Origin of the sequence: Henriciella algicola, from assembly GCF_003576245.1 — a bacterium.
In the GTDB taxonomy this organism is placed as follows: Bacteria; Pseudomonadota; Alphaproteobacteria; order Caulobacterales; family Hyphomonadaceae; genus Henriciella; species Henriciella algicola.
On sequence record NZ_QWGA01000006.1, the window covers coordinates 54817 to 109699 of the forward strand.

Sequence of the window (54883 nt, forward strand, 5' to 3'; positions counted from 1 at the left end):
GCGACGATTTTGGCATGGACGGTCAGGTTCAGGAGCTTGGCCCGACATTGAGCGGCGATCTACCCAACGGATTTGGCTGGACCGTCGGCACACTTTTCGGGCTGACGGACGAGGCCCCGGATCAGGACTTCCGCTTCTGGGTCAGCAAAAGCTTCTGACCACTTGCCCTTGCGTCCCCATTAGACAGCGCCGCGGCCTCTGCTACTCAATCTCTCAACAGAGGATAAGAGGAAGCAGGCAATGGCGTTGAAAGTGGAAAAAGGCGACGGCGTCTGGACGGTCAAATTCAACCGGCCAGAGCGGATGAACGCCATAAATGAGCCGATGTCGGTAGAGCTTCTGGAGCTCTTTGAAAGCCTCCGGCGCAACGAAGACGTCCGCGTTGTTATCCTCACCGGCGAAGGGCGCGCCTTCAATGCGGGCGCTGACCTGAAAGCAGGCGGCACACCCGAAGCCCTGCGCGATGGCCCGCGCGGTGACTGGCGCCTGCGCGATACGGTAAAGGCAATGCGCGCCTGCCCTCAGCCAATCATCTCTCTCGTCAACGGCGCAGCCGCCGGCGGCGGTCTCGCCCTCGCGCTCGCCAGCGACATCATCGTCGCCGCCAAGGGCGCCATGCTTGTGCCGGCCTTCATCAAGATCGGCCTCTCTGGCTCAGAGCTTGGTGTCAGCTGGCGGCTTCAGCGCACCATGGGTATCTCGGCAGCGCGTGAGTTTCTCTTCACCTCACGCCCGATGAACGCCGATCAGGCGCTCGGCCATGGCATTGTCTCCGCCGTCGTCGAACCAGACGAGCTCATGGCCTATGGCAACCAGCTGGCCACCGAAATGCTGCAGGCGGCGCCGGACGCCCTGCGCGTCACCAAGCGAACGCTCGACGCCGCGCTGGAGATGCCCGACCCTGCCCTGCTGATGGAGCTTGAAGAGCGCTCCCAGTCTTCCTTCGTCCGGCGAAACATCCGCCAGCGCAAGGCAGAGACCAGCTAGTCGAACATCACCACCTGGCGGGCGACCGTGCCCTTATTGTCCTTGAGGTTCTGCAGCGCGCCGGTGATCCCGTCCAGGCCGATCCGGTCGGAGACGAGATCGTCGAGGTGCAGGCGGCCCTGCTTGTAGAGCTCGATCAGGCGCGGGAAATCGACCCGGAACCGGTTCGAGCCCATGACAGCGCCCTGCAGCCGCTTCTCGGTCACCAGAAGCTCGATGCCCGGCACTTCGATGTTCACGCCCGGCGGGATCATGCCGATAATCGTGGAGACGCCGCGGGGGCGCAGCATCAGATAGGACTGCTCGGCGGTCTGCTTGAGGCCGATACACTCAAATGAGTAATGCACGCCGCCGCCGGTCAGCTCTTTGACCTGCTCGATCGGATCGCCATTCTTCGGATTGACGAAATCGGTCGCGCCAAACTTCTTGGCCATCTTCAGCTTGTCGTCGGAAAGGTCGATTGCGATGATCCGGCTCGCCCCGGCAATCGCCGCGCCATTGATGGCCGATAGGCCCACACCGCCGCAGCCTACCACGGCAACCGTTGAACCCGGCTCGACCTGGGCTGCATGAAACACGGACCCGACACCGGTAATCACACCGCACCCGATTAGCGCGGCCCGGTCCATCGGCATCTCAGGGTCGATGGCGCAGAGCGTGTTTTCATGCACCAGGATCTGCTCAGCAAAGGAAGAGAGGTTCAGGAACTGATTGAGCTTTTCCTTGCCCGCATAAAGCCGCGGCGCGTCATCATCGGCGCGCTGGAAAAGGGGCCGGTTCACCGTGTGGCAGACCGACATGTGGCCTGTCAGGCAGTGCTCGCACGTCCCGCAGAAGGGCGAGAGGATCGAGACGACATGATCGCCCGACTTCACGGCCGACACCATGCTGCCCACCTGCTCGACCACGCCCGCGCTCTCATGGCCAAGGATCGTCGGCAGTTCGTGCGGGAAAGCCCCATCCCAGAAGTGCACGTCAGAATGGCAGACGCCAACCGCCTTAAGGCGCACCAGCACCTCACGCGGCCCCGGTTTGGAAATCGAGACCTCTTCAATCGACAGCGGCTTATTCGGCTCGCGCAGTACGGCAGCTTTCATGGGGTTTCCTCCTGTTTGCGGGCTGCTTTGGCGCAGCCTCTTCAAGCTGGAGAAAACGCTACCATGAGGTCAGAGACCTGTCATTGCAGACGCGGCGTCACCCTTTGGGCAACGCCGCTTCCACTTACTGGCGGATCTCGTAGACGAGGCAGGCTTCGGCGCTAACGCCCATCCGGTCCGGCGTATTCGGCAGCTCCAGTGCGTCGAGATCGTCATCGGTGATCTGCGAAGTGCCCGGGCCTGGCGGCGGCGGCGGTGGTGGCGGTGGTGGCGGCGGAGCTGGCGGCGGCGGCGCGCTGTAGAGCGAATAGCCCTCAGAACCGCGCCATTCACCAAGGCACGGGCCAGAGCCTTCCTGCACCACCAGAAGCCGGCCGAGGCTCACCCCGACGGCGTCTGCCATCAGCTGCGCGCGCTCTCGCGCATCGACGATGGCGGCGCGGTAAGCAGCCTGCAGCACATCCGTGTCGCGCTCGAGGCTATTGCTGAAATAGCTGGAGGTCTCAGGCCCCATGGCGAGCGCTGCAGCTCGCGTGCGGCTTGCCTTGGACAGGTCGCGCACACCGACCGAATAGGTCACCGTCGCTTCATAGGCGCGAATATTGTCGGCCGAGTAATCGGTGCGGAGATTGCCCTCATCATCCTCAATCTGATTGTAGATCGCCGAGACGCTGACGCGGCTTTCAATGGTGAGGTCCTCACCAGCGACACGCTCCATCGCGTCATAGGCGCTTTTGGCGCGGGCCGTGGCCAGCCGGGTCGCCTCAGCCGCCGTTGCGGCCGTGTTCTTGAAGCCGACAGAGAAGGTCGAGCGGTTCGGATTGACCTGAAGCTCGGCGCGGCCGATCGCTTCAATGACCGGATTATCGATCCAGTAAGGTTTGCTGAAAGTCGCCGCCTCCTGGGCAAAGGCCGGTGCGGCCAGCGCAAAGACTGCAAGTGCTGGAATGGTCTGACGCATTGGATGTCCCCCTCTGATCTGCAACAGGATTTGCACAAAGCAAAATGGCTCGCCAGAGGATTCTTTGCGGCGATTTCGGGAACTTTGGCTTAGCCGAACGGCGCGTCTATCGATTTTGAGAATGGGCTAAACAGCTTCGGCCCGTCTTGCGTCATGTAGAGGCAATCTTCCAGACGCACGCCGAACTCACCAAAGATATAGATGCCGGGCTCATTGGAAAAACACATGCCGGGGGCAAGCGGTGTGTCTTCGCCTTCGACGAAATTTACCGGCTCATGACCATCAAGGCCGATGCCGTGACCAAGCCTGTGAGAGAGGCCCGGCGTCCGGTAGCGAGGCCCATACCCTTTTTGCTCATAGAAGGCCCGCACCGTCTCATCGACGAAGCCTGCCCGCACGCCAGGCTGCGCGGTTTCAAGCGCCAGTTCCTGGCCTTCCTTCACCGTATTCCACACCTCGCGCTGCTTTGCGGTCGGCTCACCGAACACCCAAGTGCGCGAAATATCGGACTCGTAATCATGCACCCCGCAGCCGCAATCCATCAGGATGACAGAGCCCTCGCGCACGGTCTGCGGGCTGCGCGTGCCATGCGGATAGGCGCTCGCCTCATTCAGCAGCACCATGGAAAACTCAACCGCGCCGCCAAGCTCGCGGGTCGCATCGCTCATCATCGCCGAGATGTCGCCCTGGCTCATACCAAGCTCAACGCGCGGATAGATGTGTTTATAGGCCGCGAGCGTGATGTCGTTCGCCGTCTGCATCAGCGCGATCTCGGCGGGCGATTTGTACATGCGCACACCGCGCGTCACGCTCATGCCAGATACGAGACTGAAAGCGGGCGCGGCTTCCGCCACACCATTTGAAACAAAGTGCCGGACGGTTTCCTCAATGGCGAGCTTGCCATCCTCATAGCCCCAGTCGCCGAGAGTTGCCGCAACCAGCGCGAACGGGTTCTCATTCTCGTGCCAGGTGCGCACGTCGACATCTGCCTTCACGGTCTCGCGGACGGATGGCTCCTCGAAGTAAGGCGTGATGACGACCGGCATGCCCTCTTGCGGGATGATGACGCCGGTGAAGCGCTCTGAGCGCCACCATTGAAGACCCGTAAAATAGACAAGCGCTGACCCCGCCTCGATGATGAGCGCCCTGATGCCCTGCGCTTGCATGAGGGTCTGGGCTTTCGCGATACGGGCTTCGTGTTCAGCCTTGCTGATCGGCTCTGCGCCATCGGCCATGCTCTGCAGCGCGCCGGCTTCAGGCGCCTGGGCGCGGGCTGCACCACTGCCTGCAGCCAGGATCAGGCCGGCTGCGCCGCCTCGCTTCAACAGGTCGCGTTTCGTCAGCATGCTTCGTCCTCCCGGCATTTCCTTACCGGGCAGCACTCTGACGGCGCGGCGCTATTTGTCCAGACACCACCGCATGATGGCTTTCTGCGCGTGCAGGCGGTTCTCCGCCTCATCGAAGACGAGCGAGCTCGGCCCGTCGATCACTTCGCTGTCGACCTCCTCGCCGCGATGGGCAGGCAGGCAGTGCAGGAACTTCGCGCCGGGCTGCGCAAGGTCCATCAGCTCTTCAGTGACGGCGAACGGCTCCAGCTCCTCAAGGCGCTCATCCGCGTCGGTGTCACCCATTGAGACGAAAGTGTCAGCGATCACGACGTCCGCGCCGGCGACTGCGTCTTCGGCATTGCTGTAAAGCTCCACCCTGCCCTGCAGCTCACGTGCGATCTCGATGTCATCATCATCCGGCGCATAGCGGTCCGGCGTCCCTACAGCGAGCGTGAAGCCGAATTTCGGCGCAGCGTGGATGAAGGATGAGCAGACATTGTTGCCATCGCCCACCCAGGCGAGACGCGCGCCCTTGAGGTCCAGCCCGCTTTCTTCCAGCGTCATCAGGTCCGCCATGATCTGGCAGGGGTGCGAACGGTCCGTCAGGCCATTGATCACCGGCACGCTGGCGGCGTCGGCAAAATCCTCGACATCGCTGTGATCATTGGCGCGGATCATCACCATGTCGACATAGCGCGACAGGACACGCGCCGTATCGCCAATGCTCTCGCCGCGGCCAAGCTGCATGTCGGCAGAGTTCAGCACAATCGAGGTGCCGCCAAGCTGGCGAATGCCGACATCAAAGCTCGTGCGCGTGCGGGTGGAGGACTTTTCGAAGATCATCGCCAGGATGTGGCCATCCAGCGGCGCACCCTCATCGACGCGGCCTTTCGGCCAGCCTTTGCGGGCGCTCTTCATCGCATGCGCGAGATCAAGCATCTCGCGAAGCTCGCTGGCTTCCAGTTGCCAGATATCGAGGAAATTCCTGATCGCCATGACCTGCCTGCCTTCCCATTGGCGCGTCACACGCCTGAAATCGAAGCGCGCGCTGTAGAACAAAACGCCATGCGATGCAAAATTTACCATTTGACAGATTTTCGACTGGAACAAGTTTGCACACCAGACGATTTCATACTTTCGGTACCCTACACCTTTCGCTTGTGGCGCTGGCGTGTGTTGTCCAAGTGCCGAAACGGACCGGTGACGAGCTGAAGGGGGGAGAACCAGATGTCGAGCTTGAGGCGACGCCTTCGCGAAGAAACCCGTGATGCGCACACGTCCGTCGACACCCTGTTTGGCCAGCATGATATCGCCACGCGCGAAGGGCTATCCATAACACTACAGGCGCACGCCATTGCGCTGCGCCGCACCCTTGCCGCCCTGCCCGGCCGCCAGACATTCACCCATGCTCGCACCCTGCTGGTCATGCTTGCCGCTATCGAGTCCGACCTCGCCGCGCTGCATGTTCCTGCCACCAACACTGATCAGGTTCAGGTGAATGATGGTGAGATTCACCCTCTCGGCTTGATCTATGTGATTGCGGGATCGCGCCTCGGTGCGCGCATACTCCTGTCTGACATTCAGGCCTCCAGAGACCCTGATGTCGCATCCGCCACGCGCTATTTTGCCTGTCCCGAGAGCGATGAGATGTGGAAGCAGGTCAGCGCCCAGCTGAAGGCGTGGACAGGTAGCGCGGATGAAGAAAAGAAGATAATTGCCTCGGCTCAAACCGCTTTTCTCTGGTTTGAAGCGGCGCACCGTTCAGTTCAGAAGGCCAGTATCCCCGCATGACCAGTAATACCGTGTCGCCGGACACGAAGATTGACCTCACCAATTGTGATCGTGAGCCCATTCATATTCTGGGTCACGTCCAGCAGTTCGGTTGCCTGATTGCCGTCAATTCCGACTGGCTGGTGCAGCACGTCTCGCTCAACGTTGCAGACTTCCTGTCGAAAGATCCAGAATCGCTCATCGGTGAGCCACTGAAAGAGATCATTGCGCCAGATGCGCTTCGGGATATCCGCAGCCGCGTCCAGCGCCTTGACGGTGAAGACGCGGTCGAGCGCCTTTTCGGGCTGAAGCTGCTGGCCGGTTCTGATGAGAAGTTCAACGGCGCCGTCCATATGTCCGGACAGTCGGTGATCATCGAGATCGAGCCCCAGCGCGCCGAGATTACCTCCGACTATACCTCCTATGTACGCCCGATGATCGACCGGGTGCGCAAGGCGAAGACCGTGCCTGAGCTTTGCAAGATCGCCGCACGCCAGATGAAGGCGCTGACCGGCTTTGACCGCGTCATGGTCTACCGCTTCGGCGCCGACCAGTCTGGCGAAGTCATCGCAGAGGCGGTCAGCCCGAACGTCGATTCCTTCTTCGGCCTGCACTATCCGGCCAGTGATATCCCCCAGCAGGCGCGCGAGCTCTATCGCCGCAACCTGCTCCGCATCATCTCAAATGTGCGCGAGACGGTGTCGCCCATTATTCCAGAGCGCAGCCCTGAAGGCCAACCGCTCGACCTGTCCATGAGTGGGCTCCGCGCGGTGTCGCCCATCCATATCGAATACCTGAAAAATATGGGTGTCGACGCCTCACTCTCGGTGTCGATCCTGCACCGAGAGAACCTCTGGGGCCTGTTTGCCTGCCACCATTATGAGCCGCGGGTCCTGTCCTATGAGATCCGCTCGGCCGCAGAACTTTTCGCCCAGCTTTTCAGCTTCGTGCTTGGGCAACTCCTCGCCGACGAGGCCAGCGAGCATACCCGCCGGGTTCAGGTACTGCACGACAAGCTGATGGCTCAGCTCGCTGGCGGCCAGTCAGTGCGCGACCACTTCTCGACCATTGCCGAAGCGCTGAGTTCTGTCATCCCGAATGACGGCGTCGCTGCCTATGTCGATGGGGATTTCGTTACGCTGGGCACCACACCCACGCGCGATGAGTTCATGGGTATTATCCGCTTCCTCAACACCACAGCCGGTGGCCGCGCCTATGCGACGGACGAGCTTGGCGCCGTGCACCCACCGGCGCAGGATTATGTCGACCGCGCAGCGGGCCTGCTCGCCGTCCCGGTCTCGCGTCGCCCGCGCGACTATGTCGTCCTTTTCCGGCAGGAGTTCACCCGTAAAGTAAACTGGGCTGGCAATCCGGAGAAATCCGTGACGCTCGGACCGAACGGTGCGCGCCTCACCCCGCGCAAGAGCTTCGAGACCTGGCAACAAACGGTCACCGGCCAGTCGATGCCATGGCTCAAATCGGAGATCGCCGCCGCCGAGCAGCTGCGCGTCACCCTGCTCGAAGTCGTCCTGCGCATGTCGGACGAGGCCAATCAGGAGCGCATGCGCGCGAATGAGCGCCAGGAGCTCCTCATCGCAGAGCTCAATCACCGCGTTCGCAACATTCTGAACCTCATCCGCGGCCTTGTCGGCCAGAGCTCGCGTGAGGCGAGCTCAGTTGAAGAACTGGCCAAGATTATCGGCAACCGCGTGCATGCGCTCGCCCGCGCCCATGACCAGCTCACCGAAGACAATTGGGGGCCCGCCTCCCTGCAGGCGCTCATTCGGACCGAGACGGAGGCCTATCTTGGCAACAAGGCGTCGCGCGTGCGTGTCGAAGGCCCGGATGTACTTCTCATGCCGAACGCTTTCAGCACGCTCTCGCTCGTTCTGCATGAGCTGACCACCAACTCAGCGAAGTATGGCGCGCTCGCAGACTCCGAGGGTGAGATCATCATCGAGGTCAAAGCCGGGACAGACGATGATCTGGCGCTCTCCTGGCGCGAGCAAGGCGGCCCGGCAGTGCAGGCACCGACCCGTCAGGGTTTCGGCACGACGATCATCACAAGGTCCATCCCTCATGAACTCGGCGGTACGGCAGACATCCGCTACACTTTCACGGGGCTCGAGGCCGACTTTTTGATCCCAGGCAAGCATGTCGCGAAATTTGTCGAGAACACCTATGAGCCGACCACGATCACGCCGCTCGCTCCGGCTTCGGAAGGCGCCGGAAGCGGCTTGCAGGGGCCAATTCTTCTGGTCGAAGACAATATGATCATTGCGCTCGATGCTGAAGACATCCTGATGGATGCGGGCGCCGAGAACGTCTCGGTCTGCTCTTCTGTTCGCGAAGCGCGCCAGGCCATGGCGTCAACCGAGTTCCGGATTGCCCTCCTCGACGTCAATCTCGGGAATGAGACGAGTGAGCCGGTCGCTCACGACCTGCAGGAAGCCGGAACGCCGTTCGTTTTCGCCACCGGCTATGGCGACTCCAGCGTGTTGTCAGCGAAGTTCCCATCCGTCCCCGTCCTCAAGAAGCCCTACAATCAGGCAGACCTGCTAAGCGCGATCAAGGCGGCCCTTTCAAAGGACTAAGGAAGGGCGGCCCGCTTGCCTTTGGGCCCGTCAGACGTACAGTCTGAGCAATGACAACTGCACTCGTTCCGACAGATGCGACCGCATTGCCCGACAAGCCCGCTGATGGCCCAATGCTCTTCGGTTGCATCCTTGATGGCCGAGGCGGCGCCACGGAGATTGACTGGCAGAGCGCGAAGAATTGGGTACCGTCACGGTCTGGCGAAGTTCTCTGGCTGCATCTCGACCGGATGTATGAGGATCTTGATGACTGGCTGATCGAGTCCTTGGATCTTTGCGAAGCGACAGCTGAACTGCTCCTCTCCAACGAGACCCGCCCCCGCGCTTTCCGTGAGCGCGACAGCCTCATCACCGTCCTGCGCGGTATCAATTTCAATCCGGGCGCCGAGCCTGAAGACATGATCGCCATGCAGATTTGGAGCGATGGCCAGCGGCTGATCACGCTGCGCCGCAGGCGCCTGCAGACGCCGCGCGATGTGCACCAGGAATTGATGGCAGGCCGTGGCCCCTGTTCGGCTGGCGACCTGTTTACCACGCTCGCCGAGCAGCTGGTCATCAAGATGAACCACTCCATCGTCGACATGAATGACCGTATCGATGAGATGGAGGAGGATGAGGATACCGACGTCGAGGAGCTCCTCTCCGAGATCGCTACGATCCGGCGCAACTGCCTTGCGCTGAAACGCTATATGTCGCCTCAGCACGAAGCGATGCTGGCCATTCAGAAGGCCCCGCCGCCCTGGCTTTCAGAAGAGAATCTCACCGACATCAGAGAGACGGGCGAGCGTCTCAAGCGTTATCTGGAAGACCTTGATGTTTCGAAGGAAAGCGCCATCGTCCTGCAGGATGATCTCAATAATCGCGCGCAGGCCAAGATGAACCAGACGATGTATATGCTGTCCATCGTCGCAGCGATCTTCCTGCCGCTTGGCTTTCTGACCGGCCTTCTCGGAATCAATGTGGGCGGCATGCCTGGTGTCGATTCCTCCAACGCCTTCTGGATCACCTGCAGCGCGCTGGTCATCCTCATGGGCTTTCAGTTCTTCATTTTCAGGAAACTCAAATGGCTCTGATGACGATTGCTTCCTTCCTCGCCCGGCAAGCCACACCCAGCGAACAGATCGCCGAGGAGCTACCTTCCGGCGATGAAAGCGCTCAGGAGGGGTCAGGCGATGCGCCGGACGGGGGCGACGGTGAAGGCGGGAACGATTTCGTTCAAGCCAACATAGAATGGGAAGACATTCGCGAAGGTGCAGTTTCCACGTTCCAGTCGGTTCAGGAGAACTTCTTTTCGTGGGCTTCGCTGTGGCAGCTTCTCGCCGTGCTCGCAGCGCTCGGCGTTGGCTACATCACCTCGCGCTATCCCGCCAAACGCCTTCGCGCCTGGGCTGATGCACGCGAGACGCGCGATGTTCTCACAAGGCTCGCCCACTCCGTTGCGAAGATTGTCTGGCCCGCTTTCACGGTCGTCGGGCTCTGGATTGCGACTGCCGTGTTCGAGGCGGTCGGCTTTCCGAATGAGGGTTTGCGCGTTGCGGCAAGCCTGATGAATGCGTGGATCGTAGTGCGTTTCGTCACCGCCAACATGCAGCCCGGCTTCTGGCAGACCGCTATCGCCGTCATCGCCTGGACAGTGGCTGCCCTCTATATCCTCCACCTGCTCGACCCTGTCGTCGATGCCCTCAACGCCGCGGCCTTTACTGTGGCTGGCGTCAAGGTGACCTTGCTGCGCGTCATTACGAGCATCTTCATTGCGATCGTCGCGCTCTGGCTTGGGCGAATAGCGGGGGATGCGGCGCAGTCCCAGCTGAAATCGAACAAGGCGCTCAACCCGTCTATCGCCGGCATTCTGGGTCAGGTCCTGAAAGTGGGCTTCATGGCCGCGGCGATCATCGTCGCCATGTCGACCTTGGGCATCAATCTCACCGCGCTGACCGTGTTCGGCGGCGCGCTCGGTGTCGGTATCGGTTTTGGCCTACAGTCGATTTTCTCGAACTTCATTTCAGGCATCATCATTCTCTTTGAACGCTCTGTAAAAGTTGGAGATTTCATTGAGCTGCAGTCAGGCGTCACAGGTCTCGTCAAGGAGATCAATATCCGCTCGACACTGGTCACAACGAACGACAATGTCGATATCCTCGTCCCCAATGAAGAGTTCATCAAGGCGCAGGTCATCAACTGGACACTGCGCGATGCGCGTCGGCGCATGCGGGTCGGTTTCGGCGTCGCCTATGGCACTGACAAGGAGCTGGTGAAGAAGGCCGCGCTCGAGGCGGCCGAAGCCGTGCCTTGGACGTTCAGCGGCATCCCGGGACGTGAGCCGCAGGTCTGGCTCGTCGGCTTTGGCGACTCCAGCCTCGACTTTGAACTCGTCGTCTGGCTGACCGAAGAGGCGGTGAAAAAGCCATCGCGCGTGAAGGCAGACTATAATTGGGAGCTGCACACAGCCCTCTACAAATACGAGATCGAGATCCCGTTTCCGCAGCGCGATATCAACTTCCGCAATGTCGGAGAGATCGCCCTGCTCAAGGACGGCGCGCGCGTCAGCGACACTCAGCCCAAGCCCGAAGCGCTGCCAGCATCCTCACCGACGCCGCTTCGCGATGAGCCTGAGGGCAGCACCACGAGCCTCGCTGGCGAAGGTGATGATGGCGACGGAGATGCAGGCGACTAGCGGCTGAGCCAGTCCTCAGCAGCCTGCAGCGCAAGGTCTGGCCCATCACCATTGTCAGCAATGACGGGGTATGGCGGGTGCCAGACGTGCCGCTCCATGCCCTTCATATGGTAGAGATTATAGCTCGGCAGGCGCACCGACCAGCCGCTAGCTGGCAACTGGAAGCTTTCGACCCCGCCCGCAAGCGCCGCCATCGGAGAGCCGAAAACCCGCGCCCGGCGAAGGCCATCAAAGCCAATCGCCAGCCCCTCGCCCATACTGCCCGTCCAGCGCCCGGCGAGCACGGCAACGCGGCCTTTGACCCGCCAAGGGCCGCGCGAAGCGACATGCCGGACGGCCTCGCCTTCCCAGCGCGGACCAGCCTTCTGATAGGGCTTCACGCCGCGAATGAAGCGGCCAAGCATCGGCTCTGCGACGCCCGTATTGCCACCGCTCGGCGTATTTCGAAGGTCGATGATCCAGCCGGATGCGCCATTCAGCGCTTCTAGCGCAGCATCGAATGCGGCGACAGCGGCTTCATCGCCAAGCGAGTCCTCGATCCGGATATAGCCGATATTGCCCTCAAGACGCTTGTAGGTAACCGGCTCGTCGGGCGGTTCAGGCATCGGCTCATCGAGGAGCAGATTGAGCTCCGTCCCGCCTCTTTCGACGGTGACACCGCGCATCTGGCCGCGATATCCCGCGGCCTGCGCATTCAGCGCCCAATTGAGCCGCCCTTCGCTGACGGCGTTTCGGCCATACCGGATCCTGTCACTGGCCGCGCTCAGTACGGGCATGCCAGTCATCGCGACCACGCGGTCACCCACCTCCAGACCCGCTTTGGCCGCGCCGGAGCTCGGCCGAACAGCCGTCACCACAGCATCGCCGCCTTTGAAATCAAGCCAGTAGTCGCTCCCCGATGGCACCAGCCGCGGTGAGGTGGAGGAGTTGATATTCAGCGAGGCGTGATTATCCCAGAGCTGGTCTAGCATGTGTTCGAGCAGCTCAAGGTGCCCGGCTGGCGTCGCTGCAGCCTCTGTCAGCGCCGCATCTCGCGCCGCTTCGCAAGTCGCTTCCCAGACATCCTCGCGCGGCGCGAAGTAGACATAGTGCTCACGCACAAGCGCGCAGAGCGCCTCGACATCCTGCAGCGCGTCGCTGGTTTCCCCCGTCGGAAAGTCTGTTGCAGCTTCATGGGATGTTTGCGCGTATCCATGGTGCACTGACGGTGCAGCCACGGTGCATAGGCAGGCCATCAGAGCGGCCCGGAAAAAACCTGCGAAATTCCTCACCAGTCAATTCTGGCGCAAACCGGTGGCGCGCGTCTATCGGCTCAGCTGCGTTTAAACCGGATGGTCTTGCCGAGAACGAAACCGATAATGACGCAGATGAAGATCAGGAGGACCCGGCGCGTCTCGAAACCAAAGCCAAGGAAGTTCACACTGATCAGCTCCATGTTCTGAAGCGCAAAGATCATGATCAGCGCGACGAGAATGATGGCGAGCCAGTTTTTCGGGTTTTTCATCATGGGTCTTCCCTCCAGATTTCAGCTTTATCCAATACTGGCCGGGGGGCGGCCTGCGTCAAGGCGACGCCGGAACAGGCCGTTCTGGCCGGAGTTGATAGGCTGATGATTGGTTCGGACATTATCTACAAGATCAGGAACGCTCCGCTTTACCAGCGCTGGGGCCATCCCGTCGTGAACATCGTGACGCGCACCTTTGGCCGTATCGGCGAAGACGATGTGGCGCTGGTTTCTGGCGGCGTCGCTTTTTACGCCTTCCTGTCCGTCTTTCCGGCCGTCGCTTGCGCGCTGATGGTCTGGGGGCTGTTCACAAGTTCTGCCGACCTTCGCGACTATTTCGAGATCATGCAGACCTTCCTGCCGGAAGAGGCCTACCGGCTGATCACGGACCAGATGATCCGCATCGCGGATTCGCAGTCCTCAGGCCTTTCCTGGGGTGCGCTGATCTCGCTCGTCATCGCGCTCTGGTCGGCCTCTCGCGGGGCGAATGCCCTGCTGCTGGCAATCGCTGTGACCTATGACAGGCCCGCCAAGCGCGGCTTCCTGCAGCAGAATCTGCTAGCGCTTGGCTTTACGGCTGGCGCGATTGTGTTCGCCATCATCTCGCTTGCTGCGATTGGCGCGGTGCCGCCAATCATTGAAGCGTTGCAACTCGGCGCGTTTCTCGACGCCTTGCTTCGCATCATTCGCTGGCTTGGCCTGATCAGCCTTTTCCTGCTCGGTATCTATGCCTTCATGCGGACCGCCCGCCCCCACAGTGTGCGCGCTCATGAAAGCCGCGCGCGCCCCATCCTGCCCGGCGCAATCGTGGCGGGTGTCATCTGGCTGATGGCCTCGATCGCCTTTTCTTTCTATCTAAGCGCCTTCGCTGACTATAATGAGACGTTCGGGTCACTGGGCGCCGTCGCCGCCCTCCTCATGTGGCTGTGGCTCTCCTCTTTCGCGATCTGCGCCGGCGCCGAAGTCAATGGCGTTATCAGCCGCCGGGAACGCGGCCTGACAACAAAGACAGCGAAGCAGCGGGCCGAGAACACTGAAAAGCCAAGGCGCTTCAGGCGCCAGAAGAAGGCCGACTGAACCCTGCGTCATGGCTTGCCGACCCGGCAGGCGCAGATAGTCTCGCGCGTCAGAGAAGATAAAAAACGCCCGAGGAGACGCGCCATGAAACTCTATAATTCAGTCGGACCGAACCCGCATGTCGTTCGCATGTTCATGGCCGAGCGGGGCATCGAAATCCCGACAGAAGACATCGACATCATGGTCGGCGCGAACCGCCAGCCTGACTATCTGGAAAAGAACCCGCACGGCCAATCGCCAGCGCTCTTTCTCGATGACGGCTCGCTAATCACCGAAATCACCGCGATCTGCGAATATCTTGATGAGACCAATCCCGGCGACAGCCTGATCGGCTCAACCCCGGAAGAACGCGCCCAGACCCGCCGCTGGACCCGTTGGGTCGATCTAAAGATCGTCGAGCCCATGACCACGGCTTTCCGCGGCGCTGAAGGCCTGCCAATGTTCAAGGACCGGATGCGCTGCCTGCCAGAGGCCTCTGACGGCCTCAAGGCCTTCACCCAGGACAATATCGCCTTTCTCGACAAGCAGATGGCCGGCCGCGAATATGTCGCTGGCGACAAGCTCACCCTCGCTGACATCCTGCTCTTCTGCTTCCTCGCCTTCGGCGAACAGGTCGGCCAGCCGCTAAACCGCGACTTCAAGAATGTCGCTGCCTGGTTCGACAAGGTGTCGAAACGCGAGAGCGTGAAGGCTTAGGATCAGTCTCACTCGGCGCTGCTGAGCTTTAACAAGGTGCTTGCGGCGATGGCAGGAGATGAACCCTCAGACCGCTGGCGCGGTCGAGGGCAACTTCATTCCGCTTCCCTGAGCCTCTGAACAAACGCGAAAAGTAAGGCGCAAAGAACCAGTCCGCTGACGATAGACCCAACCAGCGAGAAGACATTCATCAGCGTCGGCGCCAGTATGAAATGCAACAGCGATGGAACGTCGCAATCAGGAGCGTTGGCAGCTTCGCAGCCTAGTTTTTCTGCGGCGCTGGTCCGAACGGCAGAGCGTATGTTCAGGTATAGCGAGGCAACAATGCCGCTGCCCACAAACAGCCATGACCAAACCTTTTCTCTCTTCAAACTCGCTCCGCTGGACGTCCGTTAGTCGCTCGCTTGATTGCCGCAATCGGCTCGCTGGCTGATTTGTGCAGCCCTATCCCTCAGCCTCAACCATCGATTCCTCGTCGCAAAGGGCGATGATGCGGTTCAGCTTTTCGGTGAATTGCAGCAGCGCCTCTGCACCGAATTCCTGTTCGATGCGGCGGTTGATGGCGATCGGGTGGCTCACGGCCCGGTCGATCGCGGTCTGGCCCTGTTCGGTCAGCTTGAGCACGAAGGCGCGGCTGTCGCTTTCGCTACGCGTCTTTTCCAGCATCCCCATACCGATCAGGCGGCGCACCATGGCCGTGATGGCCGAGTCGTTGAGGCGAAGGTCCCGCGCGAGGCTTGTCTGGTTCAGCGCCTTTGCCGCGCCGACCCGTGTCAGCACGCCAAGCTGCGGCGCGGTCAGGCCTGCGGTCTCCACCAGCTGGCGATCTGCAACCTTGCGATAGAGCTGGGCGGCGATCTGCAGGCGCGAGTAGATTCGCGGATTTCGTGTGTCGTGCGTCATTCCTGCCCCTTGCGAGTCCTCGTCCCGGACGATATACTTCACTAGTGAAACAATCAACTGTTCGGCCAGTCCCAACCCTGTCCGGGCAGATGTCCGCTTAACACTCGATCTTTGGGAGGATCAGGAAATGGATACCGCAACAATCGGCACAATGGGCGTTCGCGATGAGCTGAATGACCTGCGCATGTCGGAAAAGACCGTGCCGCTTTACGAGCACGTGAAGCGCTTCATCAAGGAAGAAGTCGACCCGATGAGCGTCGAGTTCCACAAGCTTGGCGAAGGCCGCGCAGAGCGCTTTTCCTACGCGCCGGGCCAGCTGGAACTGCTCGACGCCGTCAAGCAGAAAGCCAAGGACCAGGGTCTCTGGAACTTCTTCCTGCCAGACGCCGAAACCGGCGAAGGCCTGCCAAACCTCGACTATGCGTATATCGCTGCCGAGCTTGGCAAGAACTCGCTCGCGTCCGAGTGCATGAACTGCGCTGCGCCTGACACGGGCAATATGGAAGTGCTGGAGCGCGTCGGCACCAAGGCACAGAAAGACAAGTGGCTGAAGCCACTGCTCGAGGGCGAAATCCGCTCCTGCTTCGCGATGACCGAGCCGCACACCGCCTGTTCTGACGCGCGCAATGTTCGCACGCAGGCTATCCTGAAAGACGGCAACTGGGTCATCAATGGCGAGAAGTACTACGCCTCCGGTGCTGGCGACCCACGCTGCAAGATCATGATCGTCATGGTCCAGACCGACCCTGACGCGCAAAGCCACCAGCAGCAGTCGCAGATCCTCGTGCCTATGGACACGCCAGGCGTCGAGGTTCTCGGCCCGATGCACGTCTTCGGCGAAGACGACGCGCCACACGGCCACATGCACATCCGCTTCACGGACGTGACCGTGCCGGAAGAGAACATCCTGCTGGGCGTTGGCCGCGGGTTCGAGATTTCTCAGCTGCGCCTCGGCCCTGGCCGCATCCACCACTGCATGCGCTCCATCGGCGCCGCAGAGAAGGCCCTCGACCTGATGCTCGAGCGCGGCATGAGCCGTGACGCCTTCGGCCAGCCGCTCATCAAGCTCGGCGGCAACCAGGAGAAAGTCTCCCGCGCGCGCATCGAGATTGAAGCCTGCCGCCTTATGGTGCTGAAAGCTGCGAAGGCGATGGACGTCCTCGGCAACAAGGAAGCCCGCGTCTGGATTTCCATGGTGAAAGCGATGGTGCCGGAAAAGGTCTGCAAGATCATCGACGACGCGATCCAGATGCACGGCGCAACCGGCGTCTCCCAGTGGACCCCGCTCGCCCGCATGTACACCAGCCAGCGCACGCTGCGCCTCGCTGACGGTCCGGACGAAGTGCACCACATGGTCGTCGGCCGCAACGAGATCGGCCGCATGGGCATGAAAGGCATGACCAAGAAGTAGGTCTAGTCCTTAGCCAGATATGAGAAAGCCGGCCTTTCGGGGCCGGCTTTTTTATTCGCTACGAAGAACCGCTTTGGCTGCGTTTACAGTTCGAAGTCTATGGGACCGCCGCGTCGTGTCAGATACCAGATATATGGGAAAGCAATCACTGCGGCGCCCAACGGAATGAGCAGGAGAATGCCTAGGTCCTCAAGAAGCATTCGCCAGTTCAGCGCGATAAAGAGACCGACGAAGGGCAAAAGTAGTAGGTTCCAGATCACGACGAATTTGCGCGCCGTCGTGTAATTCTCAAACCAGCTCACCCCTCCATCTCCCACTCGCTCAGCGCCTCATCCATTACGGACACGGCCTTGCGGACGTCGCCGTCTTCGATGATGAGCGGCGGCGCGAGGCGGAGGACATTGTTGCCGGCGACGCCGACAAGAAGGCCTTTTTCGCGGCAGGCATTCTGGACAGGCTTTGGCGCTGATTTCAGCTTGAGGCCGGTGAGGAGGCCTTTGCCCGTGACGCCTTCGACCTTGTCTGGATGGCTGTCTGCCAGCGATTTGAGGCCCTGGCTGACCGTGCCGGAGACGCGGCGCACTTCAGCAAGGAAAGCCTCATCAGAGATGATGTCCCAGACGGCATTGCCGACGGCCATGGCGAGCGGGTTGCCGCCATAGGTCGAGCCGTGGGAGCCGGGTTGCATGGGCAGACCGACTTCTTCGGTCATCAGGCAGGCTCCGAACGGGAAGCCGCCGCCGACGCCCTTGGCGACACACATGATGTCCGGCTGGGCGTTCTCGGCCCACTCGTGGGCGAAGAGCTTGCCCGTCCGGCCCATGCCGCACTGGACTTCGTCATAGATGAGCAGCGTGCCGGTCTCATCGCACAGCTTGCGCAAACCTGTCAGGCATTCCTCGGGCATGGCGCGCACACCGCCCTCGCCCTGCACAGGCTCTACGAATACAGCGCAGGTCTTGTCGGTCACCGCTTCCTTGAGGGCGTCGTGGTCGCCCCATTCCAGCTGGCGGAAGCCTTCAATGGCCGGGCCGAAGCCTTCGAGGTATTTCGGATTGCCGCCGGCATTGATCGCGCCGAGCGAGCGGCCGTGGAAGGCGCCGGTGAAGGTCACGAATTCGATGCGGTCATCATTGCCCTTGGACCAGTGATACTTGCGGGCCGCTTTCAGCGCGCACTCCACCGCTTCGGTGCCGGAATTGGTGAAGAAGACGCGGTCGGCAAAGGTGCGTGCGCACATCTTGTCGGCAAGCTCCTCGCCTGCGCGCACGCGGAACATGTTGGAGAGGTGCCAGAGATTGGCGGCCTGGTCCTGCAGGACCTCGACCAGCTTGGGGTGCGAGTGGCCAAGTGAGCTCACCGCGATGCCAGCGACGAAATCAAGATACTTGTCGCCGTCCTCAGTGATGAGGTTCACCCCCTCACCTCGCACGAACACCTCCGATGGCGGGGCGTAGACGGGCATGATGTGGGCGCGAGGATCTGACATGTCTCTTTGTGCTCCTGGGGCGTTTGGGATTGAATTTCGCCTTCGATGGCTGGGGCTGATTCCAAAGTCAACACATGGGCCTTTGCAGCCGCAAAGGCGAGCAGGAAGTTGGCATCGGCCAAATCGTTTCATTTGCAACTTTGCATGCAAGCCATGCCGCATGCCCTGTGGTCAAAACAGGATCAGGCCATTAAGTGCGCCGCTTCCGCTCTCCGAATGGGCTGGATTACGAATATTTCATAATGTTTTTCGATAATCGCTTGACGTTTATCGATAAGGCATATATTGAAAAACAATAATAACAAACCCGGCTGGTAGCAAACCCTGACGCCCTGACCCTGAGCCGCCAGCCGGGCCCTTCAAAAATCGGAAGTGACTTACCAAGGCCCCACCGGGGCCTTTTTCTTTTCAGGGTTCGCCTGAAACATTTTCGAAACCTCCCCTCACGCCCTGTTGCCGAACCTCGTCGCGCATTGATTCAGGCATAGCGAAGGTCCACGAGGTCGTGAAATCAGGATCCGTTACGATCTTTCCGCTATCCTGCAGGTGATAATCACCGGCAACCGCGCGCCGATAATTGCTCAGCGGGAATGGCGGAAGAACGAACTCACCTGATCCATCTGCCTTGCGCAGGATAACGCCTTCGGTGGGCGATACGCGACTGACCCGACCATGGACCTGAAATTGCTCGGACGCTTCACCAGCCGACTCTTCAAACGATATCCCGGCGATGACCAGCTTGCCGTTCAAGTCATCCAAATTCCGGGGATGTCTGAAGATGCGGGCTGTCAGCCAGCTTCTTAGATATCTGAGCATGCGCCACCCCTAGTCTCCTGCGAACGCCTCAGTCGACACGTGCGGCAAAGCTGCGACCAATTTCCAGCTGGGCATAAAAAAAGGCGCGGCTTGTGGCCGCGCCCGTAAAAAGTATTGCAGCGTTTCCTCCCAGAAACTTGCCTCATCTGAATGCTAATTTTCTGTCACAGAGTCAAGCACGTGTCGAAAATTGGGCAATGAATGCCTCATAGGAGGGCGTCGCCTGGGAAAAAATGAAGTCCGACTTGAGGATCGAGACAGAATTAACGCCGGATTCAGTGAGTTTCCGGGCATTTTCCACCGCTTTCCCGGATGGGCTGAGGAAGGAATTGGCCGAGACCTCTGTCAGGCCAAGCTCGGCGCGCAGTGATTCTTCGACCTTTCCGCCCACGACGAGCAGGCTGGTCGCGTCTGCCGATTCGACCGCTTCGATCGAGGCGAGCAGTTTCTGAAGAACGTCTTTCGCCCCGCCAGACCAGTCTGCGCGAAGCGAACCAGCGAGGGCGGCGCGGCTTTTCAGGATCACGCCGTCATCGAGAACCTTGAGGCTGTTGGCCCGCAGGGTCGTGCCGGTCGACGTTATGTCGACGATGACTTCAGCCTGACCGGAGGCCGGGGCGGCCTCTGTCGCGCCCGCGCTTTCAACAAGGCGATACTCACCCACTGACTTTTCAGAGAAGTAGTTTCGCGTGAGGCGAAGATACTTTGTGGCGACCTTCATGCGGCGGCCATGACGCTGTCGGAAACGGGCGCCAGCGGCCTCGAGGTCGGCCATCGTGTTTACATCGAGCCAGGCCGAAGGCACGGCAACGACCACATCGGCCCCGCCAAATTCCAGCCGCTTGATGACCGATGCATCGCGGGCAAGGTCAGCCGAGAGGTCATTGAGCAGGTCCTCACCGGTCACACCGATATGGAACGAGCCATCGATGAGGCCCTGCGCAATTTCACGCGCAGAGAGGAGCAGCACGTCGGCCTTGGGCAGGCCTTTCAGCTCTGCGGTGTAGCCACGGTCACCGCCGGACTGGCGCAGTTTGAAGCCAGCGCGAGCAAGCCAGTTTTCTGCGTTGTCCTTGAGGCGCCCCTTGGACGGGATAGCGAGTTTGAGCCGGGTCATGCAGTGGCTCCTTTTGTCAGACGATCAGGGCGGACGACACCGCCAATGCCGGTCGCTTCGACCTTCCCGCCTGAGAGGCGTGCCAGCAGCGTGTCATAGCGCCCCCCTGCCCCGAATGGGCGGCGGCCATCGGCTTGCCCCGGATGAAACAGCTCAAACAGGAAGCCATCATAATAGTTGAAGCGGCGACCGAATGGCGTGCCGAAGCGCGCATCGGTCATGAAGTCGGGCGCAAGCGCGCTCATGCGGTCGGTCCGCGTCTGCAGCCGGTCGAGGACCGGGTCGAGGCCTTCAAGGCCTGCCTGACGGGAGATTGCGAGCAGCTTGTCTGCCGCCTGCGCAGGCGGGCAGTTCACGGCCATGACAGCCTCAAGCGTCTGGCGCGCTGTGTCGGGCGCCGCGCCATGTTCAGCGTCTGCGGCCTGCGCCAGAAGGCCTTCGACAATCTCATCGAGGGTGCGGTGGCCCTGAGGCTGAACACCGGCAAGCGCGAAGATGTCGGCGACGATGGCTTTCGCCTCATCCGGTCGCGCGCCCTTCAGGCGGGCGGCAAGGCCGTGGACGGGCTGAGAGCCGCCGGAGTTCAAAAGCGCGGATACACCGCCTGCCTGACGGAAGGCCCGCTTCAAGGCATCTGCAAGCCCCGGCGCAAGGCCGAGCGCATCGACGAAAGCCGGGAAGACGGCGAGGTCACCCATGCGCGCTTCGCAAGCTGCGACGCCAGCGGTGCCTGCTGCTTCGCAGACGAGCGCGAAGGTTTCGGCGTCGGTTTCTGCAGTGGACGGCGCGCCATAGCGTTCGAACCCGACTTGCGTAAACTCCAGTGCATCGCCTGCGACAGCTGGCAGGCGGAAGGCCCGCGCGGCATAGCGTTTGACCGTCTCGCCCCCCACGCCCTCTTCGGCCTGCGCCAATGCGACAGGCAAGGTGAGATCGGGGCGGAGGGCACATTCCTCGCCCAGCTCATTCACGAAGACGCAGAGGCGCGCGCGAACCGCTTCGCCCGAAAGCTCCAGCGGCTGGCTGGCGGGCATCACGATTGGCGGATCGACAATGTCGCCGCCAAGGCGGGAGAAGATGTCAGCTGGCGTACTCATTCCGACGCCTCCACGATTTCGCGGATGCGGGCGACCATTTCGCTGCGCGGGGCTTCGAACTGGCCCGGGCGGGCTTCGCGGTATTCCTCATTGGACTTGATCGCGGCGGCCTGTTTGGCGCCCTCTTTCAGGTCCTTGATGGTGACGACGCCCTTGGCGATCTCATCCTCGCCGACCATGACCGCGACGGGCGCGCCGCGCCGGTCTGCGTATTTCATCTGAGGCCGCATGCCGGAGCTGCCCATATAGGCCTCAGCGCGGATACCTGCGGCGCGAAGCTCGGTCGCAAGTTTCAGCGCTTCGGTCGGATCGTCCCGGTTCATGTTGAGGATGACGACAGGGCCGTTCAGCGTCTCGATCTCACCAGAGATGGCAAAAGCCGTCGCGAGGCGCGAGATGCCGACGGAGAAGCCCGTCGCCGGGACTTTCTCACCTGTGAAGCGGGCGACGAGGTCGTCATAGCGACCGCCGCCGCCGACAGAGCCGATGCGGACGGTGTTGCCATCCTCATCGACGGTCTCCCGCAGCAGCTCCGCCTCGAAGACGGGGCCGGTATAGTATTCAAGACCGCGCACGACGGACGGGTCGAACAGGACATCCGTATCCGGACAATTGAAGGCTTCGAGCCCGCGCGCAATTGCGGTGAGCTCGGCAAGACCTGCTTCAGCTTCTTCGCCCGTACCGACAGCGCGGCCGAGCGCTTCAAGCGTTTCGCCGCGTGTCGGGCGGCCCGCTTTTGCGAACGCCATCACGCGGTCAATCTCTGACGTGCCAAGCCCTGCGCCCTTGGTGAAGTCGCCGCTTTCGTCTTCGCGGCCCGGGCCGAGGAGGAGTTTAACGCCCTCTTCCCCAAGCCGGTCCAGCTTGTCGAGCGCGCGCAGGATTGTGAGGCGCGCTGTGTCACTATTCGCGCCGACGCCGTCGAGGACCGCATTGAGCAGGCGGCGCGTATTCACGCGGACGGCAAACTCGCCGTCGCCTGCGCCCGCCGCACGCATCGCCTCAGCCGCCATGGCGACCATTTCAGCATCCGCATGCGCGCCTGCCGCGCCAACCGTATCGGCGTCGCATTGCAGGAATTCACGGAAACGGCCGGGGCCCGGCTTTTCATTGCGCCAGACGGGCCCGGCCGCATAGCGGCGGAACGGCTTTGGCAGGGTCTGCCAGTTCTCAGCGGCAAATCGGGCAAGCGGCGCGGTCAGGTCATAGCGCAGCGAGATCCACTGCTCGTCATCATCCTGCATGGAGAAGACGCCCGCATTCGGGCGGTCATCGTCAGGCAGGAACTTGCCGAGGGCATCAGCATATTCCCACGCGCCAGTATCAAGTGCCTCGAACCCCCAGCGGCGATAGACCGACGTGACCCGGTCAATCATCTCGGCCTGGGCATGGATCAGCGCCTCGCGGCGGTCAGGAAAACCGCGCGGCTTTCGCGCGAGGTCCTTGCCGCTTTTCGGGGCGTCGGCGTCCTGTTTCTTCTTGGCCATTTGCTAGTCCTGTCTGGTCGTGCGCGCTCCGCTTAGACGAAGCCGGGATAAGAGTGAAGCAGACGCGGGCAACAAGACGCGGGACCGGAGCTATCCGTGTGCGGGCCTCTGGCGGTTCAATGTTAGAAGATGAACACTGTGAGAGAGGCGCAGCCGGACCGGTTCGCGCCTCATGCGGCGCGTCACGCGTGGTGATGATGGTGATGCAGCGTCGTGTTCATTACCGGGCTGGATATGGAGCAGCCTGCGGGAAGTCAAGCAGCCCGCTAGAAGAGAAGCTCATTGTCCTCTTCTTCTGCCCTCGTCTCATCATGCATGGCGATAGCGATACCGAATGTCAGGATGCCGACACGCCCGGCTGTCATCAGGACAATGATGATGAGCTTTCCGAGTGAAGACAGATCACCCGTTATGCCCATGGACAGGCCAACCGTGCCAAGCGCCGAAATCACCTCAAACACGACGCGGTCAAAGGCAAATTGCGGGTCGGTCAGACCGAGCAGGAAGACGGCGATGGCGAGAAGCACAATGAAATACACTGCCGAAGCGCCGGCCGCCTGTAGGCGTGAGGCCGCAATCGGGCGTTTGAAGAACCGCACACGGCTACGCTGTTTCAGCGTGGAGCGCATGATCGCCAGCAAGGCAGCGAAAGTGGTCGTCTTGAGGCCGCCGCCCGTACCAGACGGTGATGCACCAATGGCCATCAGCACGAAGAGAACCATGAGGACAGACATGGACAGGGCGCCGATGGGCACGGTGTTGAAGCCGACCGTCGTGGTTGCCGTCATCGTCTGGAAGAAAGCAGCGAGCAGACGCTCCGTCGGCTGCAGGGCTGCGATGCCCGGGTCGGCCACGAACAGGACGAGCGTGCCTATGAACAGGAAGGCCCCGGTGATGCGAAGGATCACCTTGGTGGTAAAACCGAGATGGAAGGCGGCAGAGGTAAAATTGCGCCAGACGTCATGGATAACCAGGAAGCCCATCGCACCAAGCAGGCTGAGAGCCGAGATCACGACATTCAGGCCGACATCGCCGCTATAGGCCTCAAAGCTGTTCGGATTCAGGCTGAAACCGGCTGTACAGAATGCAGAAACGGCATGGAAGATGGCGCTCCAGACAGCGTCTTCCTGACCTGCGCCCGCGAAGATGAAATAGAGCGCCAGCGCGCCGATCGCTTCGCAGACCAACGTAAAGATAACGACGGTGAGAATGAAATGGCCGGGCTTCAGATCCTTCGGAAGTGCGAAGGCGGCGCGCGCCATCTTCTCACGCAGCGGCGAGAGCTTGTGCGCCGTCGCCATGACCGCGAAAGACCCGATTGTCATGTATCCGACGCCGCCAACCTGGATCAGGAGGAGAATGATCAGCTCGCCGAAAAAGCTGTAATTCGAGCCGGGGTCCACCGTGACGAGGCCGGTCGTCGATACCGCTGAAACGGCGGTGAAGAAGTTGTCGATCGCCGCGACAGGGCCCTCATGAGCGAAAGGCAGCGAAAGGAGCAGCCAGCCCGCCAGCATGTAGCCGACATATCCGACAACGAGGAGCTTGGCGGGATTGGTGCGGAGCATGGCAAGGCGCGTGCCCCGCCACAAATTGCTCAGAAACGATCGTTTTTTGCGACCGGACGTTTCTGTTGGCATCTGGTGGCTATCAGCCTCCCTCAAAATGTGGCGATCAAAACGCGCGGGAGAAGGAATAGTTTCCCGATATTCCTGTCAGGCGATTGGCATTAGCCTTGCTTCGCGTCTCAGGAGAGTTACGGAGTGTATCCTGATGAAACGTCTGATCGCCTCACTTGTCCTGTCTGCCCTGCCCTTTTCGGCCGCCGCTTCGCCAGACCTTGCGCGGGATTGGGGGACGAAGGCGAGTGCGCTTTACGAGGATACGATCGAGCTCCTCGAAAGCGATTCCGGCATTCCCGACAGCTATGAGACCGAGATTGGCCGCTTTGCGCTGACCGCCGGGCGTCTGGGCAGCTGGATCGATGGCTCAGGCGGCCCGTCAGACCTTGGATGCATTTTTCGCGGCATGGCCGAGGAAGGCGAGACGCAGCTCATGGCGCTGGAAAGCGCTGACACACCGGATGCCCGCGAAGATAGCCTGAAGCGTCTCGCGACCATGTTTTCCGACGCGGAAGCGATTGCCGCAGCCGCCGCTTTATCGGCTGATAAGGGCCGCCCCACCGAGCTGCATGCAGGTCAGAACAGCTGCGCAGCGAACTCAGCCGCGACCCACGCTGTCCTGCAATAAGCATTACAGCTGCCCCATTCTGGGACAGTTTATTTTTCTGCAGATAGTTTGGAACGGTCTCGCCCCCTCGCGCATAGTCTAGGTCAGGAAGGCAGAATGCCTTTCCAATGACAGACCAGCTGCGGGCAGAAAGCCCGCAGCCTGTCCTATTCCCCCGCACGGCCAGAATGGCTGCGTCCCCAAAAAGCCGGACCTGGTGACAGAATGCACCCCGGCACTTTTTGCGGCGTTATCGGGCGGCGTTTTACCCGAAAATCAGGACTTTTCGAAACGGGCCTTGAAGGCTTCCGGATCGAAGAATCGGATGATGCCGGACTGGCTTCCCGTCGCCATCAGCGTGCCATCGTCGGCGAACATGGCGACGCGGCCATGCACAAAGCCATTGTGCACGCCCTCAATCTGGATGTCGCAGCAGACCCATTCAGTCTCAACGATCTGATGAATGCGCAGCGTATTGTCGAGCGAGTTTGCGCCCGCCGGAAGGCCGAGCGCGTGGCTGGTGCCTGAGGGGACGAAGTCATTGATGATGGCCAGCATGGCCGAGTCGATCGAGTGCCCGGTCTTTGACCGGCCCCAAAGGACGACGCGGCCATCCTTGCTGCTGCCGCCTTCAATGGAGCGGTCAGGCGAATAGCGCCCCTGCGCGACGCGCATGTCGAGATAGTGGTGCAAGTCGACATTGTGCTTGTCGAAGCGCGGCATGGGCGGGCAGTCCTCTGGCCGCGCCACATCCGGCTTGGTCTGCCATTGCTGGGAGTGTTCGGACTCGCGCTCACCGACGGCCGCGTTCACCGTGAAGATCTCGCGGTCCTTGATATGGCCGAGGACACGCGCCTGGGTGATGTTCTTGCCAACCACGGGCGAGCGGACGTCAACATCAAGAACATCCGGTGGGTTCGCAAAAGAGAGATACTGCGCTGTTGCCCAGATGCAGGGGCGCCCTGTCGTGCGCTCCAGCGCGGTAATCGCCGTGCCGAGACCTACCCCGCCAAAAAGGAATTTCTTGCCGGGAGGGCCGACGCAATAGCGCTCCTCAACCGGCAAATACCAGCGATAGGGATTGTGGGTCGATTTCAGGTCGATGAAGGGCGCGTCTGTCATGGCGTTGGGCTTTAGCGCAATTTTTGCTGCCATGAAAAGCCGCTTGGAAGATGACGCAGCGTCTAGCGCTTTTTCCGAGGCGAGTGGCGAGCCCTGAGGCCCCTGAGCCGTCTTGACGGCACACCAGAACATGCAACTAGTCGAGGCTCGACGATCTATCGGGGGACAGAAATGATCAAACCATCGCAATCACGCCTAACATCTCGTTCGCTCAAGACCGCCCTGACTTTTGCTCTCTTCGTGGGGATGATGGGGCAGCTAGGCGCCAATTCGCAAACCAAGGAACAGTACTACCAGGCGGGCGTGTCGGCCTACCAAGCGCAGAATTTCACTCAAGCCTTCACGTTCTTCAAAACATCGTGCGACGCTGGCTATGCGTATGGATGTGCCTATCTCGGCGCGATGTACCAGGGCGGCCAAGGCGTTGAAAAGGATCGCTCAACTGCTCGCATCTATCACGACAAGGCATGCGCGGCCGATATGGCGTCGGCCTGCTTCAATCTCGGTGTATTGCAACGTGATGCGGAAGGCGGGCCTGCTGACCCGGTGAAAGCACGCGAAAGTTTCTCCAAAGCCTGCGCGATTGGGCAGAATTACTTCTGCTTCGACTATGGGAACATGCAGGTTTTCGGGGACGGCGGTCCAGTCGACATGACGGGCGCCCGGAGCAGCTTTACCGTGAGCTGCGCCGACGATCACAACACGTCATGCTTCAACCTGGGTATGATGCAGGCAAAAGGTGACGGCGGGCCGAAAGAAGCCGAGGCAAGCGCAGCGAATTTCGCGAAGGCATGCACTCTCGGGTTCGAAAGAGCCTGCGTTTTCGCAGACGTCAGCGCTCCTTAGGGTCGAGTGCGTCGCGCAGGCCGTCGCCGATGAAGTTAAGGCAGAGCAGCGTCACCGCCATCAGGATGGCCGGGGCCATGAGCAGCCATGGCTTGTCCTGCATTTCCTTGGCACCGTTCGAGATCAGCACGCCGAGCGAGGTCAGCGGCTCATTCACGCCGAGGCCGAGGAAGGAGAGGAAGCTCTCTGCCATGATGACGACCGGTATGGTCAGCGTCACATACACGGCTACCGGGCCGACCACATTTGGCAGGATGTGGCGGCGGATAATCGCCGGGCCGGACACGCCTGCGGCGCGGGCGGCCTCGATGAATTCCTTGCCCTTGATGGCGAGGGTCTGGCCACGCACGATCCGGCTCATCGTCAGCCACTCCACAGCGCCGATGGCGGCGAAGATCAGAATGATGTTGCGGCCGAAAACGGTCAGCAGCAGGATCACGAAGAAGATGAAGGGCATGGCGTAGAGCACGTCCACGAACCGCATCATGAGGTTGTCGGTGCGCCCGCCAACATAGCCGGCAATTGCGCCCCAGGTGACGCCGATGACCAGCGAGACGAGCGTTGCGACCATGCCCACGGCCAGCGAAATGCGAAGGCCGAGCAGGTTACGCGCGACAAGGTCTCGGCCCTGCTCATCGGTGCCAAGCAGGTGCCAGTTCTCGAAAGTCGGGGCGAGTTCTGTCTGCGCCGAGATGCGGCTATAGTCGTGCACCCACAGCATCGGACCGAAAGCGGCGAGGAAAATCATCACGCCGAGCACCCACATGGAGATGACGGCCGCCTTGTTGTTGAACAGGCGGCGCTTGGCGTCATCCCAGAGCGAGCGACCGCCCGCGAGCGCCTGTTCGACCGGATCCTTCCGGCCTGTCATGTCCAGTGTGTCGACCATCAGTCGTATTTCACTTTCGGATCGAGGAGTGCGTAGAGGATGTCGGCGATCAAATTGAACAGCACGATCAGCGTTGCGTAGATGATCAGCGCGCCCATCACGAGCGTGTAGTCACGGTTGATGGCGCCGTCGACGAAGTAAGACCCCATACCCGGCAGGCCGAAGATACGCTCGATGACGAGTGAACCGGTCATAACGCGGGCCATGGCGGGACCAGCATAGGAAACAAGCGGCAGGATCGCGGCTGGCAGGACGTGACGCATGATGACTTCACGCTCTGGCAGGCCCTTGGCACGGGCGGTGCGCACATGAGGCGAGCGCATTGTCTCGATCGTCGAGGCACGCATCAGACGCGAAATGATGGCGATCTGCGGCAGGGCGAGCGTCAGGACCGGCAGGGTCATATTATTGAAGCTCATCCCGATATTCGGATACTCCCCCAGACCGCCGACAGCGAACCAGCCTGCGCCCAGCGCAAAGGCGAGAATCAGGAGCGGGCCGGTCACAAATGTTGGGATCGAGATGCCCGCCATGGCGAAGCCCATCACGGTGTAGTCACCAGTCGTATTCTGGCGAAGGCCGGCAAAAATACCCATGGCCGTACCAACAATGAGGGCGACCAGCATCGCCAGCGAGCCGATGGCTAGACTGACTGGAAGACCGTCGGCGATCAGGTCGTTCACGCTCTTGCCGAGCGTCTTCATCGAAGGGCCGAAATCGCCCTGGACGACGCCCAGGAGGTAATCAACGAACTGTTTCCAGAGCGGCTGGTCCATGCCGAACTTGGCGGCGATGGCCGCTTCGGTGGCTGCATTCAGCTTGCGTTCGCCGTCAAACGGACCGCCGGGCGCCAAACGCATCATGAAGAAAGCGACCGCGATAATGACGAGAAGTGTCGGGATCGCGAAGAGCAGACGCCTGATCACATAGGCCCAAGGAATGCGGGAAAGGCTTCGCTGCAGCGCTGACACGTAAGGAAACTCTCAGGCGATGTTCAAACATAGGCGACAGGCGGACTTGGCAGCCCGCCACTGGCTTCCTAGGTTCACGCCAGACGAATGCTTGTCAACGCTACATGACACCGAGGTACCAGATGGCCGATATCCGAAACGTGACAGACAGTTTTTCTGTCGCGCCGCAAATCTCTGAAGACGATGTAGACGCCATCGCCAAGGCTGGTTTCAAGACCATCATTGCCAACCGCCCTGATGGTGAAGGCGGCGTTGATCAGCCGCGCATGGGCTCTATCCGAGCCCGCGCAGAAGAGCTTGGTCTGACCTTTGTGGCACTGCCTTTTTCGGGTGCACCGACACCGGAGATCATCGAGCGCATGAACTCGATCCTCGCCGAGGCCCCTGCCCCGGCCCTTGCCTACTGCCGCACGGGTACGCGCTCGATCACGGCCTGGGCCCTCAGCCATGGCGGACAGGGCCAATCGGACGAAATCATCGAAGCTGGCGCAGGCGCTGGCTACGACCTCTCCGGTCTGAAGCCCCTTCTCTAGCTTGACGCGTTTCAGCGCAGCGGCAGTAAAAGTTTGATCACGAAACTTCAGGGCTTTATGAATTGAAGCTCAGAGGAAGTCGTGCGATTCCGGCATCGGTAACTAGCTCACCGCAGCCCGCACGCAGGGGATAATGCATGTCCAGAAACTGGCTGGCAGATTTCAAATACGAAGATGGCGCCTGGCTCGTGAAGAAGACGGGCCACCGCGTGCCTGCTAATCGCCAGCTCGCGAACGACATTTTCACCTGGCTGACCTTTTACACCATGGCTCAGTCCTGGCGTACCTGGCGCCGCATTACCGGGCACAAGCGCCCGACCATCGCCTTCCATCCTGACAAGCCGCGCCCCTGGTACTTCATCTGGCCGGTGATGCATGCTTCCGGCGCAAAGCTTATCTCTGACGTCTCGCAGGCCGACATCGTCTTCCAGTTCGACGATTCAACCCATGTCGACGCGAGCAAGCCGAAAACGAAGCCCGGCACCCGCCTGGTCAACTTTGGCTGTAACGATATTTCCAAATCCTGCGTCGCTGAGAGCTTCGAGCTCGCTGCAGGCTATGGCCTGAAAGTCGATCCGCTCAGCTATGAAGGGCCGATGGTCGAAAAGTCCGAGAAGAATGCCTGCCATGATGGCCGCATCATCGAAGGTCCGATGGAGCCGCTCGACGGCAAGACCTATCAGCGCCTCATCGACAATGAGATCGAAGGCGGCCTCGTCGAAGACCTGCGCTGCTGCATCGTTGGCGGCGCACCGACTGTGGTGTTCCGGAAGCGCCGGCCCATCGCACGCCGCTTCCTGAACGAGAATGTCGACGTCATCCTCGACGAACCGCGCAAATGCTACTCGGCCGAGGAAATCGAGGTCATCACGGCCTTCGCGAAGGAAATCGGCCTTGAGTGGGGCGGCGTGGATGTGCTGCGCGACCGCAAGTCCGGCAAGATCTTCATCGTCGACGCGAACAAGACGGATATGGGCCCGCCAGTTGCCCTCAATCTGGGCGACAAGCTGAAGGCGACCCGGCGCATGGCGCGCGCTTTCGTCCTGGCCTTCGCGCCGCGCCGCAACGCCTAGAACGGGCAATCCAGTTTTTCACAATTCAAGGTGAGGGAGTTCACTTGGGAATTCCATACATCAAGGAAATCGACTTCGAATATGGCAAGGTCGAGCAGGTCTCTCCGCTCATCCGCCGCGTGGTCGCAAATAATCCGGGTCCGTTCACCTTTGTCGGCACCGGGGTCTACATCATCGGGCACGGCAAGGTCGCCGTGATCGATCCGGGCCCTGAACTGGCAGAGCATTTCGACGCCCTCAAAGAGATCCTGAAGAACGAGACGATCACGCATGTGCTCGTCACACATGGCCACTCTGATCATTCGCCTCTCGCAAAGCCGCTCGCCAACTGGGCCGGCTGTCTGACCTATGCGAAGAATTCTGGCGTGCCGACCGCCAAGGGTGAGCTTGGCTCTGCCGACGATCTTGGCTTTATGCCGGACGTGCAGATCGGCGATGGCGATGTGATTTCGGGTCCCGGCTGGACACTGGACGTGATCGAGACGCCCGGCCACACCTGCAATCATCTCTGCTTTGGTCTGCGCGAAGAGAATGCCTGCCTGACAGGTGACCATATCATGGGCTGGTCGACGACGATCGTCGCGCCGCCGGATGGCAATATGGGCGACTATATGCGCTCGCTCGACAAGATCGAGGAGCGCAATTTCGATATCATGTGGCCGACGCATGGCTCGCCGATCCGCGAAGATGTGAATGGCTTCATCCAGTCCTATCGCAATCATCGTCTCGACCGGGAATCGGCCATCATCAAGCATCTCGAAGCGGGTGAGACCAACATCCCGAAGATGGTCGAGAGCATGTATGCCGACGTCGACAAGCGCCTGCACCCAGCGGCTGCCCTCTCCGTCCTCGGCCACATGTTGAAGCTCGTCGAGGAAGGGCGCGTCGAGACCGCCGACGCCAGCCCAACGGTGCGCTCAGAGTTTCGCTGGAAGGCGCTGCAGCAGACGTCCTAGCGGTCGGTGCGAATGCGCCAGACAAGCTGGTCGTGCCCGGCATCGCAATTTACGGACATGAAAGCGCGGTGAGACGCGATCGCGCCGCCCCATAGCTCCTGCCAGCAAGCCAACAGATCGTCGCGTGCTGTCCCTTCGATACCGCGAGCAATCCGAAGGCCAGTCTGCGTCACCAGCACATCTTCGCCATCTCGGGTGATCTCACACGCATCACCCATACCTGCGAGAATAGAGGCCAGGAAATCGGCGGCGTTACTGGCATCGCCATCAACGGCACCGACAGCTGCCGCCAAACCCGGATATTGCTGCAGACCTGTCAGGCGTGCTGCGCGTTTGCCAAGCTCAACTGCGCGGTCCCTGCCTATGGTTTCGGAAAGCGCGCGCAGGCCATTGCGCACATATTCCATCGCGTAGTTGCGGTTCGCCTTTGCAAGGCGTTCTTCGCTCCATTCACCGGCCGGAGGCTGAGGCTGTGCCGCAGGATCATACGCTGGCGGCCTCTCATCTGGCGCGAAAACAAGCCGCTCATCGTCGGCTAGCTTGCGGTCATATTCCTTGAAGTAGCCGCAAAGGCCGAACTGCCCTGTCACGTCTTCGGAAACGCACACAAAGCCGAGCCGCAGATTTTGCAGGCTAACGCCATTCTGCGCGTACCAGCCGTTCAGAAACCCCCGGCTTGCCTCCACTGGAATGCCGCAAATGGCCGGGCCAGCATACATCCAGCGCGGATAGCGAAACCGAACCCAGGCCTTGGTTGCGCTTTCTTCCATATACTCGACGGCGACCCCACCCATCCCGTTGGACAGAACATGATACTTGGCGCAGGCGACAGCGTGCGGCTGGCCGTTGAGACCCAGCTTTTCAAAGCTCGACAGGAATTTGTCCTCGTGCTGGCGTCGGAAGAGGCGGAACATCCAGTCGTAGACGGTCTGTTTCGTCTCTTCGACGGCCACCATGAGCTGCAGGCCGAGAAAGTATTGGTGGTGAAGTTCAGCCTGGGCGGCGATTGCGTGGTTCGTGTTCATCATTCTGCCGCGACCGCTTGCGAAGCCACGCCGTCAAGTTGCCTGTCTACAACCTTGTTGAACGCATCAAGCGCCCCCTCAAACCGGCCAAACAGCATGTGGTCATTGGCGCCCGAGGCAATGCTGGCCTGAATGCTTTCACCAATCTCGAAATCCTCATCCAGCGTCGCCCGCGTGATTGCATGATTGCGCTTCCAGTGGTCAGGTCTGTCTGCCTCTCTATTGGGTGCAAGCGTCGTCATGCGCACCCGCGTCTCCCCGGCTGAAAGCGCCTCCTGATTGATCCAGGCAATATGATCGGACTGAACGAGAAGCGCCGTGTTCGGGAAGATCGTGTAGAGTATTTGCGCGTGATCTCGCAGGCGCCAGTCTTGTCGCGCTTCGGCTTCCAGTTTCGTCATGCTGGTCCGCATGAGGATTGACCGCATGTGTGATCCGATCATCCGGTAAGATGAGAGATTATCCTCGAAGTATGGGCCGATCGTGGCGCGATGAGCGACCTTGAAGTGATAGGCCTCTATTCCGCCCTCGACAAGGATCTTCCAGTTGGCCGCATGGACCGGCGCATCCTGCTGAGCGACGAACATGTCCTCGATACCGAGCGCATCCAGCTCTTCGCCAAGCGGACCGAGATGATCGTCGAGGGTGACGGGGCTGTCCTCATCTGCTGTCACCCAGATAAAGCCGTGGCGCTCTTCACAGGTCAGCCGCTTAAGTCTGAGATCTGACTTCTGCAGCCCCGCAAAGCCTTCTTCAAAGTGCGGCGCGGCAATCAGTTCGCCAGAACTTGCATACGTCCAGGCATGGTAAGGGCAAGAGAAGCGGTGCTTGCAGCCAGATTCCTCCTCCACAAGTCGGGTACCCCGATGGCGGCAGACATTGAGAAAGGCGTTCGCCCGCCCAGCCTTGTCGCGCGTCAACAGGACCGGAAGACCGGCAACTTCGCGCCTTAGGAACGCGCCTGCCCCTGATAGCTCGCTTGTGTGCGCTGCAATCGTGGGGAGTCTGCGGAAGATATGCTTACGCTCCAGCTGGAAGCGCGCTTCACTGAGATAGTGGTCAACCGGGTTCCTCGCGATCGTCTCGTCGAGAAAATGCGCCCTTTTGCTTTTCAGCGCCAGCAATTCATCGATGAGTTCAAGCTCGAGCTGACGGTCCATGGCGTCCTCCTGATTGCTGATACTTACCGCTTGGTAAGTCCCTTAACTTACCGTATGGTAGGTCGTCAAGGCGCACGGGAAATATCGATGGCAAGAGACACGCGAGAACAGTTGCTCGACACCGCTGAGACGCTCTTTGCAGAACGTGGATTTTATGGCGTGAGCATCGCCGCCATCGCAGATGAGCTCGGCCTGACAAAACAGGCGCTACTTCACCACTTCGGGACCAAAGAGAAACTGTATGGTGAAGTGCTGAAGCGGATATCAGATCGCTTTGACGCCCTTGAAGACAACCGCGATCAGGCGCCGGAAGAGGTGTTTGCCGCCTATCTCAGAAACCTGAACACCTGGTCTCACGCCCAGCCGCAGCAAACCGCGCTTCTAATGCGTGAGCTTCTTGATAACCGCCAACGGGCCGGATCGGCGGGTACCTGGTATCTGAAACCCTTTCTGGACCGATTGGCGGACAAGGTGCTGGCACTGGAAAAGTGGCAGGACGCCACGCGCCCGCAGGGGCTGGCGATGGCTTACCAGCTTCTTGGTGCCATCAACTACTTCTCCGTATCGGGCCCCACCCTGACCGGCATTTTTGGGTCAAGCTTCTATGGTGACCTCGAAAGTGCTCATGAGAACCAGTTAGCGCTCCTGATCGAAGCCGCAATCGGTTCAGGTCCTCCGGGCTAGAAGCCGAGCCTTTTCGCGATCGCTTTCACCTTGTCGGCACGCCCGGGTGCGGACCGGTTCACCAGCCCCCAGTAACGCTCCAACGTCGCCGGGTCAGCCTTTTCCGGTGAGCCGCTTTCGAAAGGCGGCTGCGGGTCATACTCGATAGACAGCTGGATGAATCTGGCGTGGTCTTCGCCTCTGATCTTTGCCGCGAGCGCGAGACCAAAATCGATGCCGGACGTTACCCCGCCGCCGGTGACGCGGTTGCGGTCAAAGACGACACGCTGCTTCACTGGCTCGGCGCCGAAGAAGGCGAGCTGGTCATGCGACGCCCAGTGGGTCGTGGCGCGGTAGCCCTTCAGGAGGCCCGCCGCGCCGAGCACGATGGAGCCCGTGCAGACGCTGGTGACCCAGCTTGCGTCAGCGCCCACCTTGCGGACCCAGTTCAAGACCTCTTCGTCTTGGATGACTTCCATCGTGCCAAAACCGCCCGGCACGCACAGGATGTCGGCGCTTTGGGTTTCGGCGAATGTTCTGGTCGGCAGCAATGCAAACCCCGCATCCGTCGGCACCGGGTCTTTTGTCTTCCAGACCAGATCGACGGTCGTGTTGCCGAGCCGCGAGAGCACCTGCGCCGGGCCTGTCAGGTCAAGCTGGGTGACGTTTGGAAAGACGAGAAAAGCGACAGAAATTGGTGAAAGCTCAGACATGGGCAGCCCTCCTTTGAAAGGTGAGGTTCATGCCCAGGCGCACGGCGGATCAGCGCCGCGCTCCCCGGTGGTAAACCACCCAAGCGCCAGTTACGCGGCTTTGCCAGCATATAGTGGTTTTACGTCATCGTCGATTGATGGCGATGCCCCCTTCGACCCGCATCCGCGGGCCACTTCCCCCGCAAGCGGGGGAAGAAGGGTAACCTATCAACGTATTGCCACCCTCCCCCGTGGACGGGGGAGGTGCCCGGTCCTTCGACAGGCTCAGGATGAGGGGCGGAGGGGGGCGTACTCATGCATTGAATACAAAACGCAAACCTACCCTCTCCCGTTCTCCCAGGAAAGCTGGGACCCATGGCGGTTGAGAGGCGACGGCCCAGCCGCCATGGACCCCACCTTTCGGTGGGGAGGCGGTATTCTTGAGTGCCAGGCGAGAAGTCGCAGATCTAAGGCTGGCGACGGCCGTCTGCGCGCGATTCCAATTCGTCCATGAAGGTGGAGACGCGGCGGGCGTTCATGCCGAGGTCGGAGAGGCCGACGCGGCTGATGGAGCGCATGTCGACGCGGGTCGCTCCTTCAACGGCACGGATGCGGATGGCGACATCATCCTTGAAACCGAACCAGGTCGAGGTTTCGGTTGCTTCCAGCATGGTGCGCTCGACATCCTGACCGGTTTCGGGACGCGAGAAGATGTCCCAGCCGCGATCCTCTGCAATCTGGAGTGCGTAGGACGCAATCTCACCCGGCGACTGGTCGAAATAGACCGGTTCAATCGGGCGGTCATAGGCAGGCTCGACCGTCTCACCGTCCACGGTGCGTTCGCGCTCAGCCTCTTCCTGCACTTCCGCGACGCGGCGCCCACCCATGCCGGGCCACCGGCCCTCAGCGCTCTCATCAATGGTTGGGTCGTCCTGTACTTCATTGAGCGCGCCGTCGCTGCGGCGCTGGGCAATGAGCGATTCAGAAAGGGCAATCGGCTCTGACCAGTCGGTCTGAACATCGTGGATCGGCGGAAGCGATCCGGCCTGCGCCCCGAAGCCAGCAATCCGGAAGAAGACCATGAGCGCGATGAGAAGCGCCGCCAGCGCCAGCAGTGCGGGCTGGAAGCGAGGTGCCTTGATCAGTGCAATGATGAACGCGACGACGGCAAGGCCAAGCGCGAAGAAGGTAAGGATAGGCCCCCAGCTGAGGATCATCTTGCCAAGGCCGAACTGCCAGCCCCAGAGCCCGAACTTTGAGCCAAGCGCGGCAGCCGCAAACCAGAGCACCGTGAAGATCGACACGCCGAGCGCGGCGCCCGCGACGGTCAGACGCCATCCACCCTTATTCGTCGTATCGCTCATTCCAGCCTCCCGAACTGTACTTATCAGAACGCGCCGAGATTTATCTCAGCGCTTTGCTTTTACAAACCTTCCCCTTGAGGAAGCGGCAGTTATCGCGTCTGGCCGCCATCGACAGGGATGATGGCACCGGTCACGAAACTTGCCCGATCGCTGAGAAGGTAGGCTGCCGCCGACCCGATCTCTTCCGGTTTGCCGAAGCGCTGGAGCGGGACTTCGCGGCGAATCCATTTCTTCCAGACATCGCCGCGCTCACCCTCGCTGCGCTCTTCCCAGGCGCCGCCCGGGAAGATGATATTGCCTGGCGAGATCGCATTGATGCGGATGCCGGCTGGCCCGACGACACGGGCAAGCTCCTTGACCATATGGTTCATCGCCGCCTTGGCGGTGCCATAGGTGAGCGGCGTGCCGAGCGCGCCCATGCCCGCGATGGAGGAAATGGCCACAATCGACCCTTGTCCGCGTGGCTCCATCTTGCGCAGGCAGGTGCGGGCGAGACGGAAGGCGCTATCGAGATTTTGCTGCATCCCGGCCGTCCAGGTGTCGTCATCGACATCGAAGCCCGGTGGGCAAGGATGAAGACCGACATTGGCGACCGCGCCCCAGAGCGGACCAAACTCGTTTTCGATGGCGTCGACCATCTCTTCGAGCGTCTTTGTTTCGCGGAGGTCGCCAGCACGCGCCCAGAGGCGGTCCTCGCCATACTGGCTGGCGAGGCGGGCGCGTTCTTCTTCCAGCTTCTCGGCGCCGCGCGCCGCAATGGCCACGCGCGCGCCTTCTTCCAGAAGCGTTTCCACGATCCCGAGGCCAATGCCGCGGCTAGCGCCCGCGACAAAGACCACCTTGTCCTTCAGGTTCAGATCCATCCGGTCAGGCCGTTGGCAGCTTGTAGTCTGCGAACATCTCGCGGAGTTTCAGCTTGTTGATCTTGCCGGTCGCGCCGAGCGGGATCTCATCGACGAACTGGACATCATCAGGCGTCCACCATTTGGCGATCTTGCCCTCGAGCTGTTTCAGCACGTCTTCCTTGCTTGGGTTTTCACCCGGTGCAGGCTGCACGATCAGGAGCGGGCGCTCATCCCATTTCGGGTGATAGATGCCGATCGCCGCAGCGTTCGCCACTTTCGGGTGACCGACAGCGAAGTTCTCAATGTCGATGGAGCTGATCCACTCACCGCCGGACTTGATGACGTCCTTGGCGCGGTCGGTGATCTGCATAGTCGAGTACTGGTCGAGCGTCGCGACATCGCCTGTGTCAAACCAGCCATCGCCATCAATCGCGAGTTCATCGGCCTTGAAGTAGGATTTCGAGATGGCCGGGCCACGGCAGACAAGGCGGCCAGACGTCTTGCCGTCGCGCGGCAGCGTCTTGCCTTCATCGTCGATGATCTTGAGCTCCACACCAAATGGCGGACGGCCCTGCTTGAGCTTGAATTCCATCTGCTCTTCGTGGGAGGCGTCGATCAGGCTTGGCGGCAGTGCGCCGAGCGTGCCCATCGGCGACAGCTCGGTCATGCCCCATGCGTGGAAGACGTCGACATCATAGTCTTCTTCGAAGGCGCGCAGGATCTTTTCAGGCACAGCCGAGCCGCCAATCACGACCTTGCGAAGGTGCGGGAGCTTCAGATTGTTTTCCTGAAGATAGGTGAGCAGTAGCAGCCAGACGGTCGGCACAGCGGCCGTGATCGTGACCTTCTCCTTGTCGAGGAGCTCATAGATCGCCTTACCGGACATGTCCGCGCCCGGCATGACCAGCTTCGCGCCGGTCGCCGGGCACGCAAAGGCAAGGCCCCAGGCATTGGCGTGGAACATTGGCACGACCGGCAGAACCACGTCTGCTGCGCCCATGCCGAGCGTATCGACGCCCATGGTGATGAAGGTGTGAAGCACGTTGGAGCGGTGCGAGTAGAGCACGCCCTTCGGATTGCCCGTCGTACCGGATGTGTAGCAAAGGCCGCAGGCAGTCTGCTCATCAAAGTCGCCCCAGACGACATCAGTCGACTTGCCCTTGATCCACTCTTCATAGGAAACCGCGCCAAGAGAATTCTCCGGCATGTTCTCCGGAGAGGTCAGGATGATGAACTTCTCGATCGTCTTGATCTGCGGCTTTGCCGCTTCGACCAGCGGCAGGAAGCTCGTATCGAACATCAGGATACGGTCTTCGGCATGGTTTGCGATCCAGGCGACCTGATCGGGATGAAGGCGCGGATTGATCGTGTGCAGCACAGCGCCGATGCCCATCGTGCCATACCAGGCTTCCATGTGGCGGGCTGTGTTCCAGGCCAGCGTCGCAACGCGGTCGCCGAGCTTGATGCCCTCTTCCTTCAGCGCGGAGGACACCATCTTGGCGCGTTCATGGATCGCTTTGTAGGTCGTACGCGTGACATTGCCTTCGACTTCGCGGGTGACGATCTCGCGGTCGCCATGATTGTGAGCGGCATGGTCGAGCACCTTGTCGACGGTCAGCTGCCAGTTTTGCATCAAGCCGTGCATGTTCTTTCCTCCATAATTTTTTCACGGGTTTCCGTGGCGTTCGGTTTCTTCTATGTCCCAGCTACTTCTACGGCAAGCGATGGCGAGCGAGGTCAAATGTCCCAGACACATTTTCTAATGGGCGCCCTGTTTCTGGGCTCCGTTCTTGCTGGCTGCAACGAGACCGCAACCGCCCCTGCGGAGACATCCGAAACCGCGGCAGCGGAATCGCCTGTCGAAACCGATCAGTCAGCGCCCCCTGTTTCGAGCGGCCGTGACCTTCCCCGTCTCTTTGACTGTGTCCGCGAAGAAGGCGGCGTGCTCATCGCTGCCCATCGCGGCGGCCCTGCCCCCGGTTTTCCGGAGAACGCGGTCGAAACCTTTCAGCACGCGCTAGATGCCGGTATTCCGATGATGGAGATCGACGTCGCCGAGAGCCGGGATGGTGTCCTGTTCCTTATGCATGACCGCTCCCTCACCCGCACGACGACAGGTGAAGGGCCGGTGGCCGATACAGGCTGGGGTGAGATTTCGCAGCTGCGCCTCGTCGATAATGAAGGCCGGGTCACCTCGTTCAACCCACCGACGCTGGCCGACGCGCTGGAATGGGCCGTGAAGACCGGCGGGATCCTCGAACTCGACCGCAAGGAAACAACCAGCTTCCGCAACATCATCGGTGAGGTTCGCGGCGCAGGCGCCGAGAACAATGTCATCATCATCACCTATTCGGATGAGGAAGCCTGGCAGGTCGCTGAGATTGCGCCGGACCTCATGATGACGGCAGGTGTCGGCAACCGCGCGCATGAAGCCGCCCTCCTCGAAGGCGGTGTTGATCCTGACAAGCTCGTGGCATGGACGGGTACGCGCGAGCCAAGCTTCGGCAAATGGCGCGGGCTAGCAAGCAAGGATATTGAAAGCGCCTTTGGCACGCTTGGCCGCCCGGGCGAGCGGCTCGACGATCAATACTGGGCTGATGGAGACCCGTCCGAATACGTATCACTGATAGAAAACGGGCTTGTGCTGCTTGCAACGGACACGCCGTACAGACTGGTAAGTGATGGCGGCCTTCCAACGCAATTCATAAACGCAACTGAAACCTGTTTGAGATAGACAGGTGTTGGCTCTCAGCCACGCATCAGCCCCCAAAAAGGCTTCAAAATTTTATCTTTAGAAAGATAATATTCACCTTTTCAGGCGATTAATCCTCAGTAGAAGAGCCGGTTATCGGATAGGGACACGCCTCCCGACGCTGACCAGAGTTCTGCGGAGGGGTTCGTTTGACCATGCAAAAAGCCATGCTGCGTCGACTGTACAAGCTTGGTCCGATGATCTTCGGGCTCGGCTTCCTGACCCCGCTTGCTGCACAGCTTCTGCAATCGGCCGATGTGCCGCTGCCATTTGGCATGTCGGCTCTTCTCGCCGGCTTCCTGATCGCCATGGCAATCGCCATTCCTGCACAGTTAAGGGGGCGCTGGGTCTGATGTCGAACCGTGACCTTTCCATGCTGACGCCGAAAGAACTTGCGCGCATCGAGCGTGAGATCGCCCGCAAGCATATTGGCAAGTTTCCCTGGCTGGCCGTGACAGCCGGCATCGGCGTATTCATTGGCTGGCTGGCGCTCTGGCCGCTCGTTCTAATGAATATCATTCCGGCATGGGCTGGTTTCATTGCCGCAACCATTTTCGCGATCATCGGCTATCTTCCGTCGCACGAAGCCCAGCATGACATCATTGCCCGGCCCGGCTCTCGGCTTCGATGGCTCAACGAACTGGTCGGACATGTGTCGACTGTTCCGCTTGCTCTTCCCTTCGACCTCGCGCGGGTAACGCATAGAGAACACCACCTCCACACAAACCACCCAGAGCTGGACCCGGACCACGGCTCCAGTGCGTCAGGGCCTCTCATGGCGATCTGGACCGCCATCCAGAACGTCCAGCCAAAGGGGCGGGGCGGCCACAATGCCTATAGCCGCACGCTGAAGCGTCTCGGCCGGAAAGATGTCCTGATAAGCTCAGCGCTGTACCGCGTCGCCTGGTTTCTGACCCTGTTTGCCCTTGCCTGGACCGGGCACGCCATCGAGGCAGCGGCGCTCTGGTGGCTGCCGCACCATGTCGGCTACATCTATATCCAGTATTATCTGAGCTGGGCGCCGCACCACCCGGCCAATGAGACCGCCCGCTACCGCCACACCCGCAGCTTCCGCGCCGCGCTTGGCAATATCGGATCGCTCGGCATGCAGTACCACATCGTGCACCACCTGCACCCGCGCATCCCTTTCCTGCGCACGCCCGAGGCCTACTGGGAAATGAAACCTGTTCTGGAAGCGCAAGGCGCACGGGTCGAGGACCTCTAGCGACCCGTCCACGGCGGTGCATTGCCAAAAGTTGACGCATGTGTCATTTTCTTCCTCGGGAGAAAACGCATGGCCATTGCTCTACGCACCTTGTTCAGGTTCGGACCGCTCATTTTTGCTTTCGGTTTCCTTGCGCCGCTGGCCGCGCAGATCATCGAGGCACTTGAAATCATACCTCCATTTGGTCTCGCTCCGCTGACAGTCGGGCTCGCTCTTGCCGGTCTGCTGGGGCTGGCCGCGCAATTGAGGGGGCGCTGGGTATGAGTGATCTCGCTTCGAAAAGCCAAGCAGAGCTGATGCGCATCGAGCGCGACATTGCGCGCAGACACATCGGCAAATTCCCCTGGCTCGCCGTCACATGGGCGTTGACCAATCTTGCCGTCTGGCTGAGCCTGTGGCCGCTTGTCCTGATGGGTGTCATCCCGCTCTGGGTAGGGTTTATCGTCGCCACATTGAATGTGATGCTGAGTTACCTGCCCTCACATGAGGCCCAGCATGACATCATCGCCCTGCCCGGCGCGCGGCTGCGCTGGCTGAATGAGCTTGTCGGCCATCTATCGACGATACCGCTCGTCTTGCCTTACCGGGTCGCGAAACTGACCCATCTTGAGCATCACAAGCATGCCAATGACCCTGCACTGGACCCTGACCACGGCACCAGCGCACGCGGCCCGCTCCATGCAATCTGGAAAAGCATCCTCAACCGGCAACCGGGCAACAAGAATGCCTATGGCGACACACTTGTCCGGATAGGCCGGTCTGATGTTGCGCTCGATTTCATCGCCTATGAACTGATCTTCTACGGCACGCTGTTCACACTCGCCTGGACTGGCTTCGCGTTGGAGGCAGCGTTGCTCTGGTGGCTGCCGCGTCACATCGCGCTCACCTATATCCAGTATTATCTCAGCTGGGCGCCGCATCATCCGGCCACCGAGCAGGGTCGATACCGTAACACCCGCAGCTTCCGCTCCATCCTTGGCAATATCGGCTCGATGGGGATGCAGTATCACGTCATCCATCATCTTCACCCGCGTATCCCGCTCTACAGGACGCCGCAGGCGTACTGGGAAATGAAGCCTGTCCTTGAGGCCCGCGGCGCGCGAGTGGATGAGCTCTAGCCTTTTCGACGGACCAGGCTTGAAAACCCTTTTTGTTGACGTTTCGCCCGATCAGGCGTATCTGCCCGCCCCAAGGTGAGAGACGCCTGCCGTTCGCCGGACGAAATGTCCGATGGTGAAGATCTCCGGGGCGAAAGCCTCGTCCTCCCGGAACTGTCCTTCCCATCAGGGGACCGGTCCAGCGGCAAGGCGAACATCCGCATCATGCGCCCGGTCTATCGATGTGAAAGACGAACGGAAGATGTCACTCAACATTATGACGAGAGCGCAGGCGAAAGCCCATGCGCGAGAACTACGTGCCGAGGCCGCCCAGCGCGGCGAAAGCCTCAGCCATGCCCGCGCGCTCGAAGCGGTCGCGCACAAGCTTGGCTATCGCGACTGGAACACGGCGTCAGCGCGCCTGTCGAACCAGGCCGACGTGCCGATCCAAGTCGGTGAGCGTGTGTCGGGCCGCTATCTGAAACAGCCCTTCGAAGGCCGCGTGCATGGTGTGCGCGAACTTGCCGGCGGCATGGGCTATGAGATTACACTCCACTTTGATGAACCGGTGGATGTGGTTGAATTCGATAGCTTTTCCGGCCTTCGCCAACGCGTCAGCGCGATGATTTCCGAGGAGGGAATCTCCTGGGACAAGACCAGCGATGGGGTACCGCACCTCATCGTGCAACGCGACAGCGCTGGCCTGATCTGACCTATAGGCCCGGGCGGCTCGCCTCTTTATATCCTTGCTTGTGCGCAAGTACCGGTTCGCAAACGATCCGGTTTGCTGCGAACTTGCTCTAGGGGTAGAGCCGCTCGGGTGTCCAGACGCCGTTCTTCATGGTGAATTTCAGCCGGTCATGCATGCGGAAGGCCTGGTCCTGCCAGAACTCTATGCTTTCCGGCACGACGCGGTAGCCGCCCCAATTGTCCGGACGCGGAATATCCTCGCGGCCATCATACTCCTCGCTGAGCGCGTCGATGCGCTGGGCAAAGACATCGCGCGATGGCAGCGGGCGGGACTGATCGGACGCTATCGCGCTGATCCGGCTCGCCTTGGCGCGTGAGGCGAAATACTCGTCGGCTTCAGCTTCCGGCACAGAGATGACGCTGCCGCGCACACGAACCTGCCGGCGCAGAGACTTCCAGTGAAAACCGAGCGCCGCATGCGGGCTCGCCTTCAGCTGTTCGCCCTTGGCACTGTCAAAATTGGTGTAGAAGGTGAAACCCTCCTCACCGACAGACTTCAGAAGCACGACGCGCACGTCCGGGCGCCCGTGAGCGTCAACCGTAGCAAGCGACATGGCGTTGGAGTCGTTGAGCTCTTTCTCACGCGCCGTCGCCATCCAGTCTCTGAACAGGGTAAGCGGGTCAGCCACGTCCGGGATCAGCGGATTGCCTTCACTGTCGCGCTTATAGTCCGCCTCTGTCGGCGTTGGCGGGATGACACTGTTGTCGCTCATCTTCTGCTCTTTCAGTCGTGATCAGGCGAGGATGCCGCCATCTACGCGCAGCACCTGGCCGGTAATATAGTCTGCCTTGTCCGAGGCGAGGAATGCGACAGCATCAGCAATGTTCTGTGCACTGCCCCAGCGCCCTTCCAGCGGAATGACCTTGGCGATGCCCGCCATCGTCTTCTCCCGATCGACCCGCCCGCTTTCGAAGGCGGTCGTCCACATGCCATCATCGATCACACCTGGCGCGACAGCGTTCACGCGGACCCCTGCCCGGCCGAGATCGATCGACATATTGCGCGTCATGGAATTCACCGCGCCCTTGGAGGCCGAATAGGCGATCTGGCCGATACTGCCCGTGCTGGCCGAAACGGAAGAGATGTTGACGACATTGCCCTTTCGCGACTTCAGGCTGTCAGTCAGCGCGTCGGTGAGCAGGATCAGATTGCGGACATTTACATTAAGCGTGTTGTCGAGGCCGTCTTCCGTGACGCGGCCAGCCGGCTCATGCACGCTGACGCCGGCATTGTTCACAAGGATATCGACGGGGCCGAGCTGTTCCAGGATGGCTTCGGCCGTCGGCTTCCAGCCATCGGATGAGCCAAGGTCAGCGTGAATAACGACCGGCTCACCGGGCAGCTCCTTGGCGAGGTCCTCAAGCGCCTCGACACTGCGAGCGACGAGCGCAAGACGCGCGCCGCCTTCGGCCAGCGTCTTTGCGATGGCCCGGCCGATGCCGCGGCTCGCGCCGGTCACGACGGCATTCTTGCCTTTGAAGTCATAAGTCATTGCCTGATCCTCCTCGTCTTTTCTTGTCAGGAATGAGCGTATTGCGTTCGCGCGCTGCGGCAAATGGCAAACTGGCGCAGCGTGAGCGCGCTGCGGTCATGCGCGGCGCTTGCCCTCGCCCTCCAAATTCGCCATTGATGCGCGCAATAGACAGAACGCCAATGCTGGAAGGAAACCTCCCATGAAAAAGCCCGTCAAAGTTGCCGTTACAGGTGCCGCCGGTCAGATCGGTTACGCCCTGCTCTTCCGTATCGCCGCTGGCGACATGCTGGGCCCGGACCAGCCCGTCGACCTTCACCTGCTCGAAATCACCCCGGCGCTCGGCGCGCTCGAAGGCGTGACGATGGAGCTTAATGACTGCGCCTTCCCGCTGCTCAACAAGATCGTGCAGACCGACGACCCGAACGTCGCCTTCAAGGATTGCGATTATGCGCTTCTGGTTGGCGCCATGCCGCGCAAGCAGGGCATGGAGCGCAAGGACTTGCTGTCCGCCAATGGCGGTATCTTTGGCCCGCAAGGCAAGGCGATCAACGATCACGCCTCACGCGATGTGAAAGTCCTCGTCGTCGGCAACCCGGCCAACACGAACGCGCTTATCGCCCAGCAGAACGCACCGGACCTCGACCCAAAGTGCTTCACCGCGATGGTCCGTCTCGACCACAACCGCGCGATGAGCCAGCTCGCCGAGAAGACCGGCGCGCACAATACCGATATCAAGAACGTCATCATCTGGGGTAACCACTCGGCGACCCAGTATCCGGACATCCATCACGCAACGGTCAAAGGCAAAGACGCCAAGCCGCAGGTCGACGATGCCTGGTACACCGACACCTTCATCCCTGACGTGCAGCAGCGCGGCGCGGCGATCATCAAGGCGCGCGGTGCCTCCTCTGCCGCTTCGGCTGCCTCTGCCGCCATCGACCATATGCGCAGCTGGGCCCTCGGCACGCCTGAGGGTGAGTGGGTGTCCATGGGCATTCCGTCGGACGGCTCCTACGGCATCGAGCCGGGCGTGATCTATGGCTATCCATGCACCTGCAAGGACGGCAAGTATGAGATCGTCAAGGGCCTCGAGATCAATGAATTCTCGCGCGGCAAGATGGATGCAACCGATGCGGAGCTGCGCGAAGAGCGCGCCGCCGTCGAGCACCTGTTCGCCTAGCGCCTGAGGCTAACTGACAAAGACGGGCAGCCATGTCGCACAATACGTTCGGCCACCTCTTCCGCGTGACCACCTGGGGCGAAAGCCACGGGGCGGCCATCGGATGCGTGGTGGATGGCTGCCCGCCAAACCTGCCGCTGGATGAGGCTTATGTGCAGGGCTTCCTCGACAAGAGAAAGCCAGGCACCAGCCGCTTCGTGACCCAGCGCAAGGAGCCGGACGAGGTGCGCATCCTCTCCGGCGTCTTCGCTGACGACCGCACGGACGGGCAAGTCACGACCGGCACGCCCATCTCGATGATGATCGAGAATGTCGACCAGCGCTCCAAGGATTATTCGGAAATCCGGGACCGCTATCGCCCCGGCCACGCCGACTATGCCTATGACCAGAAATACGGGATCCGCGACTATCGCGGCGGCGGGCGCAGCTCTGCGCGCGAAACCGCGATGCGGGTTGCTGCAGGCGCCGTGGCGCGGCGCGTTCTCGGCGATGGCATCACGATCCGCGGCGCCGTCATCCAGATCGGCCCGCATATGATCGACCCGGAACACTGGGACTGGGACGAGACCGGCAACAACCCCTTCTGGTGCCCGGACGCCAAGACGGCCGCGCAGTGGGAAGACTTTCTGGACGAGACCCGCAAGGCAGGCTCCAGCGCCGGCGCCATTGTCGAGGTCCACGCTTCAGGCGTGCCTGCCGGATGGGGCGCACCCATCTATGGCAAGCTCGACAGCGAACTTGCTAGCGCCATGATGAGCATTAACGCCGCCAAAGGCGTCGAGATTGGCGCAGGCTTTGCCGCCGCCTCCTATTCTGGCGAGGAGAATGCCGACGAGATGCGCATGGGCAATGAAGGCGTGCGCTTCCTGTCGAACAATAATGGCGGTGTCGCAGGCGGTATCAGCACAGGGCAGGATGTCGTGGTCCGCGTCGCGATCAAGCCGACCTCATCCATCCTGTCTCAAACCCGCTCTGTGACCCGCGACGGTGATGAAGTCGATGTCCGCACCAAAGGTCGCCACGACCCCTGCGTCGGCATCCGCGCCGTCCCTGTCGCCGAAGCGATGATGGCCTGCGTCCTCGCAGACGCAAAGCTGCGTCATCGCGGGCAGCTGGGCTAAGAAATCAGAACTAATCCTGGCGCCAACTCACGAGTTTGGCGCGAGCCAACTCATTGATCGCTTTGAAAAGGACGACCTGTTCCATCGGCAGCTCGTACACCACGAGAACGTCATCCAATTCGAACGAGACCTCACAGTCGTAGCGAACTGTTCCGGGATAGCAGAGAGCAACGACTGTATCGCGGCCACTTACCTTGAAATTGCTATGGCTCGGCCGCTCGGACATGACCAATATGTCGTCGGCAGGATAGATGCGCACCAGATAGTAGTTTCCGCCATTCGCGAACCTGACTTCTGGTTCGCTGTGGTGCTCCATTTCAAAAAACTGGTCCAACATTTCATCGTATGTGCCGACCGATTTCGGCACGACCTGAATGACCACTTCGTCATCAACGCTGAAGCTGGGCTGCTTTACGCCCACGCCTTCTGTGGCTGCGTGGATCTCCGATCCTGGCAGCACAAAAAGGAATCCGTCGCCATCACCGTTTCTGAATCCAGTGAACGCCGTCACCAGCGGACTATCATAATCATATTTGGCGGGGACCACGAAGATTTCCTCGCCCACATCATAGCGGCCGCCGCACCCGGCAAGCAGTGCGCAAAGAGATGCAAATATCAGAACTGACTTGAGTGGACCCAACAGCGCCTCCCGCAGAGGTCCATAAGGCTTAACCCAAGGCTTTCACCGGGCAACAGGTCAATCTGGCGCAGACGGCACGCTGCCGTCTCCTACCCCACAAACGCCTTCTCGATGACAAACTCGGCCGGGGCGGCATTCGAGCCTTCTGTCAGACCCGCTTCCTGCATGAGATCCTTCATCTCCAGCGTCATCGGCATGGAGCCGCAGATCATCACGCGGTCCGTGGACGGATCGAGCGGCGGCAGGTCCAGCTGCTTGAACAGCTCGCCAGAGCGGATGAGATCCGTTGGGCGACCCATACGATCTGACTGCTCCTGCGTGCAGGAAGTGAACAGCTTTAGCTTGCCATGCACCATCTCACCGACGAGCGGATCATTGACGAGGTCCTCGACCAGTTTGGTGGAGTATTGCAGCTCCCCATTCTGGCGGCAGGTATGGGTGACAATGACGTCCTCGAACTTCTCATAGGTCTCCGGGTCGCGCACCAGGCTGGCGAAGGGCGCAAAACCGGTGCCCGTAGAGAACATGTAGAGGCGCTTGCCAGGCGTCAGCGCGTCGAGGACCAGCGTGCCGGTCGGCTTCTTGCCAAGCAGCACCTTGTCGCCGGGCTGGATCTTCTGGAGGCGGGAGGTCAGCGGGCCGTCCGGCACCTTGATCGAATAGAATTCGAGAGACTCATCCCAGGACGGCGAGGCCACTGAATAGGCCCGTAGCAGCGGTTTGCCGTCTTCGCGTGGCAGGCCGATCATGACGAACTCCCCAGAGCGAAAGCGGAAGCTTTGCGGGCGCGAGATGCGGAAAGAGAAAAGCCGATCGGTATAATGCTCTACCGAGAGCACAGTCTCTTCGGTTGGCGCGTTCGGATTGACGCGTGGCGCGGCAGATTGCTGGCTGGCAGTCGTCATTGTTTCGTCCCGATAATCACTGGTCGATGGGTGACATGACGGCGAAAGCGTCGATGTGCAAGCGGCGTAACGGTCGCATTAGCAGAACTAAATAAGGAAAGGCAGGCGCGGCGATGGGGAGCCGGCCTGCCTTTCGCAGGTGGTGCGCAGCTGAGGTTCAGGGCATTTGCGGCGCACTCACCCAGTTCACGTCCGGATCATTCGTGCTGACGAGCTCTCCCAGCTCATAGACATTGGTGTAGCCATAGCCGTGCAGGTTGATGAAGGTCGGGATGTTCAGCGCGAGCGGGGCCCGCTTCAGCATCACCGGCGCGATATCGTCAGCGAAATTATTGTTGCAATAGATGAGGATGCGCGTGCCGCGATGGGCGATCAGATCGGCCAGCTTCTCATCGGTGAAGTCGGCAAAGTTGATGTTGATGGCGCCGTCGATATGGCCCAGCGCGAAAGCCTCCGCGCTCCGGCTATCGAGGATGATCGTGTCGGCTTCGCTCGCCATCTCATTGAATTCGGCGAGGCTGACGAGGCGTGTGGCGCGCAACGCCATGACATCCTCACCGGCCTGCATGAAACCGGCATAGTCGATATTTGGAGAGCCAGCGGCCTGCGCGTCGGCCTTGGCGCTCACACCTGCGAGAACGAATGAAAGCAGCGCCGTCAGCGCGAATGCAGTGTTGCGGCGGGCACCCATGACCTCTCCTCCTCAGTCAGTGCGATGAGGCGACAGTCACCCCCAAATGGGGCGGCAATCGGGTGAGGCGCGGGCGATTGAGGGGTTTTCATAAGAAAAGCGGCGCCACACTCGCAGCGCCGCTTCCCTCAAGATTTGCGCAGGATCAGTCGGCGCCGACAACCCAGTAGCGCTCGACCTTGTAGTAGTCGAAGGCCGCATCGCGCGCGGCCGCGCCATCATCCTTGGTCAGCTCTTTCAGACTGTGTGACGGGGCCTGCTTCAGCTGCTCCTCGCTGAACGGGACGATATAGCCGCCCTTGTCTTTCTCATAGTCGAGCGAGGCCCACGGGATGGCGTGAAACTTCTCACCAAAGCCGAGAAAGCCGCCAAAGCCGACAACCGCAAACATGATCTGGTTATCGAGCTTGTTCAGCATGACGTCCTCGATCTCACCGATCTTGTCGCCGCTGGTGGAGTAGACATCCGTCCCGATAACGCGGGAGGCGCGGATGGCGGTGGTATGTCCGTCTGGTGTGGGCATTTGCAGTTCCTTTCTGGGTTTGCACGGGGAGCGTTCGGCTCCTGCCCCAAACAACCAGATGGATAGCCCACTTGTTCCTGTCAGCTCGCTTGCAAACCGGTAACTTCTTTCCAGTGCTGGCGGCAAAGCGACAGATAGTGGTCCTTGTCGATATCGACCTGCTGGCCTTCTGTCTGTGGCTGACCGGCCTCATCGACGCGGGCCGTCATCGTTGCCTTCTTGCCGCAATGACAAATGGTGCGGATTTCCCGAAGGCTGTCGGCAATGCCGAGCAATTCAGCTGAGCCATCGAATAGCTTGCCCTGGAAGTCCGTGCGCAGGCCGTAGCAGAGAACAGGGATGCCCAGCTCATCTGCCACGCGTGATAGCTGCCAGACCTGCGCAGGGCTCAAGAATTGCGCCTCATCTAGCAGGACAGCGCTCAGCGGCGTGCCTGCATGCGTTGTCTCGATTGCCGAAAAGAGATCGACATCGCCATTGAACCGGTGCGCGTCAGAAGCAAGTCCGATCCGCGATGAAATACGCGCGTCCTCAGCGTCATCGGCCTTGGTGAAGTGAGACGTCCACAACATGACCGTCATGCCCCGCTCGCGGTAGTTATGCGCCGATTGCAGAAGGATGGTCGATTTGCCGGCATTCATCGCCGAATAGGTGAAATAGAGCTTCGCCACGGTCTCTCCTCATCTCAGGCAGGCCCTGCCTTTAGTAGACATTCGGCTTGGCCTGATTCCATCCGCTGCCGGACACTCAATCGGCAGGCGCCTCGATCTCTTCTGTCAGGAAATGGCGCGCTTCGCGATCCTCGATCTCAATCACCCAGAGGTCGCTGTCGCGGCTGCGGGCGCGGCGAACATAATCATCTGCCTCTGCCTCGCTTTCGCACACGCCCTGAAGGCGCACATCAGAGAAGATGCGGGTGCCTTCCATACTTGTACGGGGGACATAGACTCGCGCACTGCCCTGAAGGTCAGCCACCTTTACGATGACGTCGCCCCTCTCGCGGTCGCCCTTCTGCAAAATAAAGCAGCTTGCACCAGCCACTTGTACCCGGCGCACAAGTGCATCGACCCAGAGCCATGTCGGCAAGCGTTCTTCAAACATACCGTCCGGCTCCTCTCATCCGGCACGCGCCTTGCAAGTTGCGTATTCGTTAACAGTTTACTAATACGCCGCCAGGGAGTGGGCCATGTTCAGCATCATCATTCAATCGGGCGCCGCTGTAAAAGCTGCCAGTGAAACCGCAAGCGTGAATGCCCTGTCGCTCGGCGGCAAGGATTTCCTGTCGGCGCGCGCTATCGATGTCACCGGCTCACCTGTCCTGCCGCTCGAAGTCGTGATCGTCATGATCGGCGCGCTTCTGGTCAGCGGCTTTGCGCTTCTTCTGCGTGAGACGCGCATCGAACGGCGCAAGCACAGGGCCTAACGCGCCCTCGCCCTGAACCAAATTCCGATTAGACGCTGGTCGTTTCCAACAGCGCGCCCTCAGCCTCTTCTAGCTCGGCTTTTGGCAGAATGACCCGCACCCGCGTGCCCTCGCCGGGCGCGGTATCGATGATCACCTTGCCCTGCATCAGGTCTGCGAACGTCTTCACGACGGCCAGGCCAAGCCCTGTACCTGCCCTGCCCTTTGCATTGCTTCCCTGCTGGAAGGGCCGCGCAACTTGTTCAAGGTCGCTCGCACTCATCCCGGCGCCCATATCCCGCACGGACAAGGCGACGGTGGTAGAACCTGACCGCGCATCAATGCTGACCATTGAGCCTCTAGGCGAGTATTTGATCGCGTTCGACAGAAGGTTCTGCCAGATCTGGCGCACCGCGCGCGCATCGGCCAGCGCCCAGACTTCATTGCCCGCTTTCTGGCGAATGGAGACGCCCGCCCGGTCAGCAAAGGCAGAAAGCTGCGCGATGACGGACTCGCTGCTGGCGACCAGATCGACTGGCTCAAGGTCGAACCGGATATGTCCCGACTCTGCCTTGGCATAATCGAGAATGTCCTCAACGGTCAGAAGCAGGTCCTGGCCGCTCTCATGGATCAGCTCGACATATTCGCGGTAGACTTCCGGCAGGTCGCCGCGCAGCTCATTACGCATGAGATCGGAGAAACCGAGAATGGCGTTGAGCGGGGTCTTGAGCTCATGACCGAGGCTCGCAAAGAAGGCGGTACGCTCTGCAAGCGCCTCTTCGGCGGCATGGGCACGGACGAGTGCATCATCGTCGCCCGTCTCCAGATCCTCTTCTTCCGCTTCAGGTTCTTCGACCAGGCTCATGAAGACGCGCATGCCCGCTGCGTGCGGATCAAAGATGAGCTCAAGCGGTGCGCGGCCAATGTCGATATCGAGGCGTGTGCCGTCAGATGAGAGGGCCGCCTCGATCCTTGGCCGGTGGGGTTCGTCGAACGCCTCAACGAAAGGTTGCTTCTGGCGCGGGCTGACTGGCGCATTGATCTCGCCAGACACCATGCGCACGCGTCCATCATCAGCGACATCGACGATCATTACCGGGCCGGTGCGCGCAGGCGTGTCTTCCTTGATCTCAGGACCAGCCCTCACAGGCGCAAGAGCCGCTGCGGCGAACACATCCGCAGGCTCACGCCGCAGGATCGCCACCAGCAGCAGCGCCCCGGCAAAGATCGCATTCAGCGAGAGTACGCCGCTGAACATGTCCAGCGCAGGATCATCGAGGGCGCTATTGAGGAAGGCGGCGGCGAGAAGGCTGCCAGCAAGGCCCAGAAGCGCGAAGACGCAGATCTCCGTCACATGTGAGCGCCAGCCAAACGCCAGCACGAAGAGCGGGGCCAGCGCGCCTGTCGCAATCGCAGGCGAAAAGAAGCCGCCCGTCACGAAGACGAGGCCGGACGCAAGCGCGATCCATGGCAGGATGGCGAGAACCGATTTGCGCGCGACAGGCCAGCGGCGCCCGCGCAGGGCAACGAGGATGGTCAGGACCGATGGCAGCGCCGCGCAGGCGAACACAGCCACCGCAATTAGCCCCGGCATGCCTTCGCGAACAGCAAGCACAGCTGCAGCGACGGCCCCGGCCAGCCAGATCAGGGAGGCAGATGTTACCGCGATTTTAGACGAGCTGTTCATCTGTCGGTTAGAAATGCCACGCATCCTTGCGGCTGAAGAATTCAAGTTGAGTCGGTTGCCTATTTTGCCGTAGATTATGGCGAGTTGCGCAAGAATGATAGAGCGAGGCATGCCTTCGCGTCTCAGGGGAAACAGAATGAAACTCGGAAGAATTCACGCAGCAGTGACCGCCGGTACCCTCATGGCGCTGGCAGCTACAGCGCAGGATACGACGCCTGAACAGGCCGCTCAGCCGGCGACCACAACAACCATTCCAACGGTTCAACCTTACAGCGTCGGCCCTGCCCCAGACCCGCTCGCGACAGCCGCAGCCGTCTATGCCACATACCAGAGCGATGTGACCCGGCTTGAGCAGCAGAAGTTCGAGGACGTCGCCTCGATCCAGACTGCGCTCAATGATCTCGGCAGCCAGAACCATGACCAGCTCTCGCGCGGCTGGATCGCCTATTCGGCGCTGATCGCCTCGCAGGACCCCGAATTCCGCGCCGCTGTGCGCGACGGTGAAGCCTATTATGGCCGCGACTTCCTCGTGCGCGGCCTGCAGAATGATGTGCGTTATGCGCGCACGCTGCATGGCGGCTCGGCCGCTGTCAGCGCGGCCCTGAACGCAGGCGCAGCCGATGCGCAGCGCCTTCAGGCGACCGCACAGACCGTGAAGCAACAGGCCTACAGCCTCCAGTCCTATGGCTGGGCCAAGGGCAAGCTGGGCGACTCCGGTGCGCTCGCAACCCGCCTGCGCGCTGACTCTCTCGTTGGCCGTACCGCCAGCAGTGACATGACAACCGCTTTCCGCGCGCCTGATATCGGCAACGTGCTCTCGACGGCTGGCCGTGCTGGTGCCCCATCGATCTGGCGCAACATCAGCGGTGCCGCAGATCGTGTTCGCGTTGCGAATGTCACCAACATCACGCGTGGCACCCGCCGCAGCGTTGCCCCGGGCAGTGAGCAGGTCGCTGACAAGATCGCGACGCTCGCCGCCTACCGCGTGCTCGGCAGCGAAGAAACCGGCCCTGCCCCGATCCAGGGCGCGATGACCGAAAGCCAGACCTCTGGCTGTATGAACATGGCCAATCTGAATCTGCAGCAATGCATCGCCGCGACGCACCAGCATTTTGAGGTGCCATTCTGCCTCGGCGAGCACGCGCTTGCTGAGATTGGAAGTTGCATCGCCAAGGTCAGCAACTAGGATCACGAGTATTCAATCTCTCGCCCCGACCCTCAACTGGGGGCCGGGGTTTTCTTTTGCCTGTTTCTGCCCCAAATGACCGGCATGACCGTTACAGAACGCGCACAGGACATCACCGCAGAGTTCGAGTTTCTCGACGACTGGGAGACCCGCTATGCCCACATCATCGATATGGGCAAGGCGAACCCGCCGCTTGAGGCAAGCGAACGAAGTGAAGACACCCGCGTTCGCGGATGCGCCTCACAAGTCTGGATGGTGATTGAGCCAGAGAATGGCGACCACCTGAAAATCCGCGCCGAGTCCGATGCGCTGATCGTTTCAGGCCTGATCGCGATCCTCATCCGGCTTTATTCAGGTGCAAAGGCCACAGAGATTGCGGCCTTCGATGCAATGGCATTCTTCGATGAGATCGGCGTCAGCGAAGCCCTGTCGGCGCAGCGCTCCAATGGGCTGGCCTCTATGCTGGAACGGATCAAGTCGGTCGCCGGCACTGAAGCGGCCGCTGGCTGAGGCCCCGGCCCTCACCTGACTGGCCCACATCTGCTGCCTCGCGCAGCTTGTTCTCCATCAGATCGAGCCAGGCATCGATATCCGGATCATCGCGCATATCCTCAATCCTGTGGCAGCCATGCGCAACGGTGGACCTGTCGCGCTCCATCGCCATTGCCACGCGCGCAAGGCTCATCCCTAGCCCGACATGTGAAAGGTACATCGCGACCTGCCGGGCCCGCACGACATTGTGGTCGCGCGCCGCTGCGGACAGGATCGCCTCTGACGGGATCTGCAGTGCATAGCCTGTCAGCCCCACAGCAAGGCGGACGCTGTGCTCATCGTGGAGCCTGTTCTTGGTAGAGTTCATTTCCTACTCCTTTT

The 54883-nt window shown here is 60.8% G+C and carries 60 protein-coding genes and 1 riboswitch (1 of these 61 cut by a window edge); of the genes, 26 read left to right on the plus strand and 34 right to left on the minus strand.

The features are described from left to right. Positions 1-158, plus strand: partial view of a hypothetical protein gene (locus D1222_RS08715; protein WP_119453880.1) — the 3' end only. It extends 586 nt beyond the left edge of the window; 158 of the gene's 744 nt are visible here — the last part of the coding sequence; the start codon falls outside the window, past its left edge; the stop codon is at positions 156-158. An 82-nt stretch (positions 159-240) separates the two neighbouring features. Continuing rightward, the gene (locus D1222_RS08720; RefSeq protein ID WP_119453881.1) at positions 241-987 is read left to right on the plus strand and encodes an enoyl-CoA hydratase/isomerase family protein; all 747 of its coding nucleotides are present in this window, start codon (positions 241-243) and stop codon (positions 985-987) included. On the opposite strand, the gene D1222_RS08725 is transcribed toward D1222_RS08720, so the two are convergent. The 4 genes from D1222_RS08725 to argF all read right to left on the minus strand — a co-directional run bounded on the left by D1222_RS08725 (position 984) and on the right by argF (position 5369). Continuing rightward, complete coding sequence (locus tag D1222_RS08725) at positions 984-2084, minus strand: Zn-dependent alcohol dehydrogenase (RefSeq protein WP_119453882.1); 1101 nt, start codon at positions 2082-2084, stop codon at positions 984-986. The two genes, D1222_RS08720 and D1222_RS08725, sit on opposite strands and share 4 nt — an antisense overlap. Before the next feature lie 124 nt (positions 2085-2208). Next, positions 2209-3045: an SIMPL domain-containing protein gene (locus D1222_RS08730; RefSeq protein WP_119453883.1), complete on the minus strand. Its 837-nt coding sequence runs from the start codon at positions 3043-3045 to the stop codon at positions 2209-2211. 89 nt (positions 3046-3134) lie between these two features. Further along, complete coding sequence (locus tag D1222_RS08735) at positions 3135-4391, minus strand: M24 family metallopeptidase (protein WP_119453884.1); 1257 nt, start codon at positions 4389-4391, stop codon at positions 3135-3137. Between the two features lie 51 nt (positions 4392-4442). Continuing rightward, positions 4443-5369, minus strand: a complete 927-nt coding sequence (gene argF / locus D1222_RS08740; RefSeq protein ID WP_119454047.1) for an ornithine carbamoyltransferase — start codon at positions 5367-5369, stop codon at positions 4443-4445. Between the two features lie 231 nt (positions 5370-5600). Between argF and D1222_RS08745 the strand changes: the two genes are divergently transcribed. From D1222_RS08745 to D1222_RS08760, 4 genes are read left to right on the plus strand one after another with little or no spacing between them, the layout of a single operon-like run. Next, positions 5601-6164, plus strand: coding sequence for a biliverdin-producing heme oxygenase (locus D1222_RS08745; RefSeq protein ID WP_119453885.1), 564 nt, complete (start codon positions 5601-5603; stop codon positions 6162-6164). Then, a complete protein-coding gene (locus D1222_RS08750) occupies positions 6161-8737 on the plus strand; it encodes an HWE histidine kinase domain-containing protein (protein WP_119453886.1) in 2577 nt (858 codons plus the stop codon). Before D1222_RS08745 ends, D1222_RS08750 begins: the two co-directional genes overlap by 4 nt. 50 nt (positions 8738-8787) lie before the next feature. After that, complete coding sequence (locus D1222_RS08755; protein WP_119453887.1) at positions 8788-9810, plus strand: zinc transporter ZntB; 1023 nt, start codon at positions 8788-8790, stop codon at positions 9808-9810. After that, positions 9801-11411, plus strand: coding sequence for a mechanosensitive ion channel family protein (locus D1222_RS08760; protein ID WP_233348618.1), 1611 nt, complete (start codon positions 9801-9803; stop codon positions 11409-11411). The genes D1222_RS08755 and D1222_RS08760 overlap by 10 nt, the downstream gene beginning before the upstream one ends. Here the strand turns inward: D1222_RS08760 and D1222_RS08765 are convergent. After that, on the minus strand, positions 11408-12628 hold the full coding sequence (locus D1222_RS08765; RefSeq protein WP_182481925.1) for a S41 family peptidase: 1221 nt from the start codon (positions 12626-12628) through the stop codon (positions 11408-11410). The genes D1222_RS08760 and D1222_RS08765 overlap by 4 nt on opposite strands. Positions 12629-12723: 95 nt before the next feature. Further along, the gene (locus tag D1222_RS08770; protein WP_119453889.1) at positions 12724-12918 is read right to left on the minus strand and encodes a LapA family protein; all 195 of its coding nucleotides are present in this window, start codon (positions 12916-12918) and stop codon (positions 12724-12726) included. A 102-nt stretch (positions 12919-13020) separates the two neighbouring features. On the opposite strand from D1222_RS08770, the gene D1222_RS08775 reads away from it, so the two are divergent. Beyond that, on the plus strand, positions 13021-13992 hold the full coding sequence (locus tag D1222_RS08775) for a YihY/virulence factor BrkB family protein (protein WP_119453890.1): 972 nt from the start codon (positions 13021-13023) through the stop codon (positions 13990-13992). An 84-nt stretch (positions 13993-14076) separates the two neighbouring features. Then, positions 14077-14688, plus strand: a complete 612-nt coding sequence (locus D1222_RS08780; protein ID WP_119453891.1) for a glutathione S-transferase family protein — start codon at positions 14077-14079, stop codon at positions 14686-14688. 95 nt (positions 14689-14783) lie between these two features. On the opposite strand, the gene D1222_RS08785 is transcribed toward D1222_RS08780, so the two are convergent. After that, positions 14784-15059 (minus strand): hypothetical protein, encoded by a 276-nt coding sequence (locus tag D1222_RS08785; protein ID WP_119453892.1) that lies wholly within the window; start codon positions 15057-15059, stop codon positions 14784-14786. A gap of 73 nt (positions 15060-15132) precedes the next feature. Beyond that, positions 15133-15591, minus strand: a complete 459-nt coding sequence (locus D1222_RS08790; protein ID WP_119453893.1) for a MarR family winged helix-turn-helix transcriptional regulator — start codon at positions 15589-15591, stop codon at positions 15133-15135. Between the two features lie 127 nt (positions 15592-15718). Between D1222_RS08790 and D1222_RS08795 the strand changes: the two genes are divergently transcribed. Further along, positions 15719-17002 carry an acyl-CoA dehydrogenase family protein gene (locus D1222_RS08795; protein WP_182481927.1) on the plus strand — a complete coding sequence of 428 codons (1284 nt, stop codon included), beginning with the start codon at positions 15719-15721 and terminating at the stop codon, positions 17000-17002. Between the two features lie 83 nt (positions 17003-17085). On the opposite strand, the gene D1222_RS08800 is transcribed toward D1222_RS08795, so the two are convergent. From D1222_RS08800 to D1222_RS08830, 7 genes are all read right to left on the minus strand, one after another. Then, positions 17086-17304 (minus strand): hypothetical protein, encoded by a 219-nt coding sequence (locus D1222_RS08800; protein ID WP_119453894.1) that lies wholly within the window; start codon positions 17302-17304, stop codon positions 17086-17088. After that, positions 17301-18491: an aspartate aminotransferase family protein gene (locus D1222_RS08805; RefSeq protein ID WP_119453895.1), complete on the minus strand. Its 1191-nt coding sequence runs from the start codon at positions 18489-18491 to the stop codon at positions 17301-17303. The genes D1222_RS08800 and D1222_RS08805 overlap by 4 nt, the downstream gene beginning before the upstream one ends. 408 nt (positions 18492-18899) lie before the next feature. Continuing rightward, on the minus strand, positions 18900-19307 hold the full coding sequence (locus D1222_RS08810; RefSeq protein ID WP_147371842.1) for a hypothetical protein: 408 nt from the start codon (positions 19305-19307) through the stop codon (positions 18900-18902). A gap of 172 nt (positions 19308-19479) precedes the next feature. Beyond that, positions 19480-20424 (minus strand): ATP phosphoribosyltransferase, encoded by a 945-nt coding sequence (gene hisG / locus D1222_RS08815; RefSeq protein ID WP_119453897.1) that lies wholly within the window; start codon positions 20422-20424, stop codon positions 19480-19482. Next, complete coding sequence (locus tag D1222_RS08820) at positions 20421-21521, minus strand: ATP phosphoribosyltransferase regulatory subunit (RefSeq protein ID WP_119453898.1); 1101 nt, start codon at positions 21519-21521, stop codon at positions 20421-20423. The genes hisG and D1222_RS08820 overlap by 4 nt, the downstream gene beginning before the upstream one ends. Beyond that, complete coding sequence (hisS, locus tag D1222_RS08825; protein ID WP_119453899.1) at positions 21518-23008, minus strand: histidine--tRNA ligase; 1491 nt, start codon at positions 23006-23008, stop codon at positions 21518-21520. The genes D1222_RS08820 and hisS overlap by 4 nt, the downstream gene beginning before the upstream one ends. 266 nt (positions 23009-23274) lie before the next feature. Further along, on the minus strand, positions 23275-24576 hold the full coding sequence (locus D1222_RS08830) for a TrkH family potassium uptake protein (protein ID WP_233348619.1): 1302 nt from the start codon (positions 24574-24576) through the stop codon (positions 23275-23277). A gap of 205 nt (positions 24577-24781) precedes the next feature. On the opposite strand from D1222_RS08830, the gene D1222_RS08835 reads away from it, so the two are divergent. Continuing rightward, positions 24782-25258 carry a hypothetical protein gene (locus D1222_RS08835; RefSeq protein WP_119453901.1) on the plus strand — a complete coding sequence of 159 codons (477 nt, stop codon included), beginning with the start codon at positions 24782-24784 and terminating at the stop codon, positions 25256-25258. A gap of 255 nt (positions 25259-25513) precedes the next feature. On the opposite strand, the gene D1222_RS08840 is transcribed toward D1222_RS08835, so the two are convergent. Then, complete coding sequence (locus tag D1222_RS08840; protein ID WP_119453902.1) at positions 25514-26392, minus strand: acyl-CoA thioesterase; 879 nt, start codon at positions 26390-26392, stop codon at positions 25514-25516. Positions 26393-26530: 138 nt separating this feature from the next. On the opposite strand from D1222_RS08840, the gene D1222_RS08845 reads away from it, so the two are divergent. Beyond that, positions 26531-27205 (plus strand): tetratricopeptide repeat protein, encoded by a 675-nt coding sequence (locus tag D1222_RS08845; RefSeq protein ID WP_119453903.1) that lies wholly within the window; start codon positions 26531-26533, stop codon positions 27203-27205. Here the strand turns inward: D1222_RS08845 and D1222_RS08850 are convergent. Further along, a complete protein-coding gene (locus tag D1222_RS08850; protein ID WP_119453904.1) occupies positions 27192-28094 on the minus strand; it encodes an ABC transporter permease in 903 nt (300 codons plus the stop codon). The two genes, D1222_RS08845 and D1222_RS08850, sit on opposite strands and share 14 nt — an antisense overlap. Next, positions 28094-29065 (minus strand): ABC transporter permease, encoded by a 972-nt coding sequence (locus D1222_RS08855; protein WP_233348620.1) that lies wholly within the window; start codon positions 29063-29065, stop codon positions 28094-28096. The genes D1222_RS08850 and D1222_RS08855 overlap by 1 nt, the downstream gene beginning before the upstream one ends. Before the next feature lie 122 nt (positions 29066-29187). Here D1222_RS08855 and D1222_RS08860 point away from each other — a divergent pair, with 122 nt between their 5' ends. The 3 genes from D1222_RS08860 to D1222_RS08870 all read left to right on the plus strand — a co-directional run bounded on the left by D1222_RS08860 (position 29188) and on the right by D1222_RS08870 (position 31627). Beyond that, the gene (locus D1222_RS08860; RefSeq protein WP_119453905.1) at positions 29188-29598 is read left to right on the plus strand and encodes a TIGR01244 family sulfur transferase; all 411 of its coding nucleotides are present in this window, start codon (positions 29188-29190) and stop codon (positions 29596-29598) included. Between the two features lie 137 nt (positions 29599-29735). Next, positions 29736-30671 carry a hypothetical protein gene (locus D1222_RS08865; RefSeq protein ID WP_119453906.1) on the plus strand — a complete coding sequence of 312 codons (936 nt, stop codon included), beginning with the start codon at positions 29736-29738 and terminating at the stop codon, positions 30669-30671. A gap of 44 nt (positions 30672-30715) precedes the next feature. Beyond that, on the plus strand, positions 30716-31627 hold the full coding sequence (locus tag D1222_RS08870; RefSeq protein WP_119453907.1) for an MBL fold metallo-hydrolase: 912 nt from the start codon (positions 30716-30718) through the stop codon (positions 31625-31627). Here the strand turns inward: D1222_RS08870 and D1222_RS08875 are convergent. Then, a complete protein-coding gene (locus D1222_RS08875; RefSeq protein ID WP_119453908.1) occupies positions 31624-32655 on the minus strand; it encodes a hypothetical protein in 1032 nt (343 codons plus the stop codon). The two genes, D1222_RS08870 and D1222_RS08875, sit on opposite strands and share 4 nt — an antisense overlap. After that, positions 32652-33812: an aromatic ring-hydroxylating oxygenase subunit alpha gene (locus D1222_RS08880; protein WP_119453909.1), complete on the minus strand. Its 1161-nt coding sequence runs from the start codon at positions 33810-33812 to the stop codon at positions 32652-32654. Before D1222_RS08880 ends, D1222_RS08875 begins: the two co-directional genes overlap by 4 nt. 87 nt (positions 33813-33899) lie before the next feature. On the opposite strand from D1222_RS08880, the gene D1222_RS08885 reads away from it, so the two are divergent. Then, complete coding sequence (locus D1222_RS08885; RefSeq protein ID WP_182481928.1) at positions 33900-34496, plus strand: TetR/AcrR family transcriptional regulator; 597 nt, start codon at positions 33900-33902, stop codon at positions 34494-34496. On the opposite strand, the gene D1222_RS08890 is transcribed toward D1222_RS08885, so the two are convergent. The 4 genes from D1222_RS08890 to D1222_RS08905 all read right to left on the minus strand — a co-directional run bounded on the left by D1222_RS08890 (position 34493) and on the right by D1222_RS08905 (position 39021). Next, positions 34493-35188, minus strand: coding sequence for a DJ-1/PfpI family protein (locus tag D1222_RS08890; protein WP_119453911.1), 696 nt, complete (start codon positions 35186-35188; stop codon positions 34493-34495). The two genes, D1222_RS08885 and D1222_RS08890, sit on opposite strands and share 4 nt — an antisense overlap. 24 nt (positions 35189-35212) lie before the next feature. After that, a riboswitch (ZMP/ZTP riboswitch) is annotated at positions 35213-35292 on the minus strand. Positions 35293-35634: 342 nt separating this feature from the next. Further along, positions 35635-36531 (minus strand): DUF1499 domain-containing protein, encoded by an 897-nt coding sequence (locus tag D1222_RS08895; RefSeq protein ID WP_119453912.1) that lies wholly within the window; start codon positions 36529-36531, stop codon positions 35635-35637. Between the two features lie 89 nt (positions 36532-36620). After that, entirely contained in the window at positions 36621-37394 is a 774-nt protein-coding gene (locus D1222_RS08900; protein WP_119453913.1) for an SDR family NAD(P)-dependent oxidoreductase, read from the minus strand. Between the two features lie 4 nt (positions 37395-37398). Next, entirely contained in the window at positions 37399-39021 is a 1623-nt protein-coding gene (locus tag D1222_RS08905; protein ID WP_119453914.1) for a long-chain-fatty-acid--CoA ligase, read from the minus strand. A gap of 96 nt (positions 39022-39117) precedes the next feature. Between D1222_RS08905 and D1222_RS08910 the strand changes: the two genes are divergently transcribed. The 6 genes from D1222_RS08910 (at position 39118) to D1222_RS08935 (ending at position 43162) form a co-directional block, all read left to right on the plus strand. Further along, a complete protein-coding gene (locus D1222_RS08910) occupies positions 39118-40110 on the plus strand; it encodes a glycerophosphodiester phosphodiesterase family protein (protein WP_233348623.1) in 993 nt (330 codons plus the stop codon). Positions 40111-40295: 185 nt separating this feature from the next. After that, on the plus strand, positions 40296-40481 hold the full coding sequence (locus D1222_RS08915) for a hypothetical protein (protein ID WP_233348625.1): 186 nt from the start codon (positions 40296-40298) through the stop codon (positions 40479-40481). Further along, positions 40481-41353 (plus strand): fatty acid desaturase, encoded by an 873-nt coding sequence (locus D1222_RS08920; RefSeq protein ID WP_119453917.1) that lies wholly within the window; start codon positions 40481-40483, stop codon positions 41351-41353. Before D1222_RS08915 ends, D1222_RS08920 begins: the two co-directional genes overlap by 1 nt. A 69-nt stretch (positions 41354-41422) precedes the next feature. Then, a complete protein-coding gene (locus D1222_RS08925) occupies positions 41423-41617 on the plus strand; it encodes a hypothetical protein (protein WP_119453918.1) in 195 nt (64 codons plus the stop codon). After that, on the plus strand, positions 41614-42471 hold the full coding sequence (locus tag D1222_RS08930) for a fatty acid desaturase (protein ID WP_119453919.1): 858 nt from the start codon (positions 41614-41616) through the stop codon (positions 42469-42471). Before D1222_RS08925 ends, D1222_RS08930 begins: the two co-directional genes overlap by 4 nt. 241 nt (positions 42472-42712) lie before the next feature. Then, on the plus strand, positions 42713-43162 hold the full coding sequence (locus D1222_RS08935; protein ID WP_119453920.1) for a glyoxalase superfamily protein: 450 nt from the start codon (positions 42713-42715) through the stop codon (positions 43160-43162). An 88-nt stretch (positions 43163-43250) separates the two neighbouring features. Here D1222_RS08935 and pdxH read toward each other — a convergent pair whose 3' ends face one another. Beyond that, the gene (pdxH, locus tag D1222_RS08940; protein WP_119453921.1) at positions 43251-43913 is read right to left on the minus strand and encodes a pyridoxamine 5'-phosphate oxidase; all 663 of its coding nucleotides are present in this window, start codon (positions 43911-43913) and stop codon (positions 43251-43253) included. Positions 43914-43934: 21 nt separating this feature from the next. Next, entirely contained in the window at positions 43935-44693 is a 759-nt protein-coding gene (locus D1222_RS08945; protein ID WP_119453922.1) for an SDR family NAD(P)-dependent oxidoreductase, read from the minus strand. Positions 44694-44874: 181 nt separating this feature from the next. Here D1222_RS08945 and D1222_RS08950 point away from each other — a divergent pair, with 181 nt between their 5' ends. Together D1222_RS08950 and aroC are read left to right on the plus strand one after the other, a co-directional pair. Further along, positions 44875-45855: a malate dehydrogenase gene (locus tag D1222_RS08950; protein WP_119453923.1), complete on the plus strand. Its 981-nt coding sequence runs from the start codon at positions 44875-44877 to the stop codon at positions 45853-45855. Between the two features lie 32 nt (positions 45856-45887). Next, complete coding sequence (gene aroC, locus D1222_RS08955) at positions 45888-46976, plus strand: chorismate synthase (protein ID WP_119453924.1); 1089 nt, start codon at positions 45888-45890, stop codon at positions 46974-46976. A gap of 10 nt (positions 46977-46986) precedes the next feature. Here the strand turns inward: aroC and D1222_RS08960 are convergent, their stop codons facing one another. From D1222_RS08960 to D1222_RS08985, 6 genes are all read right to left on the minus strand, one after another. Next, the gene (locus D1222_RS08960) at positions 46987-47616 is read right to left on the minus strand and encodes a cupin domain-containing protein (RefSeq protein ID WP_182481929.1); all 630 of its coding nucleotides are present in this window, start codon (positions 47614-47616) and stop codon (positions 46987-46989) included. Between the two features lie 89 nt (positions 47617-47705). Next, positions 47706-48521 (minus strand): ferredoxin--NADP reductase, encoded by an 816-nt coding sequence (locus D1222_RS08965; protein WP_119453926.1) that lies wholly within the window; start codon positions 48519-48521, stop codon positions 47706-47708. Between the two features lie 157 nt (positions 48522-48678). Further along, on the minus strand, positions 48679-49212 hold the full coding sequence (locus tag D1222_RS08970) for a rhodanese-like domain-containing protein (RefSeq protein WP_119453927.1): 534 nt from the start codon (positions 49210-49212) through the stop codon (positions 48679-48681). Positions 49213-49357: 145 nt separating this feature from the next. Continuing rightward, positions 49358-49735 (minus strand): PRC-barrel domain-containing protein, encoded by a 378-nt coding sequence (locus tag D1222_RS08975; RefSeq protein ID WP_119453928.1) that lies wholly within the window; start codon positions 49733-49735, stop codon positions 49358-49360. Between the two features lie 80 nt (positions 49736-49815). Continuing rightward, positions 49816-50406, minus strand: coding sequence for a thymidine kinase (locus D1222_RS08980; RefSeq protein WP_119453929.1), 591 nt, complete (start codon positions 50404-50406; stop codon positions 49816-49818). A gap of 76 nt (positions 50407-50482) precedes the next feature. Next, a complete protein-coding gene (locus D1222_RS08985) occupies positions 50483-50836 on the minus strand; it encodes a DUF1491 family protein (protein WP_233348626.1) in 354 nt (117 codons plus the stop codon). A gap of 85 nt (positions 50837-50921) precedes the next feature. Between D1222_RS08985 and D1222_RS08990 the strand changes: the two genes are divergently transcribed. Continuing rightward, positions 50922-51158: a hypothetical protein gene (locus D1222_RS08990; RefSeq protein WP_119453930.1), complete on the plus strand. Its 237-nt coding sequence runs from the start codon at positions 50922-50924 to the stop codon at positions 51156-51158. Positions 51159-51186: 28 nt separating this feature from the next. On the opposite strand, the gene D1222_RS08995 is transcribed toward D1222_RS08990, so the two are convergent. Then, positions 51187-52824 carry a sensor histidine kinase gene (locus D1222_RS08995; RefSeq protein WP_182481930.1) on the minus strand — a complete coding sequence of 546 codons (1638 nt, stop codon included), beginning with the start codon at positions 52822-52824 and terminating at the stop codon, positions 51187-51189. Positions 52825-52960: 136 nt separating this feature from the next. Between D1222_RS08995 and D1222_RS09000 the strand changes: the two genes are divergently transcribed. Further along, positions 52961-54010 carry a hypothetical protein gene (locus tag D1222_RS09000; RefSeq protein ID WP_147371843.1) on the plus strand — a complete coding sequence of 350 codons (1050 nt, stop codon included), beginning with the start codon at positions 52961-52963 and terminating at the stop codon, positions 54008-54010. An 84-nt stretch (positions 54011-54094) separates the two neighbouring features. Continuing rightward, a complete protein-coding gene (locus D1222_RS09005; RefSeq protein WP_119454052.1) occupies positions 54095-54520 on the plus strand; it encodes a SufE family protein in 426 nt (141 codons plus the stop codon). On the opposite strand, the gene D1222_RS09010 is transcribed toward D1222_RS09005, so the two are convergent. Next, positions 54483-54869: a helix-turn-helix domain-containing protein gene (locus tag D1222_RS09010; RefSeq protein ID WP_119453933.1), complete on the minus strand. Its 387-nt coding sequence runs from the start codon at positions 54867-54869 to the stop codon at positions 54483-54485. The two genes, D1222_RS09005 and D1222_RS09010, sit on opposite strands and share 38 nt — an antisense overlap. Positions 54870-54883 lie beyond the last annotated feature (14 nt).

Excerpts from the sequence above, each read along its gene's own strand:
- D1222_RS08720 (WP_119453881.1), top strand. The coding sequence starts at position 241 with ATGGCGTTGAAAGTGGAAAAAGGCGACGGCGTCTGGACGGTCAAATTC.
- D1222_RS08725 (WP_119453882.1), bottom strand. The coding sequence starts at position 2,084 with ATGAAAGCTGCCGTACTGCGCGAGCCGAATAAGCCGCTGTCGATTGAA.
- D1222_RS08730 (WP_119453883.1), bottom strand. The coding sequence starts at position 3,045 with ATGCGTCAGACCATTCCAGCACTTGCAGTCTTTGCGCTGGCCGCACCG.
- D1222_RS08735 (WP_119453884.1), bottom strand. The coding sequence starts at position 4,391 with ATGCTGACGAAACGCGACCTGTTGAAGCGAGGCGGCGCAGCCGGCCTG.
- argF (WP_119454047.1), bottom strand. The coding sequence starts at position 5,369 with ATGGCGATCAGGAATTTCCTCGATATCTGGCAACTGGAAGCCAGCGAG.
- D1222_RS08745 (WP_119453885.1), top strand. The coding sequence starts at position 5,601 with ATGTCGAGCTTGAGGCGACGCCTTCGCGAAGAAACCCGTGATGCGCAC.
- D1222_RS08750 (WP_119453886.1), top strand. The coding sequence starts at position 6,161 with ATGACCAGTAATACCGTGTCGCCGGACACGAAGATTGACCTCACCAAT.
- D1222_RS08755 (WP_119453887.1), top strand. The coding sequence starts at position 8,788 with ATGACAACTGCACTCGTTCCGACAGATGCGACCGCATTGCCCGACAAG.
- D1222_RS08760 (WP_233348618.1), top strand. The coding sequence starts at position 9,801 with ATGGCTCTGATGACGATTGCTTCCTTCCTCGCCCGGCAAGCCACACCC.
- D1222_RS08770 (WP_119453889.1), bottom strand. The coding sequence starts at position 12,918 with ATGATGAAAAACCCGAAAAACTGGCTCGCCATCATTCTCGTCGCGCTG.
- D1222_RS08775 (WP_119453890.1), top strand. The coding sequence starts at position 13,021 with ATGATTGGTTCGGACATTATCTACAAGATCAGGAACGCTCCGCTTTAC.
- D1222_RS08780 (WP_119453891.1), top strand. The coding sequence starts at position 14,077 with ATGAAACTCTATAATTCAGTCGGACCGAACCCGCATGTCGTTCGCATG.
- D1222_RS08790 (WP_119453893.1), bottom strand. The coding sequence starts at position 15,591 with ATGACGCACGACACACGAAATCCGCGAATCTACTCGCGCCTGCAGATC.
- D1222_RS08795 (WP_182481927.1), top strand. The coding sequence starts at position 15,719 with ATGGATACCGCAACAATCGGCACAATGGGCGTTCGCGATGAGCTGAAT.
- D1222_RS08805 (WP_119453895.1), bottom strand. The coding sequence starts at position 18,491 with ATGTCAGATCCTCGCGCCCACATCATGCCCGTCTACGCCCCGCCATCG.
- D1222_RS08810 (WP_147371842.1), bottom strand. The coding sequence starts at position 19,307 with ATGCTCAGATATCTAAGAAGCTGGCTGACAGCCCGCATCTTCAGACAT.
- hisG (WP_119453897.1), bottom strand. The coding sequence starts at position 20,424 with ATGACCCGGCTCAAACTCGCTATCCCGTCCAAGGGGCGCCTCAAGGAC.
- D1222_RS08820 (WP_119453898.1), bottom strand. The coding sequence starts at position 21,521 with ATGAGTACGCCAGCTGACATCTTCTCCCGCCTTGGCGGCGACATTGTC.
- hisS (WP_119453899.1), bottom strand. The coding sequence starts at position 23,008 with ATGGCCAAGAAGAAACAGGACGCCGACGCCCCGAAAAGCGGCAAGGAC.
- D1222_RS08830 (WP_233348619.1), bottom strand. The coding sequence starts at position 24,576 with ATGCTCCGCACCAATCCCGCCAAGCTCCTCGTTGTCGGATATGTCGGC.
- D1222_RS08835 (WP_119453901.1), top strand. The coding sequence starts at position 24,782 with ATGAAACGTCTGATCGCCTCACTTGTCCTGTCTGCCCTGCCCTTTTCG.
- D1222_RS08840 (WP_119453902.1), bottom strand. The coding sequence starts at position 26,392 with ATGGCAGCAAAAATTGCGCTAAAGCCCAACGCCATGACAGACGCGCCC.
- D1222_RS08845 (WP_119453903.1), top strand. The coding sequence starts at position 26,531 with ATGATCAAACCATCGCAATCACGCCTAACATCTCGTTCGCTCAAGACC.
- D1222_RS08850 (WP_119453904.1), bottom strand. The coding sequence starts at position 28,094 with ATGGTCGACACACTGGACATGACAGGCCGGAAGGATCCGGTCGAACAG.
- D1222_RS08860 (WP_119453905.1), top strand. The coding sequence starts at position 29,188 with ATGGCCGATATCCGAAACGTGACAGACAGTTTTTCTGTCGCGCCGCAA.
- D1222_RS08865 (WP_119453906.1), top strand. The coding sequence starts at position 29,736 with ATGTCCAGAAACTGGCTGGCAGATTTCAAATACGAAGATGGCGCCTGG.
- D1222_RS08875 (WP_119453908.1), bottom strand. The coding sequence starts at position 32,655 with ATGATGAACACGAACCACGCAATCGCCGCCCAGGCTGAACTTCACCAC.
- D1222_RS08880 (WP_119453909.1), bottom strand. The coding sequence starts at position 33,812 with ATGGACCGTCAGCTCGAGCTTGAACTCATCGATGAATTGCTGGCGCTG.
- D1222_RS08885 (WP_182481928.1), top strand. The coding sequence starts at position 33,900 with ATGGCAAGAGACACGCGAGAACAGTTGCTCGACACCGCTGAGACGCTC.
- D1222_RS08890 (WP_119453911.1), bottom strand. The coding sequence starts at position 35,188 with ATGTCTGAGCTTTCACCAATTTCTGTCGCTTTTCTCGTCTTTCCAAAC.
- D1222_RS08895 (WP_119453912.1), bottom strand. The coding sequence starts at position 36,531 with ATGAGCGATACGACGAATAAGGGTGGATGGCGTCTGACCGTCGCGGGC.
- D1222_RS08900 (WP_119453913.1), bottom strand. The coding sequence starts at position 37,394 with ATGGATCTGAACCTGAAGGACAAGGTGGTCTTTGTCGCGGGCGCTAGC.
- D1222_RS08905 (WP_119453914.1), bottom strand. The coding sequence starts at position 39,021 with ATGCACGGCTTGATGCAAAACTGGCAGCTGACCGTCGACAAGGTGCTC.
- D1222_RS08910 (WP_233348623.1), top strand. The coding sequence starts at position 39,118 with ATGTCCCAGACACATTTTCTAATGGGCGCCCTGTTTCTGGGCTCCGTT.
- D1222_RS08915 (WP_233348625.1), top strand. The coding sequence starts at position 40,296 with ATGCTGCGTCGACTGTACAAGCTTGGTCCGATGATCTTCGGGCTCGGC.
- D1222_RS08920 (WP_119453917.1), top strand. The coding sequence starts at position 40,481 with ATGTCGAACCGTGACCTTTCCATGCTGACGCCGAAAGAACTTGCGCGC.
- D1222_RS08925 (WP_119453918.1), top strand. The coding sequence starts at position 41,423 with ATGGCCATTGCTCTACGCACCTTGTTCAGGTTCGGACCGCTCATTTTT.
- D1222_RS08930 (WP_119453919.1), top strand. The coding sequence starts at position 41,614 with ATGAGTGATCTCGCTTCGAAAAGCCAAGCAGAGCTGATGCGCATCGAG.
- D1222_RS08935 (WP_119453920.1), top strand. The coding sequence starts at position 42,713 with ATGTCACTCAACATTATGACGAGAGCGCAGGCGAAAGCCCATGCGCGA.
- pdxH (WP_119453921.1), bottom strand. The coding sequence starts at position 43,913 with ATGAGCGACAACAGTGTCATCCCGCCAACGCCGACAGAGGCGGACTAT.
- D1222_RS08945 (WP_119453922.1), bottom strand. The coding sequence starts at position 44,693 with ATGACTTATGACTTCAAAGGCAAGAATGCCGTCGTGACCGGCGCGAGC.
- D1222_RS08950 (WP_119453923.1), top strand. The coding sequence starts at position 44,875 with ATGAAAAAGCCCGTCAAAGTTGCCGTTACAGGTGCCGCCGGTCAGATC.
- aroC (WP_119453924.1), top strand. The coding sequence starts at position 45,888 with ATGTCGCACAATACGTTCGGCCACCTCTTCCGCGTGACCACCTGGGGC.
- D1222_RS08965 (WP_119453926.1), bottom strand. The coding sequence starts at position 48,521 with ATGACGACTGCCAGCCAGCAATCTGCCGCGCCACGCGTCAATCCGAAC.
- D1222_RS08970 (WP_119453927.1), bottom strand. The coding sequence starts at position 49,212 with ATGGGTGCCCGCCGCAACACTGCATTCGCGCTGACGGCGCTGCTTTCA.
- D1222_RS08975 (WP_119453928.1), bottom strand. The coding sequence starts at position 49,735 with ATGCCCACACCAGACGGACATACCACCGCCATCCGCGCCTCCCGCGTT.
- D1222_RS08985 (WP_233348626.1), bottom strand. The coding sequence starts at position 50,836 with ATGTTTGAAGAACGCTTGCCGACATGGCTCTGGGTCGATGCACTTGTG.
- D1222_RS08990 (WP_119453930.1), top strand. The coding sequence starts at position 50,922 with ATGTTCAGCATCATCATTCAATCGGGCGCCGCTGTAAAAGCTGCCAGT.
- D1222_RS08995 (WP_182481930.1), bottom strand. The coding sequence starts at position 52,824 with ATGAACAGCTCGTCTAAAATCGCGGTAACATCTGCCTCCCTGATCTGG.
- D1222_RS09000 (WP_147371843.1), top strand. The coding sequence starts at position 52,961 with ATGAAACTCGGAAGAATTCACGCAGCAGTGACCGCCGGTACCCTCATG.
- D1222_RS09005 (WP_119454052.1), top strand. The coding sequence starts at position 54,095 with ATGACCGTTACAGAACGCGCACAGGACATCACCGCAGAGTTCGAGTTT.
- D1222_RS09010 (WP_119453933.1), bottom strand. The coding sequence starts at position 54,869 with ATGAACTCTACCAAGAACAGGCTCCACGATGAGCACAGCGTCCGCCTT.